Source organism: Streptomyces sp. NPDC002870, assembly GCF_042888505.1.
GTDB lineage: Bacteria > Actinomycetota > Actinomycetes > Streptomycetales > Streptomycetaceae > Streptomyces.
The window spans coordinates 1-57,671 of record NZ_JBIAPW010000037.1 but is presented as its reverse complement, the minus strand read 5'-3'; the positions used below and the strand labels follow the sequence as shown (position 1 = coordinate 57,671).

Genomic DNA, 57,671 nt, shown 5'->3' with positions numbered 1-57,671 from the left:
GCTCGCGATGCGCAGTGGTTGCCGGGTGCCTTTCATGTCAGGCTCCCGTCGTCGAGCCGGGGCGGATGATCATCAGGACGGTCACCACCGCCCACAGCAGGTTGAATATTCCGGTGAACATGGCCAGCCGTGCCGTATGACGTCGCTCAACAGGCTCGGTTGCCCCATCAAGCTGTTCCAGCAGGGCGTCCTGCCGGGGCAGGACCAGCAGCCCCAGCACACCTGCCGCGCCGGCGGTCAGCGCGATCGACGTGATGAGCCAGGTGTCGCCCAGAACACCAAGGCTGCTGGCGGTGGCGAATCCGAACACCGGCACGGCCAGACCGATTCCGGCGTAGACGCGGCAGATGCGGTGAAGAAGCCGGACCGTTCCCCGTGATGCAGTGTCGGGCCCGGCGGCCTGCGCGCGGCGGACGGCGGGCGGAAACATGCTGGCGGCGACCGCCACGGGGCCGATGGCGATGATGGCGGCCAGGACGTGGAGGGAGAGAAAGAACTTCGTCATCGCAGGGCGCCGGGCTCCGCTTCGGTTTCGGTGACGCGATCGCCGCTGACCTTGCTGCCGGGCAGCCGGCCGGTCTTGGCCTTGCCGCTGAGCCGGTCCCCCTCGACGGTGAGGTCGAAGACGAGGTGGAGCCGCATGGGCTTGGTGATCGACTGGCGGTAGGTCACCGCGTCGCCCTGGACGGTTATGTCGGTCAGCGGGACTTGTTCTCCGGACTTGAGGTCCTGGGCGGTGCCGTGCCAGGCGCCGTCGGGCTGCGCGGTCAACTGCACGCGGGCCTGCTGCTTGCCCAGCGGTGTGTCGATGGTCAGTTTCCAGATGCCTTCGGCAGACATAGTGCGGGGATCTTTCGGTAGCGGGAGGTCAGACGGTGAGAGCGGGGGCGGCGCCGCGGGAGGACCAGACGGTGCCGCGGCGCTCGTGTTCGAAGAGCTTTTCCACGTTGTGTGCGACCTGGGGGCCGACTTCGCGCTCAAGGATGTAGAGCCCGACGTCCAGGCCCGAGGTCACCCCGCCGCCGGTGATCAGATCGCCGTCGTCGACGACGCGGGCATCGACGGCGATGGTGCCGGTGGCGCCCAGCACATCGAGCCCGAGGCGGTGCGTGGTGGCGGGACGGCCCTCGGTGAGCCCGGCCATGGCGAGGATCAACGAGCCGCCGCAGACGGTGGCGACGAGCGTGTCCTCGCGCTGGAGCGCCTCCTTGGCCAGGCGCGGCAGGTCAGTTTCCAGGGTGCGGCCGAGGATCGCCGGGATGGCGTCGGCCTGCTCCTCCTCGCTCATGTCCGCCGGGTCGCGTACGTCACCCGCGGCGCCCGGCAGGACGATGACGTCGGCCCGCACGGGGTCCAGGAGGGCGGTGGCCTTCAGGCTCAGCGGCGGAAGGCCGCTGGGCACGTCGCGCGGTCCCTCCGCGGAGACGAGCTCCACCTGCACGGCGCCCTCGGTGAGCATCCCCGCGCTGTGAAGCACCTCGTAGGGGGCGATGACATCCAGCGGGTCGAAGCCGTCGAACAGTACGAACTGGGCGAGCATCGGCAGTCTCTCTTCCGTCGCAATCGGCGTTGCCATGCCAACGCTAGGCGGACGATCAAGCTCTGCCCACGGGCATTAATGACAACTTCCCACGGATTCTCGCCAGTCCTTTTGACGTGTCCCTTTGTGGAAATTGCCCGATATCAACGCCCTGTATCGCGTGGCGGGAAGCTGACTATCGTGGTTCATATGCATACGGTGGCAGTTCTGGCTCTGGACCATGTGGTGGCGTTCGACATGGCCGTACCCATCGAGGTGTTCGGACGTGCACGGCTCCCGGACGGACGCCGCCCCTATCGGGTCCGTGTCTGTTCCCCGGCTCCCAAGGTGGAAACCGAGGCCTTCGCCCTGCAGGTCGCCTGGGGCCTGGAGGCGCTGGCGGAGGCGGACACGATCATCGTGCCGGGCTGCTCGGAGCAGGCGCCGCCCCCTTCCCAAGAGGTCCTGGATGCACTGCGCGCCGCGGCGGCGGCAGGCACCCGCATCGCCTCGGTGTGCGCGGGCGCGTTCATCCTGGCCGCCACCGGCTTGCTGGACGGCCTCAGCGCCACCACCCACTGGGTCGCCGCCGACCAACTGGCCCGGCGGTTCCCGCTCATCGATGTGCAGCCCGACGTCCTGTACATCGACAACGGTCGGATCCTCACCTCGGCCGGCGCCGCCGCGAGCCTGGACCTGTGCCTGCACATGGTCCGCCGTGATTTCGGGTCCGCCGTTGCCGCCGATGCCGCACGCCTTTCGGTCACGCCCTTGGAACGCGAGGGCGGCCAGGCCCAGTTCATCGTTCACGAACAGCCGCCCGTCCCCCAGGGCTCAACCCTCCAGCCCGTGCTGGACTGGATCGACGACAACCTCGCTCGGGACCTGACCCTGGGTGCCATGGCCGAACGCTCCGGAATGAGCGGTCGCACGTTCAGCCGGCGCTTCCGCGAACAGCTGGGCACCACACCCCTGCAGTGGCTGCTGCGGGCCCGCGTGCGGCGCGCGCAGTATCTGCTGGAGAACAGCGACTACCCGGTCGAACGCATCGCACAGCAGGCCGGATTCGGATCACCGACCGCCTTCAGGGAACGCTTCCGGCGGGTCGTGGGCACCACCCCGCAGGCGTACCGCTCCGCCTTCCACGGACGCCGGTCCACGCAGCCGCTCGCCTCCAGCCGGAGCGCGGCCTCGTCCCCGACTCCCCGGAGGTCATGAGCGCCCCCGTGGAGACCCCGCCGACTCAGGAGCCCGCGGTGGCAGGGACCCTGGTCCAGATGGCCGCCCAGGACAAGCGCCGGATGTGTGCCGACCCCGAAGCCCTGGCGGCCATGCGGAAGCGGGTGGTCGAGACGTCCTAGCGCTGAGGCGAGTCACCTGTGTACGCCTCGTGCGCCGCGTTGGATGAGCGATGAGCCGATGCGAGGGCGTCTCGTGCTTCCTGGTCCGACATACCGGGCAGCAGCGCGATTGACGCTCGTGCTTCACGTTCCACGGCAGCCCAGGTTCGATGCGACCGTCGATTGGCCATGAGTCGCTCTTCGGCGCGGACGAAGGCGAGTGCCGCCGTGAGAGCCGCGGCAGTAAGCGCGAGAAAGCCCGCCAGGACACGCAGACCGGCGTCGGCCAGTCCGGCTCCACCCGCCGCTGCCGCCGCAGCGGCGGAAACCGATCCGCCGCCGATGTGTACGTAGTTCCAGAACTCGATCCGTTTCTCGGCTGCTCTGGCCTTGTGTGCTGCTGCGTCCCGCACGTTCTCGAACTCCGCGACCACAAGTGACCTGTCCGTGCGCCCCGTTAGATCTGTCATGTGCGCAGCGTGACAGTTGGGAAACTGATCGGGAAGTTGTGGACAATGATCCACGACCGAAGTAGTACGGATTGCTGGGGCGTGCCCCGCCCTTGGCGGCCAAGCCGTCGGCGGGCTTGGCCTGCGATGCCCGTCCCAGTTCTTCCACCAGGTGCGGCACGGTGGGGCGCGTTGGCCCGGGTCCTTGGCCAGGCAACGGGCCACGACGTTCGCCAGTTGGGTCGGCAGGCCGGTCAGGTCCGGTTCCTTATGGACGACTCGGTGGTTCAGGGGGCAGGACGAGCCGCCTCCGAACAGGCAGGATCCGGTCGCCGCGTAGGTCAGACCTGCTGGGGATCCCCCGCTTGCAACGGTGCGAAAGCCGCCACCCCGCCCTCCCGTCCCTCCAGCACCGGGTCCACCATCACGCGGTCAGGCCCTGGTCTTCCTGGTCGGGTCAGTTGGCGCGTTCATAGTGGTATCCGTCGCCGTGGGCGACGTTGTGGCGGATGCCGGCCGGGTCGTCGAGGATGAAGTAGGAGGGGGCGGAGTCCGCGCAGACAGAGGGGCTCGAGCGCGCCTCGTCCACTTCGGCATTGCCGACGTTGATGCGCGCGCCACCGTCCGTCACGGAGACCAGGTCGGCCACCTGCTCGCAGTGGGCTCCGCCCGAATCGGTGACGAGGGTGACCGCGTGTCGGCCGGGGACGGCCCGGTAAATGGTCACGTTCTGCGGTTGCGGAGCGTACGGGGATGTGAGGGACCGGGTGCCGACGAACTGCGCCGGAACCCGGTTGTCGGACGTGCCGGAGCCGGGGTCAGAGTTGCCGCCGCTGCCACTGCCGGGAGCTGACGTGGTGACGCCGCCGGGAGCTGACGTGGTGACGTCGCTGGGAACGCCCAGTCAGGTTCCGCGGCTGTGCCTGGTTCGACCAAGCCGTGAAGGGGCCGACCGTACTGGTCCCGTGATCCGCCTCGCGATCTCACGAGCATGTTGTGGCGGGCTATGGAATCAGCCAGAGTCTTCGCGGAAGCCGAGCCCGCAAATCAGTGCGAGCCAGGTGGCGCCGGGTCAGGCCCTGCGCCGCGCAGTGCCGTGCGCTTGACCAGCCGGTCATCCCTTAACGGACCCGGTCATCGCCACGGTGGCCCCTCGGTGGAGCGGTCTTTCTCCGCATCAGGGTGGGTCCGGTGTGCGTTCCGGTGACTACGGGTGTCAGGATGAAGCCATGAGTAACGTGTTCTTCGACATCACCATCAACGACCAGCCCGCCGGTCGGATCGTCTTCCAGCTGTTCGATGACGTGGTCCCCAAGACCGCCAGGAACTTCCGCGAGCTCGCCACGGGCGAGCACGGCTACGGCTACGAGGGCTCTTCCTTCCACCGCGTCATCCCGGACTTCATGCTCCAGGGGGGCGACTTCACCGCCGGTAACGGCACGGGCGGCAAGAGCATCTACGGCGAGAAGTTCGCCGACGAGAACTTCCAGCTCAAGCACACCAGGCCGGGCCAGCTCTCCATGGCCAACGCGGGCCCGAACACCAACGGCTCGCAGTTCTTCATCACCACCATCGTCACCGACTGGCTGGACAACAAGCACGTCGTCTTCGGCGAGGTCGTCGAAGGTATGGACCTCGTGAAGCAGATCGAGGGCCTGGGCTCGCGCAGCGGTGCCCCCAAGGCGAAGATCACGATCGCCAAGTCGGGCGTCGTAGAGGACTGACCCCGTCTGCGCGGCGTGCGCCGCGCGACGTCCGGGGCCGGGCGAATCGTCTCTGCGACGCTCGCCCGGCCTTCAGCCCGTGGCGGCGGGCTTCCGCCTGGGGCGGCGCGCCGCGGGGATGTCGGTGTCCTTGAGGTCCTTCGCCCACAGGGAGCGCACATGGCCCAGGTGCCGGGCCATGCATGCCTCGGCGGCCTCTGCGTCACCCGCCAGCATCAGATCGAGGAGCTCCAGGTGCTCCTCGGCGGAAGGCAGCAGCTGGTCGCGTTCGTCCAGTGCGGTCAGTCCGTAGAGGCGGGAGCGCTTGCGCAGATCGCCGACCGTCTCGACAAGACGCTCGTTGCCCGTGAGGCCGAGCAGGGTGAGATGGAACTGGCGGTCGGCTTCCAGATAGCCGATGAGGTCGTGTTCGCGGGCGGCGCGGACGATCTCCTCGGCCACCGGCCGTAGTGCCTCCAGGTCTTCGGGGGAGGCGCTGCGGGTGATCCGGCCGATCATCGGGACTTCGATGAGGGTGCGGATCTCGGTGTACTGGTCGAGATCGCGCTCATTGACTTCGGTGACTCTGAACCCCTTGTTCCGCACCGGTTCAACGAGACCTTCGCGGGCCAGGTCGAGCATCGCCTCACGCACGGGGGTGGCGGAGACGCCGAAGTCCTCCGCGAGCCCTGGCGCCGAGTAGACCTCGCCCGGGCGGAGTTCGCCGGAGATGAGCGCGGCCCGCAGAGCATGAGCCACCTGGTCGCGCAGCGGCTCCCGGGCGGTGACAAGGTTGCGCTGCTTCAGGTGCCCCATGGTGTTCCCTCCGTGCTGCCGCCGCGGCTCACCAGGGTACAATGTCACGTTGCCCTCGCAGGGGTACGGGCGCAGGTGAAGGCGCCTGGAGCAGAACTTCAGCGCCCTGCAGCCCAGTTCGCGGTTCCCTCGGCGCGGGCGCGCATTCCGAAGACGGGATCACAGTCGGCCACCGGGCAGCGGGGCGGACAGCCGGACGCCCGGCGGGATGAGTGAACGGGCGGCGGGCAGGGGGAGTTCGCTCGGACGAGCGGACCGCCGGGGGCCCAGTCGTGGGCCGTGAAACCTGGAGCTCGGCGGATGACGTCCGGTCACCGTTTGTGGTGATTTGGGGGCGCCTATTCGGTATCGGAGCCGTCTCCCGCCGGGAAGCTTCCGCGAAGTGGGATGTGTACGGGGGTTGTCAGTGCAATGTCACATTACTACGTTACGCATCACATGACGGCCGGATATCCCATCAACGGCCTTCTGTGGCACAGCACTTCGTCCTCCGAAACCCCCACTCAGGAGATATCGGTGTCTCAAGACGGATATGCACCCAGACCCCTGCTGGCCGCGGTGATAGCGGCCGCAGTAGTGCTCGCCCCCCTTGCACCACTCGGCCAGGCCTCTGCAGCTCCCGTACAGCCGAAGCCGGCCGCCCCTGTCGCCGAGCCCGTCGACCGCCACAACCCGCACGACGAAGTGGAACGCCTCGCCGCGGCACCCGAGTTCACGGCCCGAACCGCGCCCGCCCCTGGTGGGCTGCCTCAGGGCCGCACCCCCGGCGCTCGTACGGCAGGCCGCGCCACCACCGCAGCCGGCGCCCCCGCAGTTCCCTGCACGCTGGACGGCATCACCACTCTGGGCCCGGAGCAGTTCGCCGACTTCCTCGCCGATCCGGCGGTCACCGCTGACGGTTGTCTGCGCGACGTCATCTGGACCTGGGACGCCCGCCTGGCCCCCGTCATGTCCGACGCCCACGTCCAGGCCGTCTCCCGCCGGATATCCGCGCTCTCCCCGGCGCATGACGGGAAGAACGGCAGCCATCTGCTGGAGATGCTCACCTACCTCCACGCCGTGGTCTACCACGACTTCTCACGCAGCGAGATCGACGTCACCGACGCCCCCACCGCCGAGGCCATGCGCCGCGCCATCAACGCCTTCGGGACAGCGGCCCGCTCGTTCACCGCGACACGCACCAACGCCGACACCCTGCGCGAAGCCCTCTACGCAGGCAGCGGCACCGGGCTGCGCCACTCCCAGCTCGGACTGATCCAGAAGGTGCTGGCCATGCTGGACCAGTACCACACCACCACCTACAAGGACCCCGCGTGGGGCGGCGCCGCGCTTGCCGGGCTCTCCGTCAACTACCTGGGGATCTACCCGGGCAACAACGACACCTCCTTCCGCACACTGGTCACCCGGAACACGACCTACCGCAACGACTTCCGGAAGTTCGCCGCTTACACCCACCTCAAGGGCACGGCGAACGAGTGGGTGGTACGGGATGCGCTCGGCGAGTACGGCCGGTTCGGTCAGATCGAGGCCCTGAAGTCAGAGACCGTCTCCGGTCTGGGCGCGCTGCTGCCGGTCACCACGCGCAACTTCGGCGAGGGCAGCCAGCCCTGGGCCAAGGTGGCGAGCTGGCTCAACTTCTACGAGGCATGCAAGCCGTACGGGGTGTGCAAGGACGACATCGAGCGCCGCATCTTCCCGCACACCTACGTCTACGACAACGGTGCGATGAAGGTCCGCACCGGGCTGGACCGGCCCACCGTCGACCAGCTCTACTATGCGAGCAAGCAGGTCAGGGCGCAGTTCCACCGCGTCCTGGGCACCGATGCGCCGCTGGCCGGTGACACCAACACCTCGCTGAACATCGTGCTCTACGGCTCACGCGCCGACTACGAGACGTACCACCCGCTGCTCACCGGTATGGACACCAACAACGGCGGCGTCTACATCGAACGTGGCGCGACCTTCTACACCTATCAGCGGCGCGTCCCGCAGGACTCCTCGCTCACCCTGGAGGAACTCTTCCGTCACGAGTACATGCACTACCTCAACGGCCGCTGGGCGGTGCCCGGATACTTCGGTGAGGGCCCGTGGTACCAGGGAGACCGCACGACCGCCTTGGACGAGGGCACGGCCGAGTTCTTCGACGGCGCCACCCGGGACGACGGCATCGCCGTGCGCAAGTCGCTGGTGCAGGGCGTCATCGACGACACGGCGGGCGGCGGGCCGCGCATGAGCGTGAACCAGCTGCTGCACGCCACCTACGACGGCGACGGCTTCCGCTTCTACGACTACGCCGGCACCTTCTTCGAGTTCCTGTGGACCGAACGCCCCTCGCTGATCCGCGAGATGTACGGGTACCTTCGCGCGGACGACCCCGCCGCCTTCGACTCCTGGCGCAACCGCCTGGGCCGGGACGCCGCGCTGCAGCGCGGGTACGACAGCTTCCTGGACGCACAGATCGCCAAGGTCGACGAACTCTTCGTGCCGAACACCACGTTCAATCCGAACGACCGGCTACGGGACTCCTCGGCCGAAGCGGTCCGTGTCTCCCTCGCAACCGCCACCCAGCTCAGTCCCACCTGCGCGACGGCCCCGGATCCGACGATGCGCCGTTTCATCTGCACCGGCCGGATCACCGCGAACCTCACCGACCCCTCGAGCCCTGACCGCATCTTCAAGGACATGTCCGAGACGGTCGACTACTTCATCCTGGACCGGGCTCGCCCCGCCTCCACCAATCTGACCGACATGAACTGCCACTTCGGCAAGGTCGACATCTGGACGGGCGGCCGCGCCGGCACTGCCGACTACACCTGCGAAGGCCCGCTGCGCAGCTGACGGCACAAGCCCCGGGTCGTACGGCGCGTGGCACTGCCGCCGTACGACCCGGGAGCCTGGCGCCGCCGCGCGTGACGTTGACCGGCCGCCCTGGGCTCGGGTCTGTCTCCGGCCGTCCGCCCGTACAACCTCACGGCCGGACGGGGAGTCCAACCTGCGAGAACCAGCGCCTGACGGGCCGCCACGGACATGCCCGCCTCCACCAGAGGCGACCGGCCGAGGTCACGGGCCCGGCGCCATCGGGGAGGCCGACCATGAGACCGAGACTGACCGCCGGGGCGCCGCGCGCCGCTCTGGCCTGGTGCGCCGCGATGGTGCTGGGCCTCGGCCTGGCCGCCGCGCCGCCCTCCGCCGCCGACCCCGCACCGGAAGGCTATTTCGAGGTCCACGCGCCGCCGAAGCACGAGGTGGCCCGCGCAGGCGCAGTACCGAACGACGCCCGGTTCAAGGACGTCCAGATCCAGTTCATCAACGTCCGTCCCCAGCAGGATCTGGTGGAGGACGTCGAGCTGGTGATCGACACCACCGGCGTCAAGGATGTCGCGGAGTTCCGCTTCGCGGCGGACTGTGCTGTGGCGGGGGCGGTCGCCACCTGCCCGGTCGGGGATGTCGAAGTGCGCTGGATGGCCGAGCCCGCCTTCACGTACTCCTACAAGGTCCGCGCCAAGGCCGGCGCGGCGAACGGCGCCACGGGACAGGTCACGTACACCGCCCGCTCGGCCAACACCCCGCTCGGGAAGGAGAGCGAGCTCACGACCGCCGTCACGGTCACCGAGGCCGCCGACCTGGTGCTGACTCCGCCGGCGCAGTACCGGATCCGCGTGCCGGCCGGCGGGAGCGTCCCGTTGCCGCTGGAGGTGTCCAACGCGGGAAGTCAGACCGTGCCGCGCACGTATCTGCGGATCTGGGGCTTCGACGGCGACGACCGGGCGGAACTGCTCGGCAGCTACACCAACTGCTGGTACCAGACCCGCGACCCCAAGAACGCCAAGTCCCCGAAGGTCGGGGCAGTGTGCCTGCTGAACACCCCGCTCCCGGCCGACTCGGCGCGGCACGTGCTGTCCCCGCCGCTGAGGGTCGCAATGGGCAAGTACGAGGAGTTCAGCAGGCTGGAGTACATGGTGCTGCCGAGTGTCCCTGAGCAGCCCCGCGGCGTGCGAGGCACCTCGGGCGTACTGAAGCTGGCGCCCAAGCCGCAGCAGAAGGCGGCGCAGGCCGCACCGTCGCCCCGCGAGATCGACGGATCCGACAACTCCGTGATCGTCGGGTTCGATACAGGCCAGGTGGCCGATCTGGCGGCTGCGGGCGCGACCGTCAAGACGCGCGTCGGCGAGCGGTTCACCGCCGTCGTCGGAGTGACGAACCGGGGCCGGGCGGTGTACCGCGGCCCCGGGGCGAGCGTGATGGTCGAGATCCCGCGCGGACTGAAGGTGCTGGCGTTCGACAAGCGGTGCAAGGCGACGCCCAACACCACGCACTGGGAGAACTACACGGATCCCACGTTCGGTGACGGCCCTGATGATGACGCACCCGTCCCGACGGGCGCACTGTACCGGTGCAGGGTCCCCGGAGAGCTGTTGCCGGGCATCAGGCCCGTGCTCGGCTTCAGGCTCACGGCGACCCGGACGCTCGACGAAGCGCGGGGAGTGGTGTTCCTCAGCGAGGGGAGGGCGGCTCCCGGGCGGAACAACCTCGGCTTCCTTACCGTCACCGCCACAGCCGCCGCAGCCGTCGACGGCACCAGCGGCGGCGGTACGGGGCAGACATCCGGAGGCTCCGGCACTGCCGGTGGCACGGAGGGTGTGACCACCGGCGGCTCCGGTGACCTCGCGGCAACGGGGTCGGGCCCGGCGGTTCCCGTCGCACTCGCCGCGATCGGGGCGACAGGGCTGGGCGTGATCGTGTTCGTCGTCGCAAGGAGGCTTCGGCGAAGAGTCTGAAGGCCGGCGGATGCGTTGCCGCCGCTCTTCGGCGCGCGAAGCAATCGGACGCCCTCGTCGCCCCACCCGGGTAGGCGCCGCCCTCAGAGCTGGGGAGCCGAGCCCCGCACGGACACGCCCTTCCGGGGGTCAGCCAGTGACGTACTGCTCGGAGTATTCCGCGCTGGGGACGATGGGCGTGATGACGTCGATCAGGACGCCGTTGGGATCGGCCACGATGAAGTGCCGTTGCCCGAAGTCCTCATTGCGCAGTTCAAGGACGGGGCGCAGCCCTTCGCGGGTAACCAGCCGGTCCCATTCCGCGTCCACGTCCTCCACTTCGAAGTTGAGCAGCAGGCCCTGTGCCGGGACGCGGTGGCTCTTCGGAATCGTCGGGTGGGTGTGGTCGAGCAATGCGAGCTCGTACCCGGGATCTCCTGGCCGCCGCAGGCTGACGTACCAGTCGGCCTCGAACGTCGTGTCGAACTCCAGCAGCCGGGTGTAGAAGTCGCGGGACTCTTGCAGCTTCGCCGTGCCGATCACGGGATAGAAGCTGGTCAGCTTCATGTCCGAACTCCTTTCGCATACCATCGGTATGCGAGTGACACTATTCGCGTACCATCGGTATGTCAATGAGGAGTGCGATGCGGCAGAACGGCATCCGGGCACAGCAGCGGGAGCAGACAAGACAGGCGCTGTTGCGGGAGGGCAGGCGTCTGTTCTCCGACCGTGGCTACGGCGCGGTGGGCCTGGCGGAGATCGTCCAGGCAGCCGGGGTGACCAAGGGTGCGCTCTACCATCACTTCACTGGCAAGGCGGACCTCTTCCGCGCTGTTTTGGAGGAGTTGCAGCAGGAAGTGGGCCGACGCGTGGCCGCGGCCGCCGACGCCCACGACGATCCCTGGGCCCAGCTGACCGCCGGCTGTCAGGAGTTCCTCACCGCGAGCACTGACCCGGACATCCAACGGGTCATGCTCGTCGACGGGCCTGCCGTGCTGGGGTGGAGTCAATGGCGGGCCATGGACGAGGCCGCCTCTGCCCGCCACCTCGCCGACGCGTTGTCCTTCCTCATGGAGGCAGGGATCATTGGCCCGCAGCCGGTCGCACCGCTGGTCCACCTGTTGTCGGGGGCGATGAACGAGGCGGCCCTCTGGCTGGCCTCCTCCTCCGACCCCGAAGACCTGGCCCACACCAGAGCCGCGCTGGGGCAACTGCTTCAGGCACTGCGCTCCGGCTGACTCGAGCAACGCGTCCTCGAGCCATTTGTTCCGGGGCCCACTCCTTGGGTTTGCGGCGCAACGGCGAGCGGGGTCCGGAACTTCAGGTGCGGCAAGGGCTGTTCCTGGAGGCTGCCCGGCTGCCGTGGCCTTGATTCGTACAACCTTGTGATCAAGTAGAGGGTCTCCTCTGTGCAAGGGCCCGGCGGTCTGCCGCCGGGCCGGGGGGAAGACCAGAGGAGACACATGCGTACGCAGCGACAAACCCGGCGCGTCCGGCGGCGGTTCGCCGTCGTCGCGGCTACGGCCACGGCCCTTCTGGCGACCGGCGGATTCGCGCACGGCGCGCCGACGGCGGACCCGCAACTGCCCACGATCAACCTCGAGACGCCGGACGTCGCCGCCGGGGGCTCGGTCAGCCACACCATCAAGGTGAGCGTGTCGGAGAAGGGCCGGGTCGAGCTGCACATGGAGCCGGCCGAGGGCTTCCGCTGGTGGCACCTCCAGTCGGAGGCCTCCGACCTGCACAGAGGCCCGGTCACCGGCCCGAACGCCTCGTGTCGAGAGGAGCCGTACCCGAACGGGGAACTCCTGGCGGTCTGCGACATCGCCCCGGGCGAGACCACCCTCACGTACTCCGTGGCCGCCGCCGCGGACATGGAGGCGTGGACGATCGCGGCGCGCGCCAGCTTCCAGCCGACGGGCGACCCTGTGAAGTACAGGGAGACGAGCGAGTTCTCGGTGCTCAGCGACGACCCGGTGGAGATGTCGTACCGCGTCTTCGGCCGGGACACGGCCGCCCGGCTCTTCTCGCACGAGACCTACCCGGTGGAGGTTCCGGGGCTGGAGAAGGGCTGGCGCCGGGACCACGGCTCGGGCTGGAACGCCTTTGACGCGCTGACCAAGCTGTCCCCGATCAGCATCGTCAACCGGGGCGGTGGCGTCGTCGCCCGGGAGCCTTCGGGTCTCCTCTGGTACTACCCGGTCTCCGGCTTGAAATATTCCCCGGTGTTCAAGCCGCGCGTGCGGGTGGGCACCGGCTGGAGCATCTACAACTCGGTGCGCGGCACCGGCGATGTCACCCGCGACGGTCACGCGGACCTCATCGGCCGTGACAAGGCCGGGGTGTTGTGGCTCTACCAGGGCACGGGCGTCGAGTCGAAGCCGTTCGCGGCGCGCACCAAGGTCGGCTCGGGCTGGAACATCTACAACGCCATGACGGGCGGCGTCGACGTCACCAAGGACGGCATCGCGGACCTGTACGCCCGCGACACGTCCGGCGTGCTGTGGCTCTACAAGGGCACCGGCAACGCGGCGAAGCCGTACGCCGCGCGCATCAAGGTGGCCACCGGCTGGAACGCGTACACCGCGATCATCGCGCCGGGCGACGGCACGGACATCGGCAAGGGGGCGCTGCTCGTGCGCGACAAGGCCGGCGCGCTGTGGTGGTTCCGGGGCACGGGCGTCGCGTCGAGCCCGCTGGCACCGCGGTCGTCCGCCGTGGCGGAAACGCACCCGTACACCGCCTGGATGTAGTCCACTGGGCTCCGTCGCACATATGTGGTGTGGATTCGCCGCACCATCGAAGGGTCCGCACAGTGCACTGTGCGGACCCTTGGTTCACCCGAAAGGGCATATGGCTTCGGTGTCACTCGAACGATCTACCCAAGGGTTCGGGTCTCTTGTCCCTCGAGACGGATAGCGCGAAACTGGACAGACACAGCAGAACAGGGCACTTGGGGGGATGTTCTCGTGTACGAACAGGAGATCAGCCGGCGCAGTCCGGGCTGCTTCCTCTTCCTTCTCGACCAGTCCTACTCGATGGGGGCTCCGATATCCGGCAGCCCGGCGGCCAAGGCATCCGCACTGGCCTCCATGATCAACGAATTGCCGACTGGTCGAGCACTCTCATACGCTGCGCCGGCCGGACGGGACCGTGGTGGAGGAGCGGACTACGACACCGGAGTGGATAGCACCGCTCAACTTCGGAATGACACCGATGTGTGCCGCCCTCGGCATGGCCCAGAAGGTCCTGCGCGGCTGGGTGAAGCAGCACCGCTCTTCGTTCCCGCCGATCGTTCTCAACATCACGGACGGCGAGGCCACGGACGGAGATCCCCGCAGCGAAGCCCGGCGGATCACCCGGCTGGCAACCGCTGACGGTCCTGTCCTGTTGTTCAACCTCCATCTGTCGGAGGCGAAGGGGGAGTCGATTCCGTTCCCGGTCGTGCCGCCCCCCGGAGTACCGAAGGCCGCGCTGCTCTTCGAGATGTCCAGCGCGCTGCCCGGCACGCTTGTGCAGGCCTCGGGGTACGGCGACCGGATCCGGCCCGGTGCGCGCGGCTTCGTATTCAACGGGGGTGCCGCATCCTTGATGGACTTCCTGCGCATCGGTACCAGCACCACGTCCCTGATCGGCGAGCATTGAACGAGCTGGGTCCGCCGCCGACCCGAACCGTGCTGCGGTGCGAGGCCCTCGTCGTTCCCAAGGGACGGGCGAGTGAGTGCGAAGACGCGCACGCTTGGAATGCCCACCGGGCGGCGGTCTGCGACGGTGCCTCCCGGGCCTTCGCCTCCGGACGGTGGGCCGCCGTGCTCGCCCAGGAGTTTCTCGTCACCGAACTCGACCGGTCGGGCGAGGACGAGACACACGTCCTCGACGGATGGCTGGCACAGATTCGGCGGCGCTGGGCCGAGCAGACCGCGTCGGCCACCGATGTCCCCGTCTATGTACGAGATGCCCTGGCCCGCGGATCGGCCGCGACATTCCTCGGTGTGGAGACCCATGACGTGAGTTCGGACCGGCCGGGCGCCACGCCGTTTCTGGAGTACCGCGCATTCGCCGTCGGGGATTCGTGTCTGTTCCATCTCCGCGACGGCCGGCCGGTCGAGGTCTTCCCGCTGGACCGGGCCGAACAGTTCGACACCCATCCCGCGCTTATGCCGACCAGGGCCGAACTGCTGGGGTCGCTCGAGCGGGTTCTCCGGCTCACCTCGGGTGTGTGCGGCCCGGACGACACCCTGTTGCTGGCCACGGACGCGCTCGCGGAGTGGGCTCTGCGGTCGGCGGGCGGGAGCAGCGGTGTCTGGACCTTCCTCGAGGGTGCCGACGAGGCCGAATTCAGCGCCAGGGTAAGGGATTTGATAGAGAGCCGGTTGATGACTGCGGATGATGTGTCGCTGATTCGGTGCAGGGCGGTCTCCACCGCTTCCGCGTCACCGGACGCGGGCACCTGAGGCCCAGGACGGGGCGGCTAGGGGTGCGGCGGGCCGCCCGCGTCACAGGCGCGCAGGACATCTTCCAGCGGAGGTATGTCGGCCGCCGGCCCCGTACACAGCTGGGCGAGGCGTTCGGTGAGCCGTCGTACCGCGGGGTCCGGCGATCGCTGCAGGCCCTTCCAGATCTTCGTGCCTCCCGGGGACAGCAGATCCTCACGGGTGAACAGGAGGTTCTCACCGGCTCGTCCGATGTCCCAGAGACCGGGGTCCGCCGCGAGCGCCCGCATCGAGAGCAGGATCACCAGGGCCGAGAAGGAGTCCGCGTCGGGCCCCCAGTGGCTGATGTCCCGGTGCGGATGCTGGTAGTTGCGGTGGCCGAACTCCGCGGGAGCCAGATGTGCGGCGAACGGCACCCAAACCGCGTCCAGGTCGACCAGGACGAGACGCAGGTCGTCGTCGACGAGCACATTGCCGTGCTGCAGGTCGCCGTGGCAGATGTGCGAAGAGGCCAGCTGGGCCAGCGCGATCCGCCAGTTCCCGGCGAGGTGGCACAAAGCCGCAGGGTCGTCCCGGACGGAGGCCACAGCTTCGTCCAGGAGTCTGCCCTCGATCCAGGGCATGAGGACGACGGGCCTAGGGGCCCAGCGTGGCCTCGCTCACCCGCAGTTCATGGAAGCGGCTGATCACCGCGAGCACGGAGTTCTCCATCGCGTCGGGCCGCTGCGCGGCCTGCCACATGCGCATGATGCGCTCCGGCGTGTCCGTGGCGCCGCCGGTTGTCTTGAGCAGGATCAGCAGCGTGTACACCGAGCGCAGCTCCGCCCCGCAGACGTACTGGTCCCGCACGGCGCTGAAGGCGTTGTTCAGACCTGGGAAGTCGAGAAGAAGCAGCTCCCCTCCGGGGAAGTCGTTCAAGTGCCATACGGACGGTGCTACATGGACTTCCCTCACAACCCTGCGGACGAGTGGCAGTGTCGCCCTGAGCAGTTCGGCGGTGATCCCGTCGCCGGTGGTACGGGGATCCAGCGCGCGGTACTCGGCAGGACCGGGCAGGACGACCGCCGATCGGGCCAGTGTGTCGTTGAGCTCGGCCGTGAAGCCGAGCAGTGGGCGGCCCAGCATGCGCACGCGGTTCAACGCCTCGTCGATCAGGTCGAGTTCGCCGAGCACTCCCGCCATCGGTTTGGCGAGATCGCCGCTGAGGTGCGCATCGCGGAAGTGAACCAGCTCGCGGCAGTCGGGGTCCTGGAACTCCACCTGCCGCAGCTGCGCTGCCGTCCGCGCGTCGAGTCCGCTGTCCTCCGCCTGGTCGGCTATGGCGTCACGCAGGTGCCGCAGGTAGGCGATCGCCTGGGGCTCGGTGAAGTACTCGACACGTACAGCCGATTCACGAGACTCACGGACCTCTGGACCCGCCGCCTTCGCATGGATGACCGTGACATTGCCGGTGACCGCTTCGTCTCCGACCGGGAGCAACTCGGGTAACCCGAGAAGCAGTCCGAGCAGCAGCGAATTCCCGGCGCTCAGCTCACCGGCCAGTCCGATGCCGAACGGTGACTGAGCGCTCTCCGCGGCCTGCCGCAGCGCTTCGAGTGCCCGGCGATGTGCGCTCCGTACGGCCGGGTCACTGCCGGCCCCGACCGGCTGATGGCGTATGAGCAGTTCAATCAGGCCTGACGCGTCCGATGCGCACCGTGCCAGCTCCCCCAAGGACACGCCGAACCTCCCGCCCCCCCGGCCGTTCCCGCGGCCGGCGCACGATCCGCCCCCGAGTGGTGGGGCACCTACGGTAGGGCTCTGGAATGCCCGAAGAGGACCAGAACAGAAAAGAATCTTCATCTTTGTAAGGATCAAGAACTTCCTCCGTATTTCTTCTGCGTAACCCCTCGGCGGCGCCGGGCCGCCGGGCACCATGAGTGCATGGCACCGCCTGATGCCCAACCACCCGAAGAGCCGCCCCGGCAGGAGCCTCCGTACTGGCCTTGGCCGGGCGAGCAGATCCCGTATCGGCGCGCCGAACACCCCAGCGTGGGCGCGCACTTCGCGACGGAAGACTCACCGCTGTCGCCCCGTCCCCGGCGCCGCTGGCTGCCGGCCGGGGTGGCGCTGCTCGCGGTCACGGGCATCGCCGCAGCCGCCCTGCTGCTCACCCAGGCCGGCGAACCGACCCCCGACGACAGTGCCGGCGTCACCGCGGGCGTCCTCGATGAGCCGGACGACGAGGACTACATCACACCGACGACCAGCGAGCCCCAAGAGACGACCACCGAGCCCGATGAGCCGGTTGATCCCCCGGACTCACCGTCCCCGGAAGAATCCTCACCCTCTGAGGACGAAGAAACGCCTCCTTCGGAGGAGCCGGAGGAGGTGTACGTCGACGAGCTGTCCGCGGGGGACTGTGTCGACGCGGGGGAGAACACCAACTACTACGTGATCGTCTCGTGCGAGGACGTACACGAGCGGCAGACACTGGACTTGGTGACTCTCGACGACCGTGCGGAGTACCCGGGCGACGAGGTGGTCGCCGAAGAGGCCGACTCCCTGTGCTGGGACTCCTACTATGCGGCGTCGTCGGACTGGACTGCCGATGAGGAAGAGCTGCTCAACTATGACGAGGTGACGCCCAGCAGCTCCACCTGGGGGGAGGGGGACCGCACGGTCATCTGCTTCCTGGAGACCCTCGACGGGAGCGCGCTCGAGGGGGACTGGCTCAGCGGCAGTGGCTGAGAGCCGCCGCTCAACTCCCGGTGGGTGACCGGAATCGGACTGGTACGACCTCCAACCGCACCCCCAACACGATCCCTGTGGTCCCGTGTCCGGCACATCACGGCGCCGGTCGAGCGCACCGATACCTGTCAGGATGCCCACCGCGCGGCCGGTGCGCGCAGCGATCACAGCAGACCCTGACGATCCGGGCGGCGGTGCCGGACCGAGCATGGTGACCAGCCCGGGCTCCTGCGACTCCTGGACGGTGAGGTCGAAGGACGCCTGTACGGTCGATACAGCTCCGCCGACGAGCCAGCCCACCAGCGTTGCCCGGTCGCCCGGTTCCGGCATGTCCCGCTGGGGCTTCGCCACCTGGGGCCAGACGGCGGACGAGTGGCACACCGCGATGTCGTAATCGGCGCTCGTATAGGCCAGTGACAGTTCCAGGGCCGCGCCGTCGGGCAGTCTGACGCGGTACGCGGCCCCTTCGTGCGTCACATGAGCGGGCGTGGCCCAGATGCCCTTGCCGATCTGCAGCGCATTCGAAGTGCTGCGGAACGGACTCTTCCCCGGTCCGCTCAGGAGGGGACGAACGGCACGTGACACGGTCCGGGCGCGCATGGGAGCGAGGACATCGGCGCGGAGCACGTTGATGCCGGACAACACCGCGATCACCGCCGCCGCGGGTGACACCCAGGTATCCAGACCCATCACGGGCGCCACCGGCGAACACGCCGGCGGTGACAAGTGTCAGCGGCGCTGCCCCACCCTTGAGATCCGCAGCCACTTGCCGCGCAGCACTCAGCCTCATGATCTCCTCCGCCCCCGACTTCCTCGACCCGGACGAACGCGGGCTCAACCACATGAACACCGGAAGCGACAACCGGACCCCGGCACTCACCTCGGCCCGACTCCGCGCCCCCCGCTGACCCGGGCATTCGCCGCTCGTGCGGAGCGTACCGGTCCGAGCACCTGATCGGCTTCACGTTGGCTGCGGCTCGAAATCCCAGTACGGCCGCTCTCCCCGCCGTACGGCTGCCGTCTGTGGGCTGTGTTCGCCCTGCGTGCCGGTCAGGCGAGCCAGAGCCTCCTGCTGAAGCTGGTCGGCTTCGGTCTCTCGGCGCAGCGCGCGCAGGTCCTGCGCGAGTGCCGCCTGGCAGGCAAGGGTGAGGGGGTGGCTCCGGCCGACGCCGTTCGAGGAACGTTCCAGGGTCAGCCTGCTGAGGTCGGCGGCCCCCTCCGCGTCACCGTTGTGGCTGCGCGCGGACGCTGCGTTGAGGGCGCACCCGATGGTCCACGGGTGGGTGGCACCCATCGAAACCGTCATACCGTGCAGGGCGCGTTCAGCGACGCGTCGTGCTTCGTCGCGGTCACCTGAGTCCTGCAGGATGAGGCCGATGTTGCCGGCCGTGCCGATCGAGTAGGGGTGGGTGTGGCCGAGGAGGTTGGCGTATCCGCGCGCGGCTGTGGTGGCGAGGTCCCACGACTGGTCCAGGCTGCGGTCTTCGCGGAGCAGGGACGCGTAGTCGGCGGCGACGAAGAGCGCTTCGGGGTGGTGGGGGCCCTGGATCTGGTGGGCGCGTTCCACGAGTTCGCGCATCAGGTTGCGGGCCCGTGTGAGGTCGCCGACCCGGCGCAGGCACTGGGCAAGGTTGTGCTCGGCGACGATGGCAGTCACCGTGTACTGGCCCATGAGGCGGCGGTAGTCGTGGACGTTGGCCTCCTGGCGGCCGAGCGCGTAGGCGTAGCGGCCAAGCAGACGCAGCGTCCATGCTTGCCGTTGAGTGGTGTACAGGGTGGAGGCGTGGTACGGCCCGAGGTGTCGCGAGCGCACTGCGAGGACTGCCGCGGACAGATCCAGAGCCTCCTGGTAGCGGCCGAGCAGTGTCAGCACAATGGACAGGTTGGTGCGCGCCTGTTGGGTGGCTACGGCTTCCTCGCCGAGTGTGGTCGAGGTGGTGTGCGCGGTCCGGTCGTAGAGTTCGTAGGCTTCCTGATACCTGCCGAGGGCGACCAGGCTTCCGCCAAGAGTGTTTCTAGCACGCTGCAGGTCGGGGTGGTCGGCCGGTCTGGCTGCAGAGAGTCGGTCGAGGACGTCCCGTGCGACGGCCTCGGCCTCCTGGTAGCGGCCGGTTCTGCGCAGCATGTTGGCGTGCTGGTAGGTGACGATGAGCATGTCGGGGTCGTCGAAGGGCCGGTGTCTGCGCCAGCGTGCCTTCGCCTGCTCGCACAGCCGCAGCCCGGCGTGGGCTTCGCCACGGGTGCGAAGGTAATCGATGCAGTTCAGGACGAGGCGGGCACCGATGCCACCCCGGTCCAGCGAGCCGGAGATTTCCAGGTGCGGGATCAGCTCGGCGTAGCGGGGCCACAGGGCGGCGTCCTGGGGCTCTTGGGGATCGGCTCCCGCGAGGATCACGCAAGCGGTACGGGACAGCCGCTCACGCCGTTCGTCGGAGAGCCGCTCGCGCAGCAGTGTGTGATATAGACGGGGCATGGTGGCTCGCTCCACCCCCGTGGCACCGAACTCGAGCCGAACGGTGGAGGTTTCCGACAGCTGTCGCATCGTCGCGTCCCAGGCCGCGGGGTCGGTGGCGACGGCGGCGATGCGCTGGGGGAGGACGCTGGCGTCGGCGGACTGCAGCAGCCGAAGGGGGAGAGCCTCGGGCGAGAAGTGGGTGAAAAGGTCGAGGAGCTCGACAACCGCGGGATTGCGTTCCCGCAGTGACGCCAGAGTGATCGTCCAACTGCTCTCCAAGGCGCGGGGGTACTGCGTCACCTGGCCGTTCGGCGGCCGCTCGGGAGGATGGGAGCGGACGAGGTCGATGTACTGGGGGACGGGCATCGGATTGGTGTCGAGCCAGGCGGCGGTATGAGAGAGCAGGAGTGGGAAGTCCTGCACCGCCTCGGCGAGCTGGTCGGCCTCGGCGGCCGTGAGCCGGGGGGCCGTGGCGCGGATGTAGGCGACGGACTCGTTCCTCGGGAAGGGCGGCACGTCGATCCGCCGGACACGTTCGTCGTCCGCCCATGCGGAGTTGCGAGAAGTGATGAGGACGTGTCCCGAGCCCTCGGGCAGCAGATCCTCGATCTCCCGCATGTCGTCGGCACTGTCGAGTACGAGTAACCAGCGGTGAAAGGGCAGGCCCACACGCAGGGCGTCCTTCACGGCCCGGATGCGGTTGCCGATGCCCTGTCCTGCGGCGAGGTCGAGGCGGGGCGCGAGCTCGGCGAGCTGTTCCCGGGCTGTTCCCTGGAATGCGGCGCTGATCCACCAGACGATGTCGTATTCGTTGCCGAACCGGTGGGCGTACTCGGTGACCAGCTGGCTCTTGCCGACTCCGGAGGGACCGAGGAGCACGCAGTGGTGTTGTCCGGCACGGGCGTTTCCCGGTTCAGGGGCCGCTGAGAGAGTCTGGCGAATGCGGTCCAAAATCACCTCGCGGCCGCTGAACCGAGGGTTGCGGCGGGGGGCGTTCGACACAGCGGGCGGGGTGTCCGGGAACCTCATGGCCGGGCCGGATGCCTCGTCGGCGAGCCGGGACAGGGATACTCCGAGCAGGTCGAACAGCCGGTGCCTGGCTTCTTGTTCGCCGGTGCCCCGGAGATCTGCCATGGGCAGGGCCGTTGCGGTCGCGGGCGGTTCCCCGGCGTCGACGATCACGGTAGCCAGGCGTCCGGAGTGGGACTCGGCGCACGCGGTGAGCGCCGAGTCCCACTCCTGCGCGGTGCGCCCGCCGAGCCAGCAGTACGTTGCGCCGATCAGGAGTAGCGCCCAGTCCGAGGTGTCGAGCAGGTCGTGCAGTAGTTCGGTCAGTGGCCGCGTCGGATCCGGGTTCCACAGCTGGGATGTGACACGGTGTCCGGCCTGCTGGAGCCGGTCGCTGATCCAGGCCGCCCATGACTGGTCGAAGCCGGCATGACTAAGCACGATATGCCGGCCACCCGGTGCTGGGCCGTGGCGCGGAGCGTTCCCCTCGCGGCTGAGGTCGACAGCAGGGGGAGGGAGCTCGTAGACCGCGCCGTCGGCGGCGAGTAGCCGCACCGGCCCCCAGCCGACGGTCTCCGCAACCGTCTCGGCCTGTCCTACCTGAAGGGTTCGTGGCACGGGTTGGTCGAGCAGGTCCAGAACCTGCGGATCGGTGTCGGGTACCTGTAGAACGAAGCTACCGAGGTCATCGGCCACTTCGCCGAGGATCAGCAGCGGCCCCACGCGACGGCAGCGCAGCTCGGCGCGCGGCAGCAGCGCGGCGATGAGTCCGACGTCGGTGACGCTGAGGCGTTCGGGCGGTTGGGGCTGCAGTACGGCGTCGGCGAGCTGAGCCCTGGCGACCGTGGCGAGTTGCCAGGCGGTGGTGGTCCGGCGGACCGGCTCGGGGAGCCGCTGCCAGGCTCCAGAGAACCAGCGCGCGACCCCGTCCCGAGCCTCCTCGACCAGCGCCCGCAGCGCCGGGCGCAGCGCGTGCTCGATGTCCGCTTCCGCTTCGGTGCCGGCGCCGCTGACGGCGTGCCAAGTGGCGCGCTCCTCGGCGAACAGTGCGGGAGAACCATTGCGATGCATGCGCTCGATCACCGACCAGAGGCGGTGCAGGGGCGCTCCGGTCGGAGAGTTCTTGAGACGTTCGGTGAGTTCGGCGCGCAGCTGCGGCAGCAGATCGCTGCGCAGGACGATGTAGCCGAAGCCGCGTCGCTCGACGAGGTCGCCGAACCACAGGTCCGTCTCAGCCGAGACGTCCAGCAAAGGCGCCACCGTGACCCGTACGGCTCGCATCAGTTCGGGTTCGATGCGGGCGGCGACGCTGAGGAGGATGGCGAGTTCGTGGCCCTGCCGGGGGTGAGGCTCGGCCGGGGAGGTCATCGCAGTTCCCCGACGACCCGGCCAACGGTGGTTCCTCGGTCCCAGACGACCGCGTGCAGCCGAGAGCGCCACCAGGTGGGCCACAGGCGCTCCGGCAGCGGTACGAGGGCGACGGCTTCGCAGCCGTGCTGCCGCATGCGCAGCAGTGTCTCCCGCCACTCGCGTTCGGTTGCCCGGTGCGGGTCGAAGGGCGGTCCGATGGTGCCGAGCGCCGACAGCAGCAGAATGCGGGTGCCTGGCTGCGGGGGGCGGTACGGTCCCCAGGTGCCGCGGGGGCCGGTACCCACTCCGCGCGATGGGCAGTCGGCGAAGCGCAGCACGGTGGTCCTCGCCACACCGACCAGGCTGCGTACCTGGTCGATGACTCCTTCGACGTCCTGCGCGAAGGGCTCCATGGCGGCGGAGATGTCGGCGAGGATCTGTACCCCGTAGCGCAGGGTCGGCAGCGGGCGCCGCGGTATCTCGTGCAGGGGCAGCCCGCGGGCGAGGTGGTCGGCAGCCCGCTCCACGTCCAGGTCGCCCTCGTGGGCGACCCGGGCCAGGGCCGCGTGCAGGACCGCTGCGGTGGAGCGCGGCGCGAGCAGGGGTACATGGAGTCTGCCGCGGCCGGCCGTGGTCCTGGGGGAGGGAAGGGATGCGACGGTCCAGCCGGTCCTGCGCGGCGTGCGACGCTCGGTGGGGGCCAGCGGAGTGTTCGCGGTCGCGGACGACGGATGACGTGGCGTGCCGTTGGGTGAAGGCTCCGGCACGGGCCTGCCGGGGCCTTGCGGCTCTGCCGGACCGGGCAGCGGGCTGGAACCGTGGACAGCGACGGCGGCTGGTGAGGGTTCGAAGACAGGAGCCGGCAGGTTTCCCGGGCCGAGGCCGAGAAGCGCCGCGATACGTTGCCACGCCGAGGGCTCCTGGGCGCCGAGGGCTGTGGCGGCGCGCGCCACGTCTCCCAGCCAGATTTCGCGGTGCCGCATCTGGTCACCACCCGTCTCCGTAGATCTGCTGGCGCTTGACCAGCACGCAGCTCTTCAGCCACTCCCAGCGCTCCGAGCCCAGACCGATCCCGAGGGTGATGCAGGCGCGCAGCGCGTCGAGGTACTCCGCGGTGCTGGGCCCTCGCACGCCCTGTGCGGCAGCCTGCTCGGTCACCCGGCCCAACTCGACAGCCATTGCCTCGGCCAGTCGAAGGTGCCCGGCGCCGCCCGCGCCGTGCCAGCTGCGCATGTGTTCCTCGGCGATGCGGACCAGGCTTCGCACGTCGTGATCGGGGAGGGTGACGACGACGCAGCGACGCAGGAAGGCCTGGGGCAGTTCCCGCTCGTCGTTGGTGGTGATGACAACGAGATGGCGGGAGAAGAGTGGATCCGTGGGGCCCGTCGGCGGCTCGGTCCACACCTCGGTGTCGGTCTCGACGACGGTGAACCGCTGCGACCCGAGCGGTACGAGCAGGCTGTTGGGTACGTCCGGGTCGGCCTTGTCGATCTCGTCGATGAGGACGACGGCATGATCGATGCTGCGGTCGCCGTTGACGCCGGCGAACGGATCCTCGATTCCCTCGGTGGGGGGTTTGTCCTCAGTGGCGGCTCGGCCTCTACGCCGGGCCGAGCGCGGGGCGAGGGCCCACCACAGCACGCCGGGCTGCAGGTAGGAGAAGTCGTCCAGCGGGGGAGACTCCTGGCGGTACACCTGGGCGTCGGCGAGGCGTCGGACGCTGTCGAAGCGCCACAGCAGGTCTCGTGACCGGGTACCGTACGTGATGACGTGTTCGTAGTAGCGCCAGCCCCTGCGCCGTGCGACGTAGGGGGCCAGCGAGGACTTGCCGGATCCGGGGCTGCCGCGCAGCAGCAGTGGTCTGCCGGTTGCCAGGGCCACGTTCACCGCTTCGTCGATGTCCCGGGACATGACGTAGATCTCGCCGTCGCCGCGGTCCGGATTCCGGAACCACTCGTTGGGCGTGGTATTTCCACCTTCGGTGATTGCCATTGGGTAGTTCACCCCCTCGCGTTGCTGCGGTTGATCCGGCCTATCCAGGCGTCGTCGCCGATGTGGGGGATGCCCCAGTCGTTGAGCATTCCGCACGCGACCCTGATCGCCACTCGCTCGTCGTCGGCGCCGAACGGCGGGGTGAGGAGGGCGGCTTGGGAGAGTCGGCCGGTCAGTGGGGAGTCGTCGGGGAGTTGCTCGTGTGGGATCAGTAGGATGTGCACCCACGGGATGTGCTCATGCAACCAGTCGACGACCCGTTCGGCCTGGGGGAGGGTGCAGTACTCGGAATGGATGACGACATACGTGTCGCAGTCCCGGATCCGTGGAGCGCTGGCCAGGGGCTCCCGGGAGCTCATTCCGAACCGGGACCTGATGTGCTGCTCGCAGGCGAGTCGGAGCTCGTCCTCCGGGTCTTCCTCCCCGGGCGGCGGTGCACTGACGGCTATGCAGGTGTACCGGCTGTTGTCCATGCAGAAGGCGCGGCCCAGGTAGTATTGCCCCGTTTCGGGGCTGCGGACGTTCAGGATGACTGTCTGGCGTTCCAGGCCCTCTTCGGGCAGTACGCGCCGTGCGGAGGCCGCGTCGATCCAGACGGGGAGAACCAGCCGGACGAGCTGGTCCAGCGCGGTGCTGTCCATGTGCCGGGCGACTTCCCCGACGGCGTTGCGCAGCTGCGGCGCGTCGTGGGTGTGGAGCATTTGGGCGGCCAGGAAGCCGCAGCTGACGTCGGTGACGGGCGAGCCCGCGAGATGCCGGTCGTGGAGTCCGAGGGCGCGTCCCATACGGGCGAGCCGGCTCATGGTGCGGACCTGGCTGAGCTGTGCGGTGATGTCCTCGTGCCAGCGCTGCACCGGATCGTCGTCGTCCCTCGGGGCCGGAAGCGGCGGAAACGCACCCACGATCGCCTCCGCCGCCTTGGCTGCGTCCGGGACGTTGCCCTTGCCGAGGCTGGCGATTCGGCGCACCAGCTGCAGCGACATCAGGTCCTCGAAGCCGGCGGCTGCCATGTCCTCGGGGGTCACGTCGCCAACCGGGGCGGGAAGCACGAGGAAAGAGTGGTTGAAGTGGTGGCGCCACATGAGGATGTCGACTTCCCTGTGGACCCACATCGAGGTGAGCGCCGCACGGTTGACCAGCACCACCGCGGCCCGGCACTCCAGGAGCCACTCGTACAGCCGGGGGTGCCACCTCTCACCGGGTAAGAGTCCTTCGGCGTCGACGAGGACGTCGTACCCGCGTTCCCGCAGCCCCTGGATGACATGGCCGCGCACCTCGCCGCCGTACGGGTCCTCGCGCGTGCTGTGACTGATGAACACCTTGTTCAAGCCCCCGCCCCTCCCAAGTGCCCGTCCCCATTGAGAGTTTGACGGCAGCTCAGTCGCGGGGCAATCGGGCCTTGAGCAGGAAGGGCCGCAGACGGTCCGCGATGTGTCTGATCAGCCGTTCGAGGTCCGCGCAGTGGACGGACGGATTCCTGAAGCCGTTGCGGGCGTCGAACCGGTGGGCGTAGTTCCCGCCGCCGCAGATCCCGACGACCGGGCAGGACAGGCACTGATCGGAGAGGGCGGCGGTGCCGATCTGGCGGGCGGCGATACCCGGATGGTCGAGAGCCTCGTTGAAGGTGTGGTGGAAGACGTTGAGCCCGGTCTCGGGGGCGCCCGAGTACGCGGTCTTGAGCGAGTCGACCTGTTCGATGGCGCCGTCGGTGTCCACGACGACGGCGACGACGGGGGAGGACCCTACTGATTCGGTGCCGCTTTCCTGGCCGGTCAGGAGGCCGATGATTTCTGTGAACAGCCGGATGGTGGTTTGGGGCGACTCCGCGTGGAACCAGTGGTCGAAGACGTCGGCGAGCCAGTTGCCGTACGGGGTGGCAATGCCGGTCTTCCGGCCGGGGGAGGAGGACCAATTGGTATGCGGCAGGAGCAGATCCATGCTCGGGGGCGTGAATGAGAGGAGCGATTCGTAGACGTCGATGGGATTTGATGACGGGTCGATGGTGCACAGGATGCCGCCGTAGGCGTCGGGGTGACGAGCCAGCACTCGCAGTCCCCGCGAAGCGGCCGGCCAACCAGGGCGCCCGCGATGGTCCACCCTGTGCCGGTTGTGCCGGGCTCGACCGCCGTCGAGGCTCACACCGATCTTCAGCCCGGCGTCGGCCAGTTCGGTGACGACGCCTTCGGTGAGCATGCTGCCATTGGTTTGCAAAGTGGCCTGCACCTGGCAGAATCCAGGCCCCACGGCCGCATCGATGGCCTCCCGGACCGCGGTGACGTAGCGGATGGGTGCCGCCGCTCCGGTCAGCAGCGGCTCACCGCCGTGCACGTTCAGGTGGACCTCCGACAGCATGTGGGTCTTTGCATGGTCGGCGATCCGGGTGGCGGTCTTCGCCACAACTTCCGCGGGCGCTGTCCGAGGCCGCCTACGCCAGCTCTGGTCCGGCCCTGAATAGACGTAGCAATATGTGCAGGCGAAATTGCAGCGGCTGTGCATCTTCAGTACGAACTGCTGGAAGGGCACTGCCTGATGACCCGCCGCCCGAGCGGCGGCGACATCGAGTCCCTGTAGAGGCCACAGGGCCGACGTGTTGTGTCGGTGGCCCGCCTCAGTAGGTGACGAAGGGGCTGTCGTCATAGAAAGCCACAGCGTTGCTGCGAGAGCCGGCACGGGCCAGCAGGCTGGTCACCACGGCGGCGAGAACGGGGTTGCTCACGTCACCGGCCAATGACGCAAGATGGAGGCCGGTGAAGTCCGGCAGCTCAATGGCCTGATGCCCGTCACGCGGGGACAGAGCAGTGCCCGGGGGAAGAGGCAACTATGACTCCAGGATGAAATGCGGTCGCTTCGCGCCCGGCTGTGAGGATAGTAGACGGTCGCAGGCCAAGTTTCAGCCACGACGCGAATATGCACGCGGCTCACGACGCGCGCCAGCCGCTCCAGCGCAGGACCGAGACTTTGACCACCGGCCCGCCGGGTGGCCGGCCGGCGTACTGCTGGTATTTCGCCGTGAGCAGTCCGATGCAGCGGGCGGCCTCGGGGGAGTGGTCCGGTGACGGGAGCACTCGGGCTTCGCCTTCGGCCCGGGCCCACCACAGGCGGTCCCAGTCCTCCTCGTAGTGGTCGGTGAGCAGGCAGACCGACGAGTTGGCGGCGATGTTGGCCAGGCGTTTCAGTCGCGTCGTCCGCTTCGGTTTGTGGTCCACGGCCAGCATCACCGTGTCGCCGTCCAAGGCGAACACCACCGGCACCAGGTGCGGGTGGGCCGCAGTGTCGGCCGTCGCGAGGTGGGCGATGCGCGCCGCGGCGAACCGCTCCCGTGCTTCAGTGCTCGTCAAAGCGGGCATCGCACCCCTTTCCGCCAGTCACCGCGGTTATGGCGGTTGCGTATCCTTGCATCGGTCCCACGTTCCCGGGCGCAGCGGTTTCCGCGCCTCAGCGGTACCGGGCAGCGACTTCGGCCAGCCGGTCCAGGTACTCCAGCGTCTCCCGTTCGGGCATCGTCGGCACGTAGAACAGCAGCCGCTCGATCCCCAGTCGGCTGTAGCCCTCGATCTGCTCGGGGTCGTCGGGAGCCGCGTACACCGTCACCGGCACCTCTCGGTCGGCAAGGTCGCGCAGCCGCTCGATCTTCGGACCGAGCTCCTGCGGCGGCAAGCTGTTGGCCAGCCACGCGTCTCCGAACTGCGCCACCCGCCGGAACGCTCCCTCGCCGCCACCGACGTAGATCGGCGGATGGGGGCGCTGCACGGGCTTGGGCCAGGCGTAGACCGGATCGAAGTTCACGAACTCGCCGTGGAACTCGGCCTTCTCCGCGGTCCACAGCTCTCGAATGGCGCGCAGCCGTTCGTCGGCGAGCCGGCCGCGGGTGGAGGGGTCGGTGCCATGGTTCCTCATCTCCTCACGGTTCCAGCCGACACCCACGCCGAAGATCACACGGCCGCCGGAGATCAGGTCGAGAGAGGCCACCTCCTTCGCCGTGATGATCGGATCGCGCTGCGGGATCAGGGCGATGCCGGTGGCCAGCAGCAGCCGCTCGGTCACCACACCGATCGCGGTCAGGACGACGAAGGGGTCAAGGGTGCGGTAGTACATCTCCGGCAGCTCACCACCGCCCGGGTAAGGCGTCTGGCGGTCCGCCGGGATATGGGAGTGCTCGGCGATGAACAACGAGTCGAAGGCGCGTTCCTCAAGTGCGGCTCCGAGCGAGGTCGGGCTGATGCCCTGGTCGGTGACGAACGTCGAGACTCCGAATTTCACGACTGCTCCATAGAGGGGCGAGTACGGGACGGGGCGGGTTGCACAGATGTGCTGACTACCCACCCCGGGCGACTCCGCCCCCATGACCACCCGGGAGAACCATCGCCGAGCACGGTTCCACCCCCGCGGGCGCAAGAACGCGCCGGGGTGCCGTCGGACGCGCACCGGCGGCCCGCCGGCCCGGAACCCCGGCGTGGCGTCCATCGCCGGCGGACAATCCCGGCGTGGCGTCTCCCGAAGGGGGATGTGAGCCCCTCGCTGCCGGCGCGTCTTGACGCAGGAAGCACACGGTCTCCAGCTCGGAGTCAACCCGGGCCTCCATTCCACTGGAAGAGGGACGAACCGCGTGAGAAGTGATCCGGGCCCGGATTGACGGAATGATCAAGGCGGAAAATCCGAGGCAAGCCCTGGGTTGCGCTGCGACACCCGAGAGAAGGACCCGTGCACCGCAAAGCTCTGAACATCTACCTGAACGACCACCTTGCCGGCGCCACGTCAGGAGTGGAACTCTGCCGGCGGATCGCAAGGACGCACCGCTCGTCGGCCCGTGCCGGAGAGTTGCGGGCCCTGGCCGAGGACATCGCCCAGGACCGCCAGACTCTCCTCGAAGTGATGGATTCGCTCGAGATCACCCCGCACCGGTACAAGATCTACGTGGGGTGGGCCGCGGAAAAGGTCGCACGGCTCAAGCCCAACGGCCGCGTCCTCCGCCGCTCGGGACTGAGTACGCTCATCGAACTGGAAACCCTGCGGTTGGGCATCCAGGGCAAACACCACTTGTGGCGGGCACTGAGGCACGTAGCCCCGGAGTCGGACCACTTCGATACGTCACGGCTCCAAGGACTCATGGACCGGGCCACGAACCAGATGGAAACCGTGGACAGCTTGCACGACACCGCGGCCAGAGCGGTCCTGAGCCGAGGCGGCGGCTGACGCGCGCCGAACGGTTGTTCCTGGACCACTGCTCGCCGGCCGTTTGTCGAGGTCGTCCTGTCAGAAGCGGTGATGACCGCCGATGCCGACGATGATGGAAGCGACAACCGCGAACCTGGACCAAGAGGCGCTGGCTGTTCGCGCCTCCCCGGTGGGACAGTACTGCGGTGCCGTCAGGACGGTGGCGACGAAGGCGGTCGGGACCCCGGCGTCGCCTGAGGGTAGGGGGAGACGTGGAAGGGCGCGCGACGCGGGCTGCGGGGGCGATGCGGTTGCCGCCCGGCAGCGTGGTGCTCACGGATGTGGTGGTCGGGCGAGGTCCTCCGAAGGCGGCGCCGGTTCCCGCCTTCTGACGACCTGGCCCCGGTCAGCTCGCTGCTGCCCGGTTTCTCACGCCTGTACTGGAGACTCCCATGTCCCGCATCCGCACGACGCCCCGCCGTCTGGGCACCGCTCTGACCTTCGCTGCCGCCGCCGTTCTGCTGACCGCCGGGCCCGCCGCCGCGCACGTCGAGGTCGAGGCCGACAAGGCCCAGGCACTCGCCGAGGACGTCACGCTGAGGTTCAACGCCGAGTCGGAGTCCGCCAAGGCGGGCATAGCCGAGCTGCGCGTCGTCCTGCCCAAGGGCATGTCACCTGCCGACGTCGCCTACGGCCAAGGCCCCAAGGGCTGGACTTTCACCGCGAACGAAGACGGCTACACGGTCAAGGGCCCGGCCGTCGCGGTGGGGAAGAACGCCGAATACTCCGTCACCGTACGGCAGTTGCCCGACGCCAAGGAGGTGGCATTCAAGACGCTCCAGACGTACAGCGACGGAAGTGTCGATCGCTGGATCGAGCTGGACGAGTCCGGCGGCGGTGACGAGCACGGCCACGGCCACGGCAGTCCGGCCCCGGTGTTGAAGCTCAAGGCTGCGGCGCCCGGTGCGAAGCCCGTGACCCCCAGCCCCACCGCGTCCCCGACGCCCAGCGAGACCGCCCCGACGCCGAGCCCGTCGAAGACCCCGTCCGCAGCGGCAGGGAAGAAGGATGACAACGGGCTACCGGCAGGTGCCTGGGTGGGCATCGGCGCAGCCGCCGTGGTCGCCCTCGCGGCCGTGGGCTACGCGGTGCGCCGCCGCACATCCGCCGGGGCGTAACTCCCCGATCGGCATCTGACCGGCGTAGTCACTCGGCGATGTAGGTGCGGTAGACCCAGCGGTAGACCGGCATTGTCTCACCGTGCAGGGTGCGGTACTCATGCGTGAACTCGAAGTGCTCGTAGGCGTTGTGGCGCAGTATCTTGACCGGCTCTCCACACCCTCCGGGGGGCATCGCCCAGACTTGAGGAAGGTCCTCCGGGCCTCCTTGAAGAAGCACTAGATTCGATTGGTGCATGGCTCATGCCTCCAGCAGCCTGGGACGAGACGGAGTGGAGCGGTGTTGAAGGGCGAGCCGCGCAAACGAGCCGTCAGCGCGGCCCGCGGACGGGCTTATGAACCGGCACCGTCCTGGAGCGTGAGGCCCATGTAGTCGGCGAGGCCGGTGGCGAGTGCCGCCAGCGTCGGATGCTGGTAGACGAAGTTGGCGGCGATTTTGATGCCGAGACCGGTTTCCAGGCGGGTTCGCAGCTCCAGGGACAGCAGCGAGTCGAACCCCAGTGACTTCAGCGGAGTCTGCGGGTCGAGGGTGGTGTTTCCCAGCCGGAGCACCGCGCGGATGTGGTCGGCGATGTAGGCCTCGAGGGCGGTGCGTCGGGCGAGACCTGCAGGTATGGAGCTCAGCTCGGTCCGAATGTCGATGCTGTCGTCCTGCTCGGTGTTTCCGGACGGTTCGTCGGCGAGGAGGCTGAACAGCGACGAATGCCGGACCGCCGGGAGGATCCAGGTGTCCGGTTTCCCGGGGATCACGCCGGTGCGTGTGCGCCGGTGCACGAGCAGCGCGTTGAGGGCCTGGAGGCCCTTTTTCGTGGGGATGGTCTGGTAGCCGCGTTCGGCGAAGTCGACAGCAGCTCCGGTCTCACCCCATGCGCCCCAGTTCACGGAGAGAGTCGGCATGCCGCGGCTCGTCCGCCAGGTGGCGAATCCATCGAGCCAGGAGTTGGCGGCGGCGTAGGCGCCTTGGCCGGGATTGCCCAGCAGGGAGGCCATGGACGAGAACACGACGAACCAGTCGGGGGCGTTACCGGCGGTGGCTTCGTGCAGCCTCCAGGCACCGGATGCCTTGGGATGCCACACGCGTAGCAGCTGGTCGTCGGAAATGTTGGTGACCGCGGCGTCGTCGAGCACCATGGCCGCGTGCACGAGGCCGCGCAGAGGCAGGCCGTTCGCGGTGGCGGTGGCCACGAGGCGTTCGGCGGTGCCCGGATCGGCGATGTCGCCGAGAGCGACAGTGATCCGGGTCCCGCGGGCGCGCAGCTCGTCCAAGGTCCGTTCGGTCGACTCAGAGCCGGGCGAGCGGCCGTTGAGGACGATGTGACCGGCGCCCTGTTCGGCGAGCCAGCGGGCCGTCGCGAGGCCGACACCCCGTAGTCCGCCGGTGACGATGTAAGCGCCGCCCGGGGAAACGGCCGACGGCCCTTCGGGGATCACGGCGGTCGTGTCGCCCCGGTCGGGGACGGTCAGGATCAGTTTGCCGATGTGGCTCGCGCCCGCCATGAAGCGGAACGCTTCCGTGACCGCGGCCAGTGGGAAGCTTCGGTGGGGCAGCGGCTTCAGCCCTCCCGAGGCGACCTCGCCGAGCACCTCGCGGAGCACGGCGGTGAACACCTCTGGTCGCTTGTGCTGGACCTCGATGAGGTCGACGGTGCTCAGAGTGATGTTGTGCCGGAACGGCGACAACCCGACGGACGCGTCGGAGAGGATGTCGCGCACCCCGAGTTCGACGAACCGGCCGAAGGGACGCAGAGTTTCCAGCCCGGAGCGGATCGCCGCGCCGGACAAGGAGTTGAGGACGACATCGACGCCCTCGCCCCCGGTGACGGCGCGCGTCTGCTCAGCGAAGTGCAAGGACCGGGAATCCATGACGTGCTCGATTCCCATACCGCGCAGATAGCCGCGTTTCTCCGCACTGCCGGCTGTGGCCAGTACCTCGGCCCCCAGCATCCGGGCGACGCCGATGGCGGCAAGACCGGTCCCGCCGGTCGCGGAGTGGATCAGAACCCGTTCACCGGCGGTGAGTCGCGCCACGTGGCGCAGTGCGTACCACGCGGTGACGTACGCGGCCGGGAGCCCTGCCGCCGCGACGGGGTCGATTCCGGCCGGTACGGGCGCGACGGTATGCACGGGCACGGTGACGAACGAACCGAAGGCCCCGCCCCGCAGGTCGACGGCCAGCACCGGGTCGCCCACGCGGACAGCCGTGACGTCCGGCCCCACAGCGGTGACCGTCCCCGCGCACTCGAAGCCGATGCGGTACCTCGCGTCCTCGTCCACCGAGAGAAGGCCCATGGCTGTGAGCACATCCCGGAAGTTCACCGCCGCGGCACTGACGCGGAGTTCGACTTCGCCAGGTCCCGGGGCGGGCCTGTCGCCGACGGCGAGTTCGAGGGAGCCCAGGTCGCCGAAGCGGCCGACTCGGAGCCGGAAGCGGTCCGTGCCGTAGCGCACCCTGCGTGTGGTGGCCGTGGTGCGCTCGGTGTCCGTCAGCGGGGCGTAGTCCAGCCGGGCGATGTGGCGGGCGCCGCCGCGCAGAGCGACCTCGTCCTCGGGACCCGCGTTCAGCAGTTCGGCCGCCATGTCGTGCAGTGCGGCGTCGGCCAGGTCGGCGTCCATGTGGGTGGCGCGGAGTTCGGGGTGCTCGTAGGCGAGGACGCGTACCACTCCGCGCAGCGCGCTCTGGCCGGGGTCGGCCGACTCTCCGGGTTCGACGGCCTGGGCGCCACGGGTGACCACGAACAGGCGAGGAGGTTCGGGGCAGCCGGAGACGGCGGCTTGCGCGGTGTCGAGCAGGCGTCGCGTGCGTCGCAGTGCATGCGCTGCCGGTTCCTCGCCTGCGGCGGGTGGCGCGCAGAGCAGCACCACCGTGTCAGGGGGCGTGGGGCGGCCGGCCCAGCGGTCGACGAGAGCGTCTTTGAGCTGCCCGAGCGGGTGGTCGCCCACGGGGGTGTCGAGCACGTCGGTGGTCGCCCCTGCCGTGTGCAGCATGGCGGCCAGCGCCTGGGCGGAACCGTCCGCCTCACCGATGACGAGCCAGCTTCCCCGCGGGGTCGTCCTCGCGTTCGTCTCGGGGCGCGCGGCACGTGGCCAGCGGGCCTCGAGGAACCAGCCGTCGACCCCGCTGGCACCGTGCGCGCCATGGCGTATCAGCCGGAGGCTGTCGATACTGAGCAAGGGCTTGCCCGCCTCGTCCAGCAGACGGACGTGTCCGGTGACGCCGTCAGTCTTCTCCTCCACGATGCGGGCGTGACAGTACACGGCCGTCGTGAGGTCGCCGAGGATGCGTATTGCCTTGACCCCGACCGGAAGGACCAGACCCTGGCCGGGTTCCTGGATCAGCCCCGCCACGAGGGCTTGCGCACAGGAGTCGACAAGGGCCGGGTGGACACGCAGGTCGTGGGGCGCCGATGTCGCCGCCGCTGGTAACTCGACGCGAGCCCACGTGCTTTCGCCGTCGCGTGAGACCCGCAGGTTTGTGATGCCGGTGAAGGCCGGGCCGTGTTCGATGCCGCGGGCGCGCATGCTCGCGTAGAGCGAGGCCGGGTCGATGGCGACTGGATGCTGTGCCGGCAGGGCCGTCAGCTTCGCCGTCGGCGCCAGCGGCGGTACGCCGGCGTGGTGCAGCTCGGCGGTCGCCTGTCGTACCCAGCCTCCGTCGTCACCGCGGCCGAAGATCTCGCACTCGGCGCGGTCCGGAGCGGTCACGGTGACGCTGGTGACCACCTCGGTGTGTGCGGACAGCTGCAGTAGCTCCAGGAACCGGACGTCGGTGACCTCGATTTCCTGAGGGGGCGCGCCGAAAACCTCACAGGCTGCTGTCAGCGCAATGGCGCAATAGCCGGCGCCGGGAAATACCGGATCCGCGTGCACTCGGTGGTCGGCCAGCCATGGCACCGCCGCGGTCCCCGCGTCTCCCCGCCAGTAGTGGCGGACCTGTTCACCCGGGACCTCGGAGTGTGTACCGGGCAGGCCGCCGCCCGTTCCCGAGGGAGCGCCAGGGAACGGGGCGACATCCGCCCAGTGACGTTGCCGGTCGAACGTGAGGAAGGGTACGTCGCAGAGCTCCGCGTCCGTGTAGAGCTTCGACCAGTCGACCTCGACGCCCGCGCAGTGCAGAGCTGCCAACTGGGTGCGGAACGTGGTCAGTTCCTCCTCGTCGCGGCGCAGTGTGGGCAGGACTACCGCGTTCTCGATGAGGCGGGGCAGGCTGTCCGTGACAGAGCGGGTGACGACCGGGTGGGGAGAGACTTCGACGTAGACGTGGTGCCGGTCCGCGGCAGCCGCGGCGATCGCGGAGGCGAACCGTACGGGGCGGCGCAGGTTCGCGCACCAGTAGGCGGCGTCGAAGTCGGGAATGCGGCGTGGGTCACTCAGAACTGTCGAGTAGAACGGCACTCGGGGTTGCTGGGGTGTCAAGTCCGCCAGGGCCGTGCGGAGGTCGGAGAGCAGCGAATCCACCTGGGGGGAGTGCGAGGCGACGTCCACGGCGATCAGGTGCGCGGGGATGGCCCGCGACTCCCAGGCGGCAACCAGCCGTTCCACCTCTCGGGCCTCACCGGCTACGACCGTTGAGCCGGGGGCGGCAAGGACCGCGACCGAGACGGCGCCGGTCACGCGGGCGGTGTCGAGTTCAGCTTCCACCGCGGCCCGGTCCAGGCTCACGGTCGCCATGGCGCCGGCCCCCGCGATCCGGGTCAGCAGCGAGGACCGGCGGCAGATGACCCGGACACCGTCGGCGAGGGTCAGCGCTCCGGCCACGACCGCGGCCGCGACCTCACCCATGGAGTGGCCCACGACGGCGGCCGGTTCGACGCCATAGGTCCGCCAGAGAGCGGCGAGTGCGATCTGTGAGGCGAACAGCAGGGGCTGCACCCGTGAGCATTCGGTCACCGGCACCCCCCTGGACACCATGTCCTGTACGGAGAACCCGGCCTCGGCCTCGATCAGCGCGTCGGCTTCGGTCAGAGCCGCGGCAAAGTCCGGCTCGTGCTCCAGCAGAGTGCGTCCCATGCCCGGCCATTGCGAGCCCTGCCCGGAGAACACCCACACCGGGCGCCGGGAGACCCCGGCGGCCACCGCGCCGGACACCAGGCCCGGGTGGGCCTGTCCGGCCGTGAAGGACCTCAGGGCGCGGACGAGGTCGTGGCGGGAGGCGGCCACCGCGCCGAGGCGGCCGCGGCCTGCCGATCGCCTCAGCGCGAGTGTGTGGGCGACGTCGCGCAGCGGCACGCCCGATCCGTCTCCCTCGAGCCAGTCGGCGAGCCGTTCCGCCGCCAGCGGGAGCACCCTGGCCGACCCGGCGGGTACGAGAAGGACCTCGGGCGTCGTGCGCTCCGGACGTCGGGGGACAGGCCGATGGCTGGAGTCGGCGGCCGGTGCCTGCTCGAGTACGACGTGGGCGTTGGTGCCGGAGTATCCGAAGGACGAGACCGCGGCGAGCCGGGGGCTCGAGCGGGTGGGCCACTCGGTCAGCCGGGTGGGCACGAAGAAGCGGGTTCCTTCCGGTGCGATGGCCGGGTTCCACTCCGTGAAGTGCAGATTGGGCGGGACGAGTCCGCGCTGCAGGCACAGCACGGCCTTGATCAGGCCGCTGATTCCTGAGGCGGGTTCGAGATGTCCCAGGTTCGTCTTGACCGATCCGAGCGCGCACGGGTCCCGGCCCACGCCGTAGACCTGCGCCAGGCTCGAGAACTCGATCGGATCCCCGATCGGTGTGCCCGTACCGTGCGTCTCGATCAGCCCCACGTCCTGTGGGTCGGTCCCGGCACGTTCCAGTGCCTCCCGGAACAGGGCCTGCTGGGCGGCCGCCGAGGGGGCGGCCAGCCCGTTGGACCGACCGTCCTGATTCACTGCCGAGCCGCGTATCACGGCGAGTACGCGGTCACCGTCCCGCAGGGCGTTGGCCAGGCGTTTGAGTACGACGACACCGCACCCCTCACCGCGCACGAAGCCGTCCGCGCCGGCGTCGAACGTGTGACAGCGTCCCGTCGGCGACAGCATGCCCATGCGCGCGAAGGACCGCATCGTCCTGGATCCGAGGATGAGGGTGACACCGCCGGCCAGGGCGAGGTCGCACTCACCGGACCCGAGCGCCCCGCATGCCAGGTGGAGTGCCACGAGCGATGAGGAGCAAGCCGTGTCCAGCGCGACACAGGGGCCGTGCAGCCCCAGGAGATAGGAGATGCGTCCCGCGGCGACGCAGTGACCGTTCGTCAGGAGCGAGCCCTCCAGCTCCAGCGGCTGCCCGGCGAGCCCCTCGTAGAAGTCGTTGTAGCTGATACCCAGGTACATCCCTGTCGAGCTCCCGGCCAGCCGGTCGGGCCGTAACCCCGCGTGTTCCAGTGCCTCCCATGCCACCTCCAGCAGCAGCCGGTGCTGCGGGTCGAGCACGTCCGCCTCGCGACCGGAGACCCCGAAGAAGTCCGCGTCGAAGCCGGACACGTCCCGCAGATAGCCGCCCTGTCGATCCATCGGATTCCCGGACCCGACTTTGCCGTGATGACCGCCGGACGCTCCAGGCCCGGCACGACCGGGGGGAGGATCCCCCACCGCATCCCGTCCGGAGGCCACCAGTCGCCACAGTGCGGCGGGCGAATCGACATCGCCGGGAAGCCGGCACCCCAGTCCGACAACGGCGATACGCGTGTGGTCTCCACTCGCAGGGTGCTCACGCTGGACCATTGGAAACCTCTCCCTCCCGTCAGTCGGACGGGTCCGGATCGAAACACACTGTGGAATGGTCGTGCACCGCTCGGGTTTCTCAGCGCCGCTGGGCGGCGTCCAGGCTTCCCAGCAGGACCGCGCTCTTCACGCCGCCGATCTGGTAGGTGAAATTCAGCGCGTAATGGAAGTCGAGAGAACGGGTGCGCACTCCAGGGACCGGATCGAATATGAGACCGTCGGCCGGCTGCTCACAATTCGCCGTAGGACATACCTCGCCCCGTTCCATCATGAGGAGGGTCAGCGCCACCCCGAGGCATCCGGCCGGGGCTCCGTTGTGGCCGAAACAGCCTTCCTGGGACGTCATGAGCAGTCCGGCCGCGGCCGGGCCGTACAGGTTCCTGACCGCATTGACTTCAAAGGCGGTGACGACTGCGTCACCGTCGCTGCCGCCGTGAATGTAGGGCACCTGTTCGATGGTCCACCGGTCCCCGAGGCAGGCACGGACGGCGGCCACGAGTCCCATTCCGCTCTCGTCGCTCGCCAGTGGGTTGGCGAGCCCGTCGCGGGTCGTGGCTTGTGAAAGGATCTGGCCGTACGCGTGGGCGCCACGCCGATGTGCGTGCTCCCGGCTTTCCAGGATCAAAGTCACAGAACCCTCGCCGTAGTTCACGCAGTCCGCACGCTGGTCATACGGCCGCATAAGGCGGTCGAACGACGGCAGGAGCGCGGGTTTGCCGGTCGATCGGATGGACGCGTTCGCTTGCTGAGCCACACGTAAGAGACGCTGTGCGTTCCGGACCAGACCGACGTTGAAAACATCGACGCCGGTCACCACCGCAATGTCCACCACGCCTTCGGCAATCATGTGGCGGGCATTTCCGAGCTGGACGGCGGACGACGCACAACCGCAGGACACCGTGTAGCAAGGACCGGTGGAACGGGTCACCGCTCCCTGCACCAGGGCGACATCGGATGGAGAAACCGCCAGTTCGGTGCCGATGAAAAGATCCATCGCCTCCAGGGCGCTGATCGTTTGAGGGTTGGCCCGGAGGACCGCCTGGTAGCTGCCTACCTGGGCATCCACTCCGCCCCGCCCGGCCAGAATCGCCGCGGCTGTCAGGTCCCCCGTGTACGGGTTCAACTCGGCATCCCTGCACGCCTCTGAGAGTGAGACGAGGCCGAACCGATGCGCGGCGGTGAAGTGCCGGGCGAAAACCCCCGGGAATTCGGGCAGACGTTCCTCGAACATGGCGTCCGACAGGTGCACCGGTCCGTGATAGACGCCGTCACGTAAGAGGCATGAACGTCCGTGCGAAGCGATGTCCCAGACTTCCTCCGCGGTGAAAACGGGCCGGCCCTCACCCGGCAGGCAGAACCCCATGCCGGTAACCACGGCATCCCGTGTGCTCGCTCCCGCATTTCCTTGAGTCGCCGTGGCTCGACCGCTCATGTCACACCTCCGCATGCTGGGACGGCATGGCTGTGCACCACACCACTGTCAGGGACTGGGCCGGGTCCGAGACCCGGAATGTCGGGCCCACTGGTGAGCAGCCCGGCTCGCAGCCGAGATCTGCTCGGGCACAACTGATGCCTTGTCGGCGCGCGATGAGGGGCCCGGGAGTTACCCGCCGGCGCCGACAGCCTGAATAGGGCCGACTACAGGTTCATCCTGTAAGGCTGTCCTTACCTTAGGACGTGACAGGCAGTTACCGTTCGGTCGGTGCCACGGCGCTCGAAGCACTGAATAACGGAAAACGTGCGCCTGAACTACACCGGCGTAATCCGCCTTCCCGAGGTCTGGGTTCGACGGCCAAGAGCGTCGGATTTCTCGGCGTTCCGCCCGAACGCAAGTGCCGGGCACACGCGCTCGGGCGCAGCGGGCAGGCACTGGAGCCTGGGAAGGGTCGCCGCAAAACCGCATTCGTGATCCGACACGACGGCTCACCCTGCCGCTCCCTGATGCTGACCGGCTTTGTGGTGAACGGGGAGTTCGAGCCTTGGCGGTTGGGCGATGCCCGTCCGGCGTCGCCAAGTTCAATACATCGCTGTCCTCAGGCTTCCGGGGGCACGAGGGCAGTTCCTCGCCAAAGGACGGAGTCCAACTGCCGTACCAGTCACGGCGACAGGGGACTGGGCGGGGTCAATGGACGGGGTATGCCTCCTCCGCTCCGGGCTGTTCGAACTGGGTGCGGTACAGCTCCTCGTAGCGGCCGCCGGCGGCCAGGAGTTCGGTGTGGGTTCCGCGTTGGACGACCTGGCCCTCCTCGACGACCAGGATCAGGTCTGCGGCTCGTACGGTCGAGAGCCGGTGGGCGATCACCACGGCGGTACGGCCCGCAAGTGCCTCCCCAAGGGCCTCCTGGACGGCCGCCTCGGAGGTGGAGTCGAGGTGGGCGGTGGCCTCGTCGAGGATGACGACCCGCTGGCGGGCCAGCAGCAGCCGGGCGATGGTCAGCCGTTGCCGTTCGCCGCCGGAGAGCCGGTAGCCGCGCTCGCCGACGACGGTGTCCAGGCCGTCGGGCAGCGAGGCCACCAGCTCAGCCAGGCGGGAGCGGCGCAGGGCGTCCCAGATGTCGTCCTCGGTGGCATCGGGCCGGGCAAGGAGAAGGTTGGCACGGACGGATTCGTGGAAGAGGTGGCCGTCCTGGGTGACCATGCCTATCGTCTCGCGGATCGAGTCCGAGGTCAGGTCGCGAACGTCGACGCCGTTCAGCCGCACGGAACCGGCGTCGGTGTCGTACAGCCGCGGCATGAGCTGGGCGATTGTGGACTTGCCCGCGCCGGAGGAGCCGACCAGCGCGACCATCCGGCCGGGTTCGGCGCGGAAGGAGACGTCGTGCAGAACCTCTGTGCCGCCGCGGGAGTCGAGAGTGGCGACCTCTTCGAGGGAGGCGAGAGAGACCTTGTCGGCGGAGGGGTAGCCGAAGCGGACCCCGTCGAACTCCACGGACACCGGTCCGTCAGGCACCCGGCGGGCGTCCGGCTTCTCGGCGATCAGTGGTTTCAGGTCGAGGATCTCGAAGACCCGCTCGAAACTGACCAGGGCGCTCATCACCTCGACACGTGCGCCGGCCAGTGCGGTCAGCGGTGCGTAGAGACGGGTGAGGAGCAGGGCGAGGGCGACGACGGCTCCCGGTTCCAGGCTGCCGCGCAGTGCGTAGTAGCCGCCGAGTCCGTATACCAGGGCGAGGGCCAGGGCGGACACCAGGGTGAGGGCGGTGATGAAGACGGACTGGGCCATGGCGGTACGGATGCCGATGTCGCGCACCCGGCGGGCCCGGGCGGCGAATTCGGCGGACTCGTCGGCGGGGCGTCCGAAGAGCTTGACGAGGGTGGCGCCCGGGGCGGAGAACCGCTCGGTCATCTGGGTGCCCATGGCGGCGTTGTGGTTGGCGGCCTCGCGCTGCATCTTGGCCATGCGGGAGCCCATCCGGCGGGCGGGGACGACGAAGACCGGCAGCAGGACGAGGGCGAGCAGGGTGATCTGCCAGGAGATGCTGAGCATCACGGCAAGCGTCATCAGCAGGGTGACGAGGTTGGAAACGACGCCGGAGAGGGTGTTGCTGAAGGCCCGTTGGGCCCCGATGACGTCGTTGTTGAGCCGGCTTACGAGTGCGCCGGTGCGGGTGCGGGTGAAGAACGCGACTGGCATCCGTTGGACGTGGTCGAAGACCGCAGTGCGGAGATCGAGGATCAGCCCCTCGCCGAGAGTGGCCGACAGCCAGCGGGTGAGCAGACCGAGCCCCGCCTCGGCGACGGCGATGACAGCGATCAGCAGCGCGAGCCGGGTGACGATACCGGTCTGCTGGCCTTTGACGATCGCGTCGACGACGCGGCCCGCGAGCACGGGAGTCGCCACGGCGAGCAGGGCGGTGACCACACTGAGCAGCAGGAAGCGGTACAGCTGACGGCGGTGCGGCCGGGCGAAGGAGGCGATGCGGCGCAGGACGGCCCGGGAGAAGGGTCTTTGGTCCTGCTGGGCGTTCATCGCACTGTGCAGCGATGTCCACGCGGTGACTTCCATGTCCATGGGGTGCCTCCGGAATCTGTTGGGCCGACGCGGTTCCCGTCGGCCGACGTGGCCCGGGGCGCACCCAGAACGCTACGACCTAAACCAAGCTTGAGGTCAACCGATTCCCGTAGGTCCTCAGCGGGCCCGTCGGACGGGCATGCTGGTCATGAGAGTTCGGGCCGCAGGATCGGCGGGAAGTCGGCGAGCTGGACCGGGTCGGCGGTGTGGTCGAGCAGGTGCAGTGGCGCGGCGCGCACCCCCGCCGCTTCGAGCGCGTCCCAGTAGGCGCGGGCGAGCGGCGCGTCGACCAGGCCGTGGACCAGCGGCAGTCTGGGCATGGCGGCGTGCAGCAGCGATTCGAGCCGGCAGGAGGCGATCGTGCCGGGTATCCAGGACCGTGCGGTGTATCCGGCCACGGCGGCCGAGGGCAGCCCGTCGGCGATGCGCCGCTCGGCGTCGCCCAAGGCGAGCAGGCCGCCGCCGACGACGAGTACGTCGCGCTGCCGCCGCATCCGGGCGATGGCGCGTGCCGTGTCGAAGCAGTGCGGGAAGGAGTCGTCTACGACGATCGTTCCCGGCCGCAGCCGGTCGATGTCGAGCACCGTTCTGCCGCCGCTGACCGCGGTGACGATGAGGTCTGCCTCGTATACCGCGTTGGGCAGCGCCGGGTCGGATTCAACAGTTTCCGCGGTCGTAGCCAGGGCGCGGGTGCACAGGTTCTCGGCGAGCTCCTTCAGGCGGGGTCCGCTGCCGGCGACATCACACAGCAGTAGCCGAGCAGGCGGCTGTGCAGCGCGGGTGAGGAGCAGTTCGAGGGACGATATGCCGATGGAGCCGAGGCCGACCACGGCGACGGTGAGCCCGCCAAGGTCACGGCGGGTCGCCTTGAGCGCGGCGTGGACGGTCTTGACCACCGACACAGCGGTCGCGGCATGCCCGGTTGTGACGGCGGTCGCCGTGCCCGTCTCCCGCAGGATGCCGAAGCCGTAACCGGTGTGTGCGGGAATCATGCCCGCCAGTGACACGCAGCGGGCGCCGAGCGACGCGGCGTACTCGACAGCACGGGCGGTTTGCCCGCTGAGGGCAGCACCCTCGGCCAGCTCGTCGGCAAACAGCGGCAGGCAGACGAATCCGGAGCGGCCGAGCGGTGTGGTGATCTCCTCGAGGAGGCGGGGACCGGCGTCCGGGAAGAGAAGGGCGCGCAGTTGTTCACGGGGCAGCGCCGACGACGGCATGCCGGCGAGCGTGGCCAGGTGCGCCGGGGCGGGCAGGTAGCCGATGAGAGCCGCGTCCAGCGACTGGCGTGCGGTACGGCGTGGCACCGTCGTGGCGGCTTGGGCGGCTTGGGCGAGTTGGTTCTGCAGGGCGTCGGTGAACGCCGCGAAGGCCGCCTCGGTCAGGGCAGCGGCCGAGGCGCGCAGGGTGACCCGCAGGCTGTCTCCCGTCGGCCGCGCGGTGAGGAACATGTCGGTGCCCACGGGCGGCGGGGCGAGTTCGGTGTCGCTGTCTTCCCAGCTGAGCGTCAGTGTGTCGCTGGTGAGCGGGCCGAGGGCAGTGAAGTCGAGGAAGCTGAAGAAGAACTGGGCGTACGCCGGCAGGCCGCCGCCCGGCCGTGGGCCGTCGGCGCCGTAGGTCCGGGCGTCGGCGACCTCGGCGGCGATGGAGCGCAGATCGTCGACGAAGGCCCGACCGGCCGTGCCGCGGTCTCCGGCGGCCGGGGCGCCGGGCCGAAGCGGCACTGCGGAGGCGAACGGGCCGAACACGCGGTTGGCGTCGGGCAGCGGATGGTCGCGGCCGGTCACGGCGAGGCCGAGGATGAGATCGGCCTGGCCGGTGAGGTCGGCCAGAGCCCGGTAGTACGCGGTGAGGACTGGGGCGTACAGCGTCGTGCGGGCATCGGAGGCGAGCCGGCGCAGCGTACCGACTTGACGGGGGTTCAGCGTGAACCCGGCGGACCTGAACGGCGATACGCCGTTCTCTCCGGTCCGGGCGCGCAGCAACGGCTGCCGGTACGGGGCGTCGAGGCGGTCCTGCCAGGCATCGGCGGCCGGATCCCGGCCGGGCACCGGCGACTGTCGTTCGAGAAGGGCGACGTAGTCGCGGAACGTGGCACGCAGCTGCGGCAGAGCGGCCGACTCGCTGCGGCCGAGACGGTCGTACACGGTGAGCAGTTCCCGGCCGAGAAGCGCCGCGCTGTAGCCGTCGCCTATGAGGTGGTGGGCGTGCACGACGAGCACGTGTTCATCGGGTGCCAGGCCGAGGAGCCGAAGGCGCAGCAGTGGCCAAGCCCATGGCTCGAAGCGCCGCTGCCGTTCCTCGGCGACCCGCTCGGCGAGCAGTTCGGGTGCCGGCAGCCTCTCGAAGTCGACCGGAAGCCGTACGGCGGGCGGGAGTTCCTGTTGGACCGGTGGGCGGATCCCGGCGGGGAAGACGGTACGCAGCATGGGATGACGGGTGAGAAGGACGTCGACCGCACGCTGGAAGCGGTCGGGCTGCAACGGTCCGCGCAGCCGCAGGCAGGCGAGCCATGCGGAGGGGGCGTCCGGTGCGAGGGCGTCGGAGAGCAGGAAACCGCGCTGGGTGGGGGTGAGCGGAAACGGCGACGGGCCCGCGCCCGGGGCGGCTGACGCCGTGATGCCGTCGGGTGGGACGGGGCCGGCCTCGTCCGTGGCCGCCGGCCGGTCGGCGTCGGCTGGGCCGTCGATGCCGGCACCGCCGTCGGCCTCCGTGTTGGCCCCAGGGGCGTCTGCCGTTGCCGTTTCTGCCGCGGCTGTGTCTGCCCCGGCTGTGTCTACCGCGGCGGCGAGGGCCGCGAGCGTGCCGTGCGCGTAGATGACGGTGGGCCTGGGCAGGACAGAGACCTCTCTGCTCAGCCGGGCGAACACCTCAAGGACAAGGAGAGAGTCGCCGCCGAGTGCAAAGAAGTCGTCCTCGCGGCTGATCGCCGGAACATCCAGCAGCTCGGACCAGATCCGGGCCAGGCGACGCTCGGTCGGGGTATCGGGCGGAGTCCGGCAGGCTCCAGGGGGCGCGGGCGCCGGCCCACCCGGGATGGCCCGGGCGGCGTCCGGACCGGACGTGGGCCCTTCGAGTCGGGCGCGGGCGATCTTGCCGGTATCGGTGAGGGGAAGCGCGTCGACGAGATGGATCCGCCCGGGGAGCATGTAGCCCGGCAGGATGCCGGCAAGGTGGGCGCGCAGCGCGGCGGCGTCCGGCGCCGGGCCGCCGGGCCGGGTCTCGACGAAGGCCGCCAGCCGGTCGTCCCGGTGGATCACGGCGGCACGGGCGACGCCGGGGTGCGTGTGCAACACCGCCTCGATCTCGCCGAGTTCCACCCGGTGGCCACGGATCTTCACCTGGTCGTCGAGACGGCCGAGGAACTCCAGAACTCCCTCCGGGCCGCGGCGGGCACGGTCGCCGCTGCGGTACCAGAGCCTCCCGTCGCGCTCGACGAACGCTGCCGCCGTCAGCTCCGGCTCGCCAAGGTAGCCCGGGGTGAGGCCGACCCCGGCGATGAGCAGCTCGCCGGCTTCGCCCGGGGCGCAGCGGTGCCCGCCCGGGGCGACCACCTCGACCTCGATACCGGCGATGGGGCGGCCGATCGGCACCTGCCGGACATCGTCGCCGGGGCGAGCCTCGATGAGGTGGCAGGTCGCGTTGATGGTGGTCTCGGTCGGGCCGTAAAGGTTGGCAATCCGGTGGCCGGTGCCGAACAGGTCGTACCAGCGGCGGACGTGCGCGGCCTGAAGCGCCTCGCCGCCGACGTGGATCCAGCGCATGGCCGACAGGTCCGGCGGCGGTGCGCCGTTCCGGACTCGGTTCTCGGCGGCGGTCAGCAACTGCTCCCACAGGGTCGGCACCGAGCTCCACACGGTGATCCGGCCCTGTTCGACGCGGTCCAGCAGCGCCTGTGGGTCGCGGACCAGGTTGCGGGGCATGGCCACGACCGTGGCACCGACGAGCAGCGGGGCGAGGAGCTGGCGGACCGAGGCGTCGAAGCAGACCGAGGCGGTCTGGGCAAGCCGGTCGTCGGCGCGGTAGCCGAAGGTGGCAATGGCCCAGTCGAGGTAGTTCTCCATCGCCCGGTGTGTGATCGGCACCGCCTTCGGGCGGCCGGTCGAGCCCGATGTGAAGATCACGTAGGCGATGGCATCGGGTTCAACGGGCGGGTGGGAGACAGCCGGGGGAGTCGGTGACGGGTCGTCGACGGCGACCTGGATGGCCCCGTCGAGCGCGTCGGCCACCGTGCGGGTGGCGGCGTGGCAGACGACGGTCAGGGTCCCGGACCGCGTGAGCTGGTTCGCCAGGCGCGCGGTCGGGTGGGTGGCGTCCAGGGGTACCCACCCTGCACCGGACCTGAGGATGCCGACGACACCGACGACGGTGTCGGCGCCCGGCTCGGTGAGCAGGGCGACCAGATCGCCGGCGCCGACGCCGGAGGCACGCAGCCGGGTGGCGAGTTGGGCCGAGGCGCGGTCGAGTTCCGCGTAGGTGAGCGTGGCCTCGCCGGTGTCGACTGCGATCTCGTCGGGGGCCGCGCGGAACTGGGCGCACAGGCGGTCGAGGATCGCGCCCCCTGCCGGCGTCGCCGCTGCCGAGTCCGGCGCTGATGCCACTGTCGAGTCGGGTGTAGCTTCCGGTGCCGAAATCCGTGCCGGCGGCTGGGCGTGCCGGGCGAGCGCGGCGAGTTCGTCGAGGTGTTCGCGGGCCAGGCGCGCCACGGTTGTCCGGGCGAACAGCCGGGTGGGGAAGTTCCAGGAGAAGTGCAGTGTCCGGTCGGTTTCCCAGCACAGCAGGCTGAGTCGGGTGGCGGCGGATGCGGTGCCGGCCGCGGCCGGTCGCACGGTGACCGGGCAGTCGGGGTCACGGGTGGCGGGGAAACGGGCGAAACTGAAGCTCGCCGGGCTCACCGTACGTGGGCCTGCGCCACCGGCGGGAAGGAGCCGGGCGAGGTCGAGGCTGGTGAGCCGGGCGTGCCTCTCGCCGGCCAGCCAGTCTTGCCGCAGCCGCCCCGCCAGTACGTGGACCGGCTCGTCCGGGGAGACCGAGGCGAAGACCGGCAGCGTGTCGGCGAGTGGGCCAACGAGCCTGTCGATGCCGGGCATCCGCGTCTCACGGCGGGCTCGGGCCACGTTGATGGGCACGTTCACGGGGACGCCCGGGGCTGCATCGCCTTGTCCGCTCCACCGTGCCAGACACCGCGCGTACGTGGCGAGCAGCAGGTGGAACAGTGAAACGCCGTGGGCGGCGGCGCATTCCCGCAGCGCCGCGGTGAGCTCCGGATCGGTGACGGCCTGATGCGCGGCGAGAGGCGGGGCGGGAGGCGCGTCCGGATCGCCGTCGTAGGGCAGGGCAAACGGCCGGCCCTGTACGGCCAGCGCATCGCGCCAGTACCGCTGGTCCTCGGCGAATTGTGCCGAGCCGCGTTCCGCGTCCAGGGCGGCCGCGTAGTCGGCGAAGCCCGTCTCGGGCGGTGACAGCGTCGGCGTACGGCCCTGCGAGAAGGAGGTGTAGAGCGACCACAACTCCTCACTGAGGATGTTGAGGCTGAACCCGTCACCGGCGGCGTGATGGATCACGAGGACGAGATGGGCCAGGTCCGCGCTCTGGCGGGCGAGTATCGCGCGTATCGGCGGCTCGGCGGCGAGGTCGAACGGCCGGTTGCACAGCGTCTCTTCGAGGTCCTCCACTGTCCCGCGCAGATCGCGGACCTCGTACCAGGCGGTGATGGGCGCGGGCGGGGCCACGGTCTGCCGGGGGGCCGCGCCGTCGGGCTCGATCCGGATCCGGAGCATCGGGTGCCGTTCGGCGAGCACGGCGAGCGCCTGCCCCAGCAGGCCGGTGTCCAGGGGGCCGCTGATCGTCTGCCGTACGAATCCGTAGGCGGTGACCTGCCGGTGCAGCTGGCCGTTGGTGTGGAAGGCGAGTTGGACCGAAGTAAGGGGCAGCGGCCCGCCGTCGGCGGCCGTTGTCAGTTCCCCCGCGGCCGGCGGTCCTTCGGCGAGTGGGGTCTGGAGGTGGGCGGCCAGCTCGCGGACCGTCTGGTGCTCGAAGAACAGGGTGGTCGGCAGCGGCCGGTCCAGCTCCCGTTCCAGCTTCTTGACGAGGTCGACGGCGGTGAGCGAGTCCAGCCCCATGCCCAGGAACGGCTCGTCGTCGGCGATCTCCTCAGGCGCGCGGTGCAGCGGTGCGGCCAGCAGCCGGCGCAGGATCTGGGAGACGCCGGACCCGATCGCCTCGGGCGCGGGCACCTGGGCGGAGGACGTGAACACCGGAACGGAACCGGCGGCGGCCTGCGCCGTGACGGCCGGTTCCGGGACCGGCGTGGACCGGGCCGGTGCCGGCACCCCGGTCAGGTCGGCGACCAGCAGTTGCGCGGCGTCGACGCCGCACGCGCTGTGCAGCGCCGACAGCGCGGCGTCGGTGGCCAGTGGCGTGCCTCCTCGGGCGGGGACGGCCTGATGCGTGCCCAGCCCGGCGGCCAGACCGGTCCCGGCGATCGCGGCGAAGTTCAGCGCCTGCCACGGCCGCCCGGCCGCCCGTTCGGCGGCGGCGAACGCGTCGAGGAAGGCATTGCCCGCGGCGTAGTCACCGAGTGCGCCGGCCAGACCGGGCAGCACCGACGCGACCGAGGAGAACGCCACGCACACCGTCGGCCGGTGGCCGTGCCGCCGCAGGGCACGGGCGAGCAGATGGCTGCCGCGCACCTTGGCGGCCAGGACTTGGTCCACCTCGTCGTGCGACTTCGACCGCAGCGTTCCGGGTCGTGCCACGCCGGCGGCGTGGAACACCGCGTCCAGGCGAGGCAGGCCCGATATCAGGGCGTCGACGTCGGCCTCGACCGACACATCGGCCACGTGGTACTCCGCCACGGCGCCCAGCGCGTGAAGCTCGGCCAGCAGGCCGGAGGGTGGCTGGGCGGAGCGGCCGCACAGCACCAGCGTCGGCCGGCCGCGGCCGGCCAGGTCGCGGGCGAGCGCGGCACCGACTCCGCCCGCCCCGCCGGTGATCAGGTACACGCCGTCGGCCTGCAGCCGTGGCTCGGTCGGCCGGCCGCTCACCACGGCGACCGGGGTGCGGGTGAGCCGGCGGCCCGCGCGCCACGCGACGGTACCGGCCCCTCCCGGCACCTCCTGCGCGTAGAGCTCGCGTTCGAGTGCGTCGAGACGGGCTGCCGTGGTCTCCAGCGAGGACAGGTCGACGCTACGTGCCCCAAGTCCGGGCAACTCCTCCGGCAGCGCGAGGGTGAGGCCGGTGAGCAGCGCCTGTGCGGGGCGCAGACGCTCGGGGGCGAGGCTCGTGGCGTGCACATCCTCGGTGACGACGAGCAGCCGGGGGCGGGCGCGGCCGAGGAGCGCGAGCAGGTCCTGAAGCGCCGTCACCGCGGCGTGCTGGGCGGCGTCGAGCGCCGCCACGGTGTCAGGACCGGCGGACGATCCTGCGAGCAGGACGGCGGTGTCGGGGAACGCCGCCCCGGCCGGCAAGGCGTCGCCGGCCCGGTACACCGCGACGTCGCGGTCGGTGAGCCGGTCCGCGAGGGCCCGGCTCAGCCCGGAGTCCGGTCCCGCAAGCCACACCGCCCGCGGTCCCTCGCCCGCGGTCAGCGGCGCGTCGTCCCAGGAGAAACGGTGCAGCAGCGGCGTCGTCCCAGGCCGGGGCCAGTACGTCCGGCGCTGGTAGGGGTAGGTCGGCACGGCGACGCGTGTCCGCCCGGCGTCCAGTGCCGCGTGGTTCAGGCCCGCGCCGCGCTTCCACAGCCGCCCCACCGTCTCCAGCAGGGCCCGTCCGCTGTCGGCGTTGTCCGCCTCTGCCGCCACCGCCGTCGCGAAGACGTCGGCACGTCCCTCGCGCGCTCGTGCCGCGGAGCGGACCAGGCCCGGAAACGTGGTGCCGGGGCCGAGTTCGACGAAGGTGTCGTACCCGTGGTCGAGGAGGTTCTCGACTGCGGCACCGAAGCGTACCGGCCGGATGGCGTGTTCTTGCAGATACGCCGGGTCCAGCGCCGGCTGCCACTGAGCGGTGACCGTACTCATCAGCGGTATCACCGGGGGACTGAACGCGAGAGCGTCGGCCGTTGCGGTGAGAGGGCCGAGAGCCGGGCGCATCATCGGTGAGTGGAAGGCGCGGGAAACCTCCAGCCGGCGCACCGGGATACCGTCCGCCGACAGCGCGGCGACGGCCTGGTCGACCACGTCCGGGGCGCCCGCAATCACCACCTGGGCGGGGCCGTTCACCGCGGCCACGCACAGCGCGCCGCCCGAGGAGGCCACCAGCTCGGCGACGGCCTCCTCCCCGCCATGTACCGCGGCCATCGCTCCCGGCGCGGTCAGTTCCCCCATCAGGCGCCCGCGTTCGGCTGCGAACCGTACGGCGTCGGCGAGCGTGAGCGCGCCGGCGACGCAGCCCGCGGCGATCTCGCCGACGCTGTGCCCGGCGACCGCGTCCGGCCGCACGCCCCACGCCTGGAGCTGGCGGGCGAGGGCGACACCGAACGCGACCAGCAGAGGCTGGGCGACCTGTGTACGGGCGAGCGCGGCGGGGGAGACATCGGGATCGAGGCACCATGCCGCCAGGCTGCGCCCGTCCACCGGCCCGGTGAGCGCGGACGCTTCCTCTAGGACCTGCCGGAACACCGGTGCCGCCGCGTGCAGAGCGCGGCCCTGCCCCGGTCGCTGAGCGCCCTGCCCCGGCAGGAGGAACACCAGCCTGGGCCGTGACCGGGTCACGCTGCCGGCAGGCCCCGCAGCCAGCCGCTCCGCGAGATCGCCGTCTGCCACCACGGCGAGGCGGTGCGGGCCGTCGTCCCGGGCAGCTCGGACACCGGCGCAGACGTCGCCCTCGTCGAGCTCCGGATGGGCCCGCAGATGCGCCGCGAGGTCGGACACGGCGGCGCGTAGCGCCGGGGCGCTGCGCGCCGACAGGGTAAGCAGGTGCGGGCCGTTGCCCGTCGGCGCGGGCCGGCGGATGGGCCGCGGCGGGGCCTGCTCGAGGATGGCGTGCGCGTTGGTGCCGCCGAAGCCGAACGCGTTGATCCCGGCCACCAGCGGACCGGCCTCCCAGTCGCGGTGTTCGGTGACCACCGTGAATCCTGCTTCGGCCAGGCCGAGTTCGGGCGACAGTGGTGTGTGGTGCAGCGACGCGGGAAGCCGGCGGTGCGTCAGTGCCAGCACGACCTTGACCAGGCTCGGCATGCCGGCTGCGTTGAGCAGATGCCCGAGGTTGGTCTTCACCGATCCCAGCAGGCGGGGCCGCCCGTCGGCGCGCGGCGGGAAGGCGTGGGCGAGCGACTTCACCTCGACGGGGTCGCCGATGGCGGTACCGGTGCCGTGGGCCTCCACGTACGACACCGCGTCGGGGTCGACGCCCGCGTCACGGTAGGCCTGCGCGATGACCTCCCGCTGCCGCAACGGGTTCGGCGCCATCAGGCTCAGCGACCGGCCGTCGTTGTTCACCGCCGTGCCGCGCAGCAGCGCGAGAACCGGATCGTCGGCGCGTTGCGCGTCCTCCAGACGAGCCAGCACGATCGCCGCGCCACCCTCGCCGGGGACGAATCCGTCCGCCGCGGCGCTGAAGGTATGGCAGCGTCCGGTGGGCGACAGTGCCTGGGCCGCTTCCAGTAGCCGGTACCCGGTCGACGTGAGGTTGAGGTTGACCCCGCCGACGACGGCGACGTCGCATTCGCCGGCCAGGAGACTGCGGCGGGCCAGGTGCAGCGCGACGAGTGCCGAGGAGCAGGCCGTGTCGACGGCGAGTGCCGGTCCGCTCAGGTCCAGGTGGTGCGCCACCCGGGCGGCGACGAGGTTGGGCAGGTTGCCGACCAGCGCGGCCCCGGGCAGTGGGGAATCGCCGTGGGCGGCCCTGCCGAGCACCTCCCGGTACCCGCTCTCGCCGACCGCGGCGAAGACGCCGACCCGACGGCCGTGCCGCCGGGGCCCCGCATAGCCGGCGCGCTCCAAAGCCTCGTGCGCGAGCTCGAGAAAGAGCCGCGCCTGCGGGTCGGTCGCCCGGGCCTCTTCTTCGTTGACGCCGAAGTACTCGGCGTCAAAGCCTGCCGGGTCGGCGAGGAACGAACCCCACCGGGCGACGGTGCCCGCTGGTGTCGCCCATCGGGTCGCCGGCACGCCCGTCACGGCGTCGTGGCCCGCCGCGAGCTGGGTCCAGAAGGCATCCGGAGTATCGGCACCCGGGAACCGGCATGCCATCCCGACGATGGCGATGGGGGCCGCGCCGTCGTCGCTCGCGGTGCCGGACACGGCCCTGCGCGGGGCCGTGCGCCGCGCAGGTGAGGGCGGCTCACCGCTCACCGCGAGCACGTGCTCGGTGAGGGCGGCAACCGTGTCACAGTCGTGCAGTGCGGCCGGCCGCAGGGTGATGCCGAACGCGTCCTCCACGGCGGCGAGTACCTCCATCGCCCTGAGCGACGAACCACCGAGAGCGAGAAACCGGTCGTGCCGGCCGATCTCGGCTTCGGGCAGGCCCAGCACCCGTGCCCAGATGCCGAGGACGGTGCCTTCGATGTCCCGGCGAGACAGGGGTGCAACACGCCCGCGGCGGGTGGACACGCGTGGCGGTTCCACCGCCGACGCGCTCTTCCTGGGCGCGGCGGGCGTTTCACGGGCTGCCGCCCGGCGCGCCTCGACGTCCGCATACCTCCCGGCCTCGAAGCGGGTCCGCATCAGGGACCGCCGGACCTTGCCGCTCGTCGTACGGGGAAACGCGCCCGGAGGCAACGCCAACACCCGCACATCGTCATGGGCCAGCGCCTCACCCACCCGTGCCGCAACCTGGTCGAGTACGCCGGTCACCGTCTCGAGCGGCGGCCTGGCCCACTGCACGAAGACCACGACCCGTTCTGCTCCGCTCGCCGGGTTGGTGGAGCCGACCACCGCGATCCGCCCCGGCGGGAGCCCGGGGGTGCCCGCGGCCACCTCTTCGAGGTCCAGGGCGTGGAAGGTGCGGCCGTTGACGAAGACAACGTCCTTGTGGCGGCCGGTCACGCACAGCCGTCCGTCGCGAAGGAACCCCATGTCGCCGGTGCGTAGCCACCCTTCGACGAACGTGGCGGCAGTCGCCTCCGGGGAGCGGTGGTAGCCGCGCGCCAACTGCGGGCCGCCGACTTCGATGTGCCCCACCCGCCCGTCGCCCAGCGGATTCCTTTCGCCGTCGACGACGCGCACGGAACAGCCCGCCATGGGACGGCCGACGTCCATCAACTCCACGGCGGCCGGGCCAGGCACGGCGTCCACCGCCCGGCCGCGGCTCAGCGCCGCCCGGTCCAGCACCAGTGGTGCCGCCACTTCCCCCAGCGGCGGGAAGGTGACCGCCAACGTCGCCTCGGCAAGGCCGTAGACCGGTTGCAGCGCCCGGGCGTCGAGCCCCGCGGGGCTCGTCTTGCGCAGGAACTCCCGCCACACCGTCGGGGCGATCGGCTCGGCGCCCACCAGCACCAGCCGTACGCTGCTGAGGTCGAGCCGTGCGAGGGCCTCGTCCGCAACCCGCCGCGAGACCAGGGCCAGCGCGAAGTTCGCCGCCGAGAGCAGCGTTGCCCGGTGCCGCGCTGCCGCCTCGAACCACAGCACCGGCCGTTTGGCGAAGGACAGCGGCCCCAGCTTCACCTGCTTGAGCCGCGCAGCGAGCGGCGCCAGATGGGTGCCGATGAGCCCCATGTCGTGGAAGTACGGCATCCAGCTCGCCACCACGTCGCCCGGAGTGAGGGCTGCCGCGAGGTGGATCTGCTCCAGGTTGGCGAGCACGCCGGCATGCGTCAGCTCGACGCCCTTGGGTGCCCCGGTGCTGCCCGAGGAGAACTGGAGGAACGCCACGTCCTGCGGAGCTGCGGCCGACAGCCGAGCCGGCGCGCGGCCGTCACGCAGCGCTGCCAGCCGCAGTGGACGTACGGAGTCGGGCAGCGCGGCGAGCAACTGCGCGGTGGTCTCGTCGACGACGACCGGCGGCCGGTCGAGCAACTCCCACACGGACAGCACCCGCTGCGCCTCGGGCGCCAGCGGCACCGGTATCAGCCCGGCTGCTATCGCACCCCAGAACATCGGCTGGAAGTCGTCGCTCCGGTCGGCGAGCAGCAGCACATGGGTGCCCGGCTCCATGCCTGCGTCACGATAACCGCCGGCGACTCGCATCGACTCGTTTCGCAGCTCGCCGAAGGTGACGACCCGCTCGCTGCCGTCATCGCGTACGTGCACGATGACTTGCTCGGGCGCATGCTCGGCCGCGTCCGACAGCACATCCAGCAGCGTCGTCCAGCCGTTCGAACCACCCAGCACCCAAGCCACCCCCGTCAACTCGTGATTTGCCACGGACCTCGGCATCGTCCCCGATGACTAGATGATCCACTACTCCTGCGGTCCAGGTCAGCTGCATCCTCGGGAACCGGCGACACAACAGCCATGGCGTGGCGGTGTGCAGGGGACAGCGGCGTCAGTGCACGACGGCGTCGGCTGTGAGCGCTGGGATGCGCGGCGGGTGCGCTGAGCCCTCGCCCTCCGCTCGGCAGGGGAGTAGTCAGCGGATGATCGGGGACACCGGAGGGGGAGTGCTGCAAAGGGCATGTACGGCTGACTGCGCTGCCCGCTCCACGGCGGAGATGCCGCGAGACATGCTCCGGCTGCCGTGAGAGAGGATCACGAGGTAGAACGTGATCCCGTGTGCCTTGACTCGCCCCATGCTGTTGATCGCCCAGCGTTGGGAGTGCGAGCGCTGCACCCAGCCGTTCTTGAGTTGCCAACGGCTGCCCGCCGCGGACACTCCCCAGTCCTGGTCGGCGTCGACCCGGCCCATGAGGGTCTGGATCAGGTGGCGTGAGGCTCTATTGAGCGGTGAAGGGTCGGCGAACACGGCGGTCAGCAGGGCCAGTTGGTCTGCCGCGGTGGTGCGGGTGAGGCCCCAGTGGGTACCTGGTCCTGCTTGGGTGGAGGTCAGCCCCAGGGTCTTGTTGGCGTCAGTGAGTCCTGGGCCGCCGCCGATACGCCGCCACAGGGCACCTGCGGAGTCGTTGTCGCTGCTCTGGATCATTGAAGCGGCGGTCGATTTCTCCCACCGGGTGAGTGACCGTCTCTCGCGCTGGGCATGCAGCAGCAGGGCCGCCAGAATATTCACCTTCGCCAGGCTCGCGGTGATGTGCACTCGTGAGCCGTACACCGCCCGCCGGCCGTTCCTGGGCTCCAGAACGGCGACCGACACCCGGGTGCCGTTCCGTGTTCGGATCTGTTCGAGGGAACGGGCGAGCACGCTGTTCACATCCGTCGGGGCCGGCGCCCGCGTCCCGGGGCTGCCTGCCGGCGCTTGGGCCGGCTTGCTGTTCCCTGACGGCAAACGTGTCTGGTTCTGTGCCGGGGGGCGTTCGCCCCGGTCACCGGTTCCGTTGTGACCGGCAGCGAAGCAGCCCGTGAGCAGCATGCCCGCTGCTGAGCATGCCAGCGCCCGCTGTATCCGCTCCCGACGCGCGCAGGCCTTGTCGTCTCCGCTCGGGTCGGGCAGGACAGACTCGTGCCCCATCCCGTGGGGCGGACAGGCAGCGTGATTCGGATTCATCGCGAACCTCAATCGCACAAGCGGGCGGCAGCCGGAACGGAAAGCATGCCCATAGTCTTTGCCGGGGTGAGGCGCGCCGCATCCCGGGGAGGTTTCCCCCGAAAGGTGCAACGCGCGCACCGTAGACGCCAACTGACGGCCCCTTGGGAACGAAGCGAAGGCCCGTCTCTCCCGGCCCTGTGCGCCTGCCCCGCGCCATCTGCCCCCGCGCCGTTATGTCGTGCGACCCCGCCCGCTGGTCCCGGGTGCCGTGGCCTTCCACGCCACTCTTGCCGGTGAGCGCCTCGCGGCGTTTGGGGGAGTTGGGCGGCGTGGCTGCGGGTGTCATCGAGATTGGTCTGGGCGTGGAGTACGTCGGCTGTCAGGTGCGGGTGAGGGTTGTCGTGCAGGCGGGCAGGCCATGCCGCGCCTTGGGCCGTAGCGGTGCAGGGGGGCGCGCACAGGATGCGGGAGGGTCCGACGGGGCTACGCGACAGAGCGGCCGAGCGGCGCGGACACCCGTGAGGACCACCCGAGCCGGCGGCGCCCGGCGGCTGCGGGTTCTGTGGGGAACTTCCACGCCTCGACGCGGTACCTCCACACGGTGCGAGTCGCGTATCAGCAGGTCAGAGAATTTCGTCGGTTCCCCATGGGACTGCACCGGAGGGACTCCACGATCCAGATGGCGGGGTCTGTGCGTACAGCAGGGTGGCGGCCAGCCTCACCCCCCGTAGGGCGGGGTGGTCACCACCCGCCCTCTTCCTCTGCGGGGGGCATGGGGGCGCCGAGCTCGACGCCGCAGTTGCCGGGGCGACCGGCCGGATCAGCGACTACCGTCGAAAAGGGGCTTGAAACCTCAATCCATCTGACTGCTCAGGGATTGCGCTTATGACTTCCACCTCCAGGACGCCCACTCCTCCCGCTACCGTCCGCGACGCCCCCTCCCCACACGCCTACGACGTCGGGCTTCTGCCGCTGCGCCTCGTGCTCGGCCTGACGATGGCCGCACACGGCGCACAGAAGCTGTTCGGCTGGTTCGGCGGTCCAGGCATCCACCGCACCGGACAGGCCTTCGAACTGAGCGGCTATCCGCACGGCGAAGCGATGGCCCTCCTGTCCGGTCTCAGCGAGACACTCGGCGGCCTCGGTCTGGTCCTCGGCCTGCTCACACCACTGGCCGGCGCTGCGATCGTGGGAACCATGATCAATGTCATCGCCGTGAAGTGGGGCGGCGGCTTCTTCGCCCCTCAGGGTCTCGAGTACGAAGTACTGATCTTGGCCGCCGCGGCGACCCTCACCCTCACCGGCCCCGGCCGCTACGCCCTCGACCACTTCATCCCGGGGCTGCGCGCGCACCGGCTGGTCTACGGCGCCGCCGCGCTTGTGCTGGCAGCGGTGGCGGCCGCCGTCGTCCTCGTGATTCGCGGCTGATCCGCGCCTCATCTGCGGCTGGCAGGCGACCTCAGCCGGTCGCGGGAGCACCAGCAGGTGATCAACGAGGTCCAAGGCTGCCGGCCTGCGCTGCCCGTGTGGCTCGAGGTCGGCGGCTCCATCATGCGCGGTCCTCGTGCACGGGTTCGGTGCTGCCTGCGCGCGCCGCCTCGAGCTGAGCGGCGAACGCGAGGCCGAGGAACAGGGCGATCCCGGTGACATTCGCCCACAGGAGAAGCGCGACGAACGCTGTCAGAGGACCGTAGACGGCACCGAACGAGCCGCTGCGTTCGACGTAGAGCGCCAACAGCCAGGTCGCGGCGACCCAGAGGGCCAGGTGAACGGCCGATCCGAAGGCCAGCCAGGTGTACCCCGGTTGGACACGGCGCGGTGACCACCGGAAGAGGACGGTCGACGCCACCCAGGCCATGGTGATGCCGACGGGTACCTGCAGCCAGTGCCACCACCCGGGCAGCGTGCCGCCGCCGAACGAGTCCACCGCGGCTCCGGCGACCGTGTCGCCGGCAACCAGCACAAGGAATCCGAGCGCCATGGGCGCCCCCGCCGTGGCTGAGAGCAGCAGGCTCCTGCCGTACTTGGCGGCGAAAGGACGGTCCCGCTCGACGCCGTAGATGCGGTTGGTGCCGCGCTCGATCTGGGCTATGGCCGACACCAGACTGAGCACGGCAAATCCCAGACCGAGCCACATCGCGACGGCGCCCGCAGCGTTCGTGCCGGCGCTACGGCGCCCCTCCGCGAGGGCGTCCTCGATCAGTTGGGAGCTGGCGCCGGGTGCGATCCGCGTGAGCGTGAGTTCGACGGCGTGGCCGACGCTCTCGGTGTGGAGGGTCGTCGCCAGGCCGACCAGGGCGATCGTGAAAGGCACGACGGCAAGTGCCACCTGGAACGCCAGCGCACGGGAGTGGCTGAAGCCGTCGGCGTACCGAAAGCGAAGAAAGGAATCGACGAGCAGCTGCCGCCCGCCGTACTGTCGCAGCGCCGCCCATGCCTCGTCCCCGGAGAGTTCCTCCCCGGCCATGTCCCGCGTCTGCGGGACATGCTTTGCGCTGCCCATTCGTCTCCGTCCTCGTTTCTGCCGACCGCCGCTGACGCAGGCCAGGAGCTCCCGGGCCACCCTGCCCGCGAGGCGCTCGATT

37 protein-coding genes and 1 pseudogene (1 of these 38 running past the window's edge) are annotated in these 57,671 nt (G+C 69.9%); 12 read left to right on the top strand and 26 right to left on the bottom strand.

Annotation, left to right across the window (positions count from 1 at the left end; translation table 11 throughout):
- The 4 genes in view from ACFYWY_RS32050 to ACFYWY_RS32035 are tightly spaced (at most 28 nt apart) and all read right to left on the bottom strand, a layout consistent with a single transcriptional unit that may run on beyond the window.
- Positions 1–36 carry the beginning of a DUF3817 domain-containing protein gene (locus ACFYWY_RS32050; RefSeq protein WP_389192928.1) on the bottom strand. Its footprint begins 258 nt before the window's first position, so only the first 36 of its 294 coding nucleotides appear in the window; the start codon lies at positions 34–36; its stop codon lies beyond the left edge, outside the window.
- Between the two features lies 1 nt (position 37).
- Entirely contained in the window at positions 38–505 is a 468-nt protein-coding gene (locus tag ACFYWY_RS32045; protein ID WP_389192926.1) for a DUF2269 family protein, read from the bottom strand.
- Entirely contained in the window at positions 502–840 is a 339-nt protein-coding gene (locus ACFYWY_RS32040; RefSeq protein WP_389192923.1) for a hypothetical protein, read from the bottom strand. Before ACFYWY_RS32040 ends, ACFYWY_RS32045 begins: the two co-directional genes overlap by 4 nt.
- A 28-nt stretch (positions 841–868) precedes the next feature.
- A complete protein-coding gene (locus tag ACFYWY_RS32035) occupies positions 869–1,540 on the bottom strand; it encodes a DJ-1/PfpI family protein (RefSeq protein ID WP_389192960.1) in 672 nt (223 codons plus the stop codon).
- A 189-nt stretch (positions 1,541–1,729) separates the two neighbouring features.
- Between ACFYWY_RS32035 and ACFYWY_RS32030 the strand changes: the two genes are divergently transcribed.
- Complete coding sequence (locus ACFYWY_RS32030; RefSeq protein ID WP_389192920.1) at positions 1,730–2,737, top strand: GlxA family transcriptional regulator; 1,008 nt, start codon at positions 1,730–1,732, stop codon at positions 2,735–2,737.
- Between the two features lie 139 nt (positions 2,738–2,876).
- Here the strand turns inward: ACFYWY_RS32030 and ACFYWY_RS32025 are convergent, their stop codons facing one another.
- Both ACFYWY_RS32025 and ACFYWY_RS32020 read right to left on the bottom strand, forming a co-directional pair.
- Positions 2,877–3,329: a hypothetical protein gene (locus ACFYWY_RS32025; protein ID WP_389192917.1), complete on the bottom strand. Its 453-nt coding sequence runs from the start codon at positions 3,327–3,329 to the stop codon at positions 2,877–2,879.
- 436 nt (positions 3,330–3,765) lie between these two features.
- Positions 3,766–4,035, bottom strand: coding sequence for a hypothetical protein (locus tag ACFYWY_RS32020; protein WP_389192914.1), 270 nt, complete (start codon positions 4,033–4,035; stop codon positions 3,766–3,768).
- 502 nt (positions 4,036–4,537) lie between these two features.
- Here ACFYWY_RS32020 and ACFYWY_RS32015 point away from each other — a divergent pair.
- Positions 4,538–5,032: a peptidylprolyl isomerase gene (locus ACFYWY_RS32015; protein WP_389192911.1), complete on the top strand. Its 495-nt coding sequence runs from the start codon at positions 4,538–4,540 to the stop codon at positions 5,030–5,032.
- A 72-nt stretch (positions 5,033–5,104) separates the two neighbouring features.
- Here ACFYWY_RS32015 and ACFYWY_RS32010 read toward each other — a convergent pair whose 3' ends face one another.
- Positions 5,105–5,827: a GntR family transcriptional regulator gene (locus ACFYWY_RS32010; RefSeq protein ID WP_389192908.1), complete on the bottom strand. Its 723-nt coding sequence runs from the start codon at positions 5,825–5,827 to the stop codon at positions 5,105–5,107.
- Positions 5,828–6,343: 516 nt separating this feature from the next.
- Here ACFYWY_RS32010 and ACFYWY_RS32005 point away from each other — a divergent pair.
- The gene (locus ACFYWY_RS32005; protein WP_389192906.1) at positions 6,344–8,665 is read left to right on the top strand and encodes a collagenase; all 2,322 of its coding nucleotides are present in this window, start codon (positions 6,344–6,346) and stop codon (positions 8,663–8,665) included.
- Positions 8,666–8,919: 254 nt separating this feature from the next.
- Positions 8,920–10,605, top strand: a complete 1,686-nt coding sequence (locus ACFYWY_RS32000) for a hypothetical protein (protein ID WP_389192904.1) — start codon at positions 8,920–8,922, stop codon at positions 10,603–10,605.
- A 129-nt stretch (positions 10,606–10,734) separates the two neighbouring features.
- Here the strand turns inward: ACFYWY_RS32000 and ACFYWY_RS31995 are convergent, their stop codons facing one another.
- Positions 10,735–11,151: a VOC family protein gene (locus ACFYWY_RS31995; RefSeq protein ID WP_389192902.1), complete on the bottom strand. Its 417-nt coding sequence runs from the start codon at positions 11,149–11,151 to the stop codon at positions 10,735–10,737.
- Between the two features lie 77 nt (positions 11,152–11,228).
- Here ACFYWY_RS31995 and ACFYWY_RS31990 point away from each other — a divergent pair, with 77 nt between their 5' ends.
- From ACFYWY_RS31990 to ACFYWY_RS31975, 4 genes are all read left to right on the top strand, one after another.
- Positions 11,229–11,822, top strand: coding sequence for a TetR/AcrR family transcriptional regulator (locus ACFYWY_RS31990; RefSeq protein ID WP_389192900.1), 594 nt, complete (start codon positions 11,229–11,231; stop codon positions 11,820–11,822).
- A 225-nt stretch (positions 11,823–12,047) separates the two neighbouring features.
- Entirely contained in the window at positions 12,048–13,337 is a 1,290-nt protein-coding gene (locus tag ACFYWY_RS31985) for a hypothetical protein (RefSeq protein WP_389192897.1), read from the top strand.
- Between the two features lie 481 nt (positions 13,338–13,818).
- Complete coding sequence (locus tag ACFYWY_RS31980) at positions 13,819–14,229, top strand: hypothetical protein (RefSeq protein ID WP_389192894.1); 411 nt, start codon at positions 13,819–13,821, stop codon at positions 14,227–14,229.
- Positions 14,226–15,038 carry a hypothetical protein gene (locus ACFYWY_RS31975; protein ID WP_389192891.1) on the top strand — a complete coding sequence of 271 codons (813 nt, stop codon included), beginning with the start codon at positions 14,226–14,228 and terminating at the stop codon, positions 15,036–15,038. The genes ACFYWY_RS31980 and ACFYWY_RS31975 overlap by 4 nt, the downstream gene beginning before the upstream one ends.
- Before the next feature lie 17 nt (positions 15,039–15,055).
- Here ACFYWY_RS31975 and ACFYWY_RS31970 read toward each other — a convergent pair whose 3' ends face one another.
- Both ACFYWY_RS31970 and ACFYWY_RS31965 read right to left on the bottom strand, forming a co-directional pair.
- The gene (locus ACFYWY_RS31970) at positions 15,056–15,640 is read right to left on the bottom strand and encodes a hypothetical protein (protein WP_389192888.1); all 585 of its coding nucleotides are present in this window, start codon (positions 15,638–15,640) and stop codon (positions 15,056–15,058) included.
- Between the two features lie 13 nt (positions 15,641–15,653).
- Complete coding sequence (locus ACFYWY_RS31965; RefSeq protein ID WP_389192886.1) at positions 15,654–16,736, bottom strand: hypothetical protein; 1,083 nt, start codon at positions 16,734–16,736, stop codon at positions 15,654–15,656.
- 204 nt (positions 16,737–16,940) lie between these two features.
- Between ACFYWY_RS31965 and ACFYWY_RS31960 the strand changes: the two genes are divergently transcribed.
- Positions 16,941–17,747, top strand: a complete 807-nt coding sequence (locus ACFYWY_RS31960) for a septum formation family protein (protein WP_389192883.1) — start codon at positions 16,941–16,943, stop codon at positions 17,745–17,747.
- Positions 17,748–17,939: 192 nt separating this feature from the next.
- Here the strand turns inward: ACFYWY_RS31960 and ACFYWY_RS31955 are convergent.
- From ACFYWY_RS31955 to ACFYWY_RS31915, 9 genes and pseudogenes are all read right to left on the bottom strand, one after another.
- Positions 17,940–18,347: pseudogene (locus ACFYWY_RS31955) on the bottom strand (hypothetical protein); the annotation flags it as partial.
- 361 nt (positions 18,348–18,708) lie between these two features.
- Positions 18,709–22,578: an FxSxx-COOH system tetratricopeptide repeat protein gene (fxsT, locus tag ACFYWY_RS31950; protein WP_389192880.1), complete on the bottom strand. Its 3,870-nt coding sequence runs from the start codon at positions 22,576–22,578 to the stop codon at positions 18,709–18,711.
- Entirely contained in the window at positions 22,575–23,543 is a 969-nt protein-coding gene (locus ACFYWY_RS31945) for a hypothetical protein (protein WP_389192877.1), read from the bottom strand. Before ACFYWY_RS31945 ends, fxsT begins: the two co-directional genes overlap by 4 nt.
- A 4-nt stretch (positions 23,544–23,547) precedes the next feature.
- Entirely contained in the window at positions 23,548–24,552 is a 1,005-nt protein-coding gene (locus tag ACFYWY_RS31940; RefSeq protein ID WP_389192874.1) for an AAA family ATPase, read from the bottom strand.
- A gap of 8 nt (positions 24,553–24,560) precedes the next feature.
- Positions 24,561–25,871, bottom strand: a complete 1,311-nt coding sequence (locus ACFYWY_RS31935) for a toll/interleukin-1 receptor domain-containing protein (RefSeq protein ID WP_389192957.1) — start codon at positions 25,869–25,871, stop codon at positions 24,561–24,563.
- Positions 25,872–25,929: 58 nt separating this feature from the next.
- Positions 25,930–27,189, bottom strand: coding sequence for an FxsB family cyclophane-forming radical SAM/SPASM peptide maturase (locus tag ACFYWY_RS31930; protein WP_389192871.1), 1,260 nt, complete (start codon positions 27,187–27,189; stop codon positions 25,930–25,932).
- Complete coding sequence (locus tag ACFYWY_RS31925; protein WP_389192868.1) at positions 27,161–27,370, bottom strand: YxD-tail cyclophane-containing RiPP peptide; 210 nt, start codon at positions 27,368–27,370, stop codon at positions 27,161–27,163. Before ACFYWY_RS31925 ends, ACFYWY_RS31930 begins: the two co-directional genes overlap by 29 nt.
- Before the next feature lie 100 nt (positions 27,371–27,470).
- Positions 27,471–27,899: a TIGR03668 family PPOX class F420-dependent oxidoreductase gene (locus ACFYWY_RS31920; RefSeq protein ID WP_389192865.1), complete on the bottom strand. Its 429-nt coding sequence runs from the start codon at positions 27,897–27,899 to the stop codon at positions 27,471–27,473.
- 88 nt (positions 27,900–27,987) lie between these two features.
- Positions 27,988–28,812: an LLM class F420-dependent oxidoreductase gene (locus ACFYWY_RS31915; RefSeq protein WP_389192862.1), complete on the bottom strand. Its 825-nt coding sequence runs from the start codon at positions 28,810–28,812 to the stop codon at positions 27,988–27,990.
- 441 nt (positions 28,813–29,253) lie between these two features.
- Between ACFYWY_RS31915 and ACFYWY_RS31910 the strand changes: the two genes are divergently transcribed.
- Entirely contained in the window at positions 29,254–29,745 is a 492-nt protein-coding gene (locus tag ACFYWY_RS31910; RefSeq protein ID WP_389192860.1) for a hypothetical protein, read from the top strand.
- Positions 29,746–30,158: 413 nt separating this feature from the next.
- On the top strand, positions 30,159–30,884 hold the full coding sequence (locus ACFYWY_RS31905; protein WP_389192857.1) for a DUF1775 domain-containing protein: 726 nt from the start codon (positions 30,159–30,161) through the stop codon (positions 30,882–30,884).
- Between the two features lie 28 nt (positions 30,885–30,912).
- Here ACFYWY_RS31905 and ACFYWY_RS31900 read toward each other — a convergent pair whose 3' ends face one another.
- The 6 genes from ACFYWY_RS31900 to ACFYWY_RS31875 all read right to left on the bottom strand — a co-directional run bounded on the left by ACFYWY_RS31900 (position 30,913) and on the right by ACFYWY_RS31875 (position 54,801).
- The gene (locus ACFYWY_RS31900; protein ID WP_389192854.1) at positions 30,913–31,122 is read right to left on the bottom strand and encodes a DUF5988 family protein; all 210 of its coding nucleotides are present in this window, start codon (positions 31,120–31,122) and stop codon (positions 30,913–30,915) included.
- A gap of 95 nt (positions 31,123–31,217) precedes the next feature.
- Positions 31,218–37,562, bottom strand: a complete 6,345-nt coding sequence (locus ACFYWY_RS31895; protein WP_389192851.1) for an SDR family NAD(P)-dependent oxidoreductase — start codon at positions 37,560–37,562, stop codon at positions 31,218–31,220.
- Positions 37,563–37,641: 79 nt separating this feature from the next.
- On the bottom strand, positions 37,642–38,994 hold the full coding sequence (locus ACFYWY_RS31890; protein WP_389192848.1) for a beta-ketoacyl synthase N-terminal-like domain-containing protein: 1,353 nt from the start codon (positions 38,992–38,994) through the stop codon (positions 37,642–37,644).
- Positions 38,995–39,684: 690 nt separating this feature from the next.
- Positions 39,685–41,574, bottom strand: a complete 1,890-nt coding sequence (locus ACFYWY_RS31885; RefSeq protein WP_389192845.1) for an ABC transporter ATP-binding protein — start codon at positions 41,572–41,574, stop codon at positions 39,685–39,687.
- Positions 41,575–41,720: 146 nt separating this feature from the next.
- Positions 41,721–53,870, bottom strand: a complete 12,150-nt coding sequence (locus ACFYWY_RS31880; protein WP_389192842.1) for an amino acid adenylation domain-containing protein — start codon at positions 53,868–53,870, stop codon at positions 41,721–41,723.
- Positions 53,871–54,075: 205 nt separating this feature from the next.
- Positions 54,076–54,801: a serine hydrolase gene (locus tag ACFYWY_RS31875; RefSeq protein WP_389192840.1), complete on the bottom strand. Its 726-nt coding sequence runs from the start codon at positions 54,799–54,801 to the stop codon at positions 54,076–54,078.
- Between the two features lie 1,170 nt (positions 54,802–55,971).
- Here ACFYWY_RS31875 and ACFYWY_RS31870 point away from each other — a divergent pair.
- Positions 55,972–56,514 carry a DoxX family protein gene (locus ACFYWY_RS31870; RefSeq protein WP_389192838.1) on the top strand — a complete coding sequence of 181 codons (543 nt, stop codon included), beginning with the start codon at positions 55,972–55,974 and terminating at the stop codon, positions 56,512–56,514.
- A gap of 121 nt (positions 56,515–56,635) precedes the next feature.
- Here the strand turns inward: ACFYWY_RS31870 and ACFYWY_RS31865 are convergent, their stop codons facing one another.
- Positions 56,636–57,589 carry a YihY/virulence factor BrkB family protein gene (locus tag ACFYWY_RS31865; protein ID WP_389192954.1) on the bottom strand — a complete coding sequence of 318 codons (954 nt, stop codon included), beginning with the start codon at positions 57,587–57,589 and terminating at the stop codon, positions 56,636–56,638.
- Positions 57,590–57,671: the final 82 nt, after the last annotated feature.

Excerpts from the sequence above, each read along its gene's own strand:
- ACFYWY_RS31960 (WP_389192883.1), top strand. The coding sequence starts at position 16,941 with ATGGCACCGCCTGATGCCCAACCACCCGAAGAGCCGCCCCGGCAGGAG.
- ACFYWY_RS32000 (WP_389192904.1), top strand. The coding sequence starts at position 8,920 with ATGAGACCGAGACTGACCGCCGGGGCGCCGCGCGCCGCTCTGGCCTGG.
- ACFYWY_RS31970 (WP_389192888.1), bottom strand. The coding sequence starts at position 15,640 with ATGCCCTGGATCGAGGGCAGACTCCTGGACGAAGCTGTGGCCTCCGTC.
- ACFYWY_RS32040 (WP_389192923.1), bottom strand. The coding sequence starts at position 840 with ATGTCTGCCGAAGGCATCTGGAAACTGACCATCGACACACCGCTGGGC.
- ACFYWY_RS32045 (WP_389192926.1), bottom strand. The coding sequence starts at position 505 with ATGACGAAGTTCTTTCTCTCCCTCCACGTCCTGGCCGCCATCATCGCC.
- ACFYWY_RS31905 (WP_389192857.1), top strand. The coding sequence starts at position 30,159 with ATGTCCCGCATCCGCACGACGCCCCGCCGTCTGGGCACCGCTCTGACC.
- ACFYWY_RS32010 (WP_389192908.1), bottom strand. The coding sequence starts at position 5,827 with ATGGGGCACCTGAAGCAGCGCAACCTTGTCACCGCCCGGGAGCCGCTG.
- ACFYWY_RS31945 (WP_389192877.1), bottom strand. The coding sequence starts at position 23,543 with ATGCGGCACCGCGAAATCTGGCTGGGAGACGTGGCGCGCGCCGCCACA.
- ACFYWY_RS31940 (WP_389192874.1), bottom strand. The coding sequence starts at position 24,552 with ATGGCAATCACCGAAGGTGGAAATACCACGCCCAACGAGTGGTTCCGG.
- ACFYWY_RS31870 (WP_389192838.1), top strand. The coding sequence starts at position 55,972 with ATGACTTCCACCTCCAGGACGCCCACTCCTCCCGCTACCGTCCGCGAC.
- ACFYWY_RS31885 (WP_389192845.1), bottom strand. The coding sequence starts at position 41,574 with ATGGACATGGAAGTCACCGCGTGGACATCGCTGCACAGTGCGATGAAC.
- ACFYWY_RS31890 (WP_389192848.1), bottom strand. The coding sequence starts at position 38,994 with ATGAGCGGTCGAGCCACGGCGACTCAAGGAAATGCGGGAGCGAGCACA.
- ACFYWY_RS31865 (WP_389192954.1), bottom strand. The coding sequence starts at position 57,589 with ATGGGCAGCGCAAAGCATGTCCCGCAGACGCGGGACATGGCCGGGGAG.
- ACFYWY_RS31920 (WP_389192865.1), bottom strand. The coding sequence starts at position 27,899 with ATGCCCGCTTTGACGAGCACTGAAGCACGGGAGCGGTTCGCCGCGGCG.
- fxsT (WP_389192880.1), bottom strand. The coding sequence starts at position 22,578 with ATGACCTCCCCGGCCGAGCCTCACCCCCGGCAGGGCCACGAACTCGCC.
- ACFYWY_RS31895 (WP_389192851.1), bottom strand. The coding sequence starts at position 37,562 with ATGGTCCAGCGTGAGCACCCTGCGAGTGGAGACCACACGCGTATCGCC.
- ACFYWY_RS31900 (WP_389192854.1), bottom strand. The coding sequence starts at position 31,122 with ATGCACCAATCGAATCTAGTGCTTCTTCAAGGAGGCCCGGAGGACCTT.
- ACFYWY_RS32035 (WP_389192960.1), bottom strand. The coding sequence starts at position 1,540 with ATGCTCGCCCAGTTCGTACTGTTCGACGGCTTCGACCCGCTGGATGTC.
- ACFYWY_RS31990 (WP_389192900.1), top strand. The coding sequence starts at position 11,229 with ATGCGGCAGAACGGCATCCGGGCACAGCAGCGGGAGCAGACAAGACAG.
- ACFYWY_RS31995 (WP_389192902.1), bottom strand. The coding sequence starts at position 11,151 with ATGAAGCTGACCAGCTTCTATCCCGTGATCGGCACGGCGAAGCTGCAA.
- ACFYWY_RS31980 (WP_389192894.1), top strand. The coding sequence starts at position 13,819 with ATGGCCCAGAAGGTCCTGCGCGGCTGGGTGAAGCAGCACCGCTCTTCG.
- ACFYWY_RS31930 (WP_389192871.1), bottom strand. The coding sequence starts at position 27,189 with ATGACGACAGCCCCTTCGTCACCTACTGAGGCGGGCCACCGACACAAC.
- ACFYWY_RS32030 (WP_389192920.1), top strand. The coding sequence starts at position 1,730 with ATGCATACGGTGGCAGTTCTGGCTCTGGACCATGTGGTGGCGTTCGAC.
- ACFYWY_RS32025 (WP_389192917.1), bottom strand. The coding sequence starts at position 3,329 with ATGACAGATCTAACGGGGCGCACGGACAGGTCACTTGTGGTCGCGGAG.
- ACFYWY_RS32015 (WP_389192911.1), top strand. The coding sequence starts at position 4,538 with ATGAGTAACGTGTTCTTCGACATCACCATCAACGACCAGCCCGCCGGT.
- ACFYWY_RS31985 (WP_389192897.1), top strand. The coding sequence starts at position 12,048 with ATGCGTACGCAGCGACAAACCCGGCGCGTCCGGCGGCGGTTCGCCGTC.